General features: G+C 28.9%; 50 protein-coding genes and 1 pseudogene. 26 read left to right on the top strand and 25 right to left on the bottom strand.

Annotated features, from left to right (window positions below):
* The 8 genes from RMN92_RS07675 to RMN92_RS07640 all read left to right on the top strand — a co-directional run.
* On the top strand, positions 1-646 hold a 646-nt coding region (locus RMN92_RS07675), incomplete at its 5' end, for a glycosyltransferase family 1 protein (RefSeq protein ID WP_309608880.1).
* 3 nt (positions 647-649) lie between these two features.
* Positions 650-1,531: a glycosyltransferase family 2 protein gene (locus RMN92_RS07670; protein ID WP_309608879.1), complete on the top strand. Its 882-nt coding sequence runs from the start codon at positions 650-652 to the stop codon at positions 1,529-1,531.
* 6 nt (positions 1,532-1,537) lie between these two features.
* On the top strand, positions 1,538-2,305 hold the full coding sequence (locus RMN92_RS07665; RefSeq protein WP_309608878.1) for a glycosyltransferase family 2 protein: 768 nt from the start codon (positions 1,538-1,540) through the stop codon (positions 2,303-2,305).
* 5 nt (positions 2,306-2,310) lie between these two features.
* Entirely contained in the window at positions 2,311-3,294 is a 984-nt protein-coding gene (locus tag RMN92_RS07660) for a hypothetical protein (protein ID WP_309608877.1), read from the top strand.
* Positions 3,291-4,259 carry a glycosyltransferase family 2 protein gene (locus tag RMN92_RS07655; protein WP_309608876.1) on the top strand — a complete coding sequence of 323 codons (969 nt, stop codon included), beginning with the start codon at positions 3,291-3,293 and terminating at the stop codon, positions 4,257-4,259. The genes RMN92_RS07660 and RMN92_RS07655 overlap by 4 nt, the downstream gene beginning before the upstream one ends.
* A 12-nt stretch (positions 4,260-4,271) precedes the next feature.
* Entirely contained in the window at positions 4,272-5,294 is a 1,023-nt protein-coding gene (locus RMN92_RS07650; RefSeq protein ID WP_309608875.1) for a hypothetical protein, read from the top strand.
* Positions 5,295-5,307: 13 nt separating this feature from the next.
* Positions 5,308-6,303 (top strand): glycosyltransferase, encoded by a 996-nt coding sequence (locus RMN92_RS07645; RefSeq protein WP_309608874.1) that lies wholly within the window; start codon positions 5,308-5,310, stop codon positions 6,301-6,303.
* A gap of 26 nt (positions 6,304-6,329) precedes the next feature.
* Positions 6,330-7,169: a glycosyltransferase gene (locus tag RMN92_RS07640; protein WP_309608873.1), complete on the top strand. Its 840-nt coding sequence runs from the start codon at positions 6,330-6,332 to the stop codon at positions 7,167-7,169.
* Position 7,170: 1 nt separating this feature from the next.
* Here the strand turns inward: RMN92_RS07640 and RMN92_RS07635 are convergent, their stop codons facing one another.
* The 6 genes from RMN92_RS07635 to RMN92_RS07610 all read right to left on the bottom strand — a co-directional run bounded on the left by RMN92_RS07635 (position 7,171) and on the right by RMN92_RS07610 (position 11,846).
* Positions 7,171-8,022, bottom strand: coding sequence for a glycosyltransferase family 2 protein (locus tag RMN92_RS07635; protein ID WP_309608872.1), 852 nt, complete (start codon positions 8,020-8,022; stop codon positions 7,171-7,173).
* 146 nt (positions 8,023-8,168) lie between these two features.
* On the bottom strand, positions 8,169-8,339 hold the full coding sequence (locus tag RMN92_RS07630) for an NAD-dependent epimerase/dehydratase family protein (RefSeq protein ID WP_309608871.1): 171 nt from the start codon (positions 8,337-8,339) through the stop codon (positions 8,169-8,171).
* Between the two features lie 125 nt (positions 8,340-8,464).
* A complete protein-coding gene (locus RMN92_RS07625) occupies positions 8,465-8,650 on the bottom strand; it encodes a hypothetical protein (protein ID WP_309608870.1) in 186 nt (61 codons plus the stop codon).
* Positions 8,651-8,661: 11 nt separating this feature from the next.
* Positions 8,662-9,753, bottom strand: a complete 1,092-nt coding sequence (gene gmd, locus RMN92_RS07620) for a GDP-mannose 4,6-dehydratase (protein WP_309608869.1) — start codon at positions 9,751-9,753, stop codon at positions 8,662-8,664.
* Positions 9,754-9,768: 15 nt separating this feature from the next.
* Positions 9,769-10,734 (bottom strand): GDP-mannose 4,6-dehydratase, encoded by a 966-nt coding sequence (locus RMN92_RS07615; protein WP_309608868.1) that lies wholly within the window; start codon positions 10,732-10,734, stop codon positions 9,769-9,771.
* Positions 10,734-11,846: a glycosyltransferase family 1 protein gene (locus RMN92_RS07610; protein ID WP_309608867.1), complete on the bottom strand. Its 1,113-nt coding sequence runs from the start codon at positions 11,844-11,846 to the stop codon at positions 10,734-10,736. Before RMN92_RS07610 ends, RMN92_RS07615 begins: the two co-directional genes overlap by 1 nt.
* 101 nt (positions 11,847-11,947) lie before the next feature.
* On the opposite strand from RMN92_RS07610, the gene RMN92_RS07605 reads away from it, so the two are divergent.
* The 6 genes from RMN92_RS07605 (at position 11,948) to RMN92_RS07580 (ending at position 16,813) form a co-directional block, all read left to right on the top strand.
* Positions 11,948-12,775, top strand: a complete 828-nt coding sequence (locus RMN92_RS07605; RefSeq protein ID WP_309608866.1) for a class I SAM-dependent methyltransferase — start codon at positions 11,948-11,950, stop codon at positions 12,773-12,775.
* Positions 12,776-12,777: 2 nt separating this feature from the next.
* A complete protein-coding gene (locus RMN92_RS07600; protein ID WP_309608865.1) occupies positions 12,778-13,338 on the top strand; it encodes an L-threonylcarbamoyladenylate synthase in 561 nt (186 codons plus the stop codon).
* Positions 13,339-13,374: 36 nt separating this feature from the next.
* Positions 13,375-13,758: a GxxExxY protein gene (locus RMN92_RS07595; protein ID WP_309608864.1), complete on the top strand. Its 384-nt coding sequence runs from the start codon at positions 13,375-13,377 to the stop codon at positions 13,756-13,758.
* A 21-nt stretch (positions 13,759-13,779) separates the two neighbouring features.
* Positions 13,780-15,201 carry an HD domain-containing protein gene (locus RMN92_RS07590; RefSeq protein WP_309608863.1) on the top strand — a complete coding sequence of 474 codons (1,422 nt, stop codon included), beginning with the start codon at positions 13,780-13,782 and terminating at the stop codon, positions 15,199-15,201.
* A 159-nt stretch (positions 15,202-15,360) separates the two neighbouring features.
* Positions 15,361-15,720 (top strand): four helix bundle protein, encoded by a 360-nt coding sequence (locus tag RMN92_RS07585; RefSeq protein WP_309608862.1) that lies wholly within the window; start codon positions 15,361-15,363, stop codon positions 15,718-15,720.
* A gap of 73 nt (positions 15,721-15,793) precedes the next feature.
* Positions 15,794-16,813, top strand: a complete 1,020-nt coding sequence (locus RMN92_RS07580; protein ID WP_309608861.1) for a COX15/CtaA family protein — start codon at positions 15,794-15,796, stop codon at positions 16,811-16,813.
* On the opposite strand, the gene RMN92_RS07575 is transcribed toward RMN92_RS07580, so the two are convergent.
* Entirely contained in the window at positions 16,805-17,272 is a 468-nt protein-coding gene (locus RMN92_RS07575) for a hypothetical protein (RefSeq protein ID WP_309608860.1), read from the bottom strand. The two genes, RMN92_RS07580 and RMN92_RS07575, sit on opposite strands and share 9 nt — an antisense overlap.
* A gap of 152 nt (positions 17,273-17,424) precedes the next feature.
* On the opposite strand from RMN92_RS07575, the gene RMN92_RS07570 reads away from it, so the two are divergent.
* Positions 17,425-18,198, top strand: a complete 774-nt coding sequence (locus tag RMN92_RS07570; RefSeq protein ID WP_309608859.1) for a CDP-alcohol phosphatidyltransferase family protein — start codon at positions 17,425-17,427, stop codon at positions 18,196-18,198.
* A 95-nt stretch (positions 18,199-18,293) separates the two neighbouring features.
* Here RMN92_RS07570 and RMN92_RS07565 read toward each other — a convergent pair whose 3' ends face one another.
* The 13 genes and pseudogenes from RMN92_RS07565 to tgt form a co-directional block, all read right to left on the bottom strand.
* Entirely contained in the window at positions 18,294-19,052 is a 759-nt protein-coding gene (locus RMN92_RS07565) for a LytTR family DNA-binding domain-containing protein (protein WP_309608858.1), read from the bottom strand.
* 54 nt (positions 19,053-19,106) lie between these two features.
* Positions 19,107-19,421: a 2TM domain-containing protein gene (locus tag RMN92_RS07560; protein ID WP_309608857.1), complete on the bottom strand. Its 315-nt coding sequence runs from the start codon at positions 19,419-19,421 to the stop codon at positions 19,107-19,109.
* Positions 19,422-19,428: 7 nt separating this feature from the next.
* Entirely contained in the window at positions 19,429-19,734 is a 306-nt protein-coding gene (locus tag RMN92_RS07555) for a 2TM domain-containing protein (RefSeq protein ID WP_309608856.1), read from the bottom strand.
* Positions 19,735-19,766: 32 nt separating this feature from the next.
* Positions 19,767-20,102 (bottom strand): 2TM domain-containing protein, encoded by a 336-nt coding sequence (locus RMN92_RS07550; protein WP_309608855.1) that lies wholly within the window; start codon positions 20,100-20,102, stop codon positions 19,767-19,769.
* Positions 20,093-21,424 carry a histidine kinase gene (locus RMN92_RS07545; protein WP_309608854.1) on the bottom strand — a complete coding sequence of 444 codons (1,332 nt, stop codon included), beginning with the start codon at positions 21,422-21,424 and terminating at the stop codon, positions 20,093-20,095. Before RMN92_RS07545 ends, RMN92_RS07550 begins: the two co-directional genes overlap by 10 nt.
* A 103-nt stretch (positions 21,425-21,527) precedes the next feature.
* A complete protein-coding gene (locus RMN92_RS07540) occupies positions 21,528-22,148 on the bottom strand; it encodes a hypothetical protein (protein WP_309608853.1) in 621 nt (206 codons plus the stop codon).
* 37 nt (positions 22,149-22,185) lie between these two features.
* On the bottom strand, positions 22,186-22,596 hold the full coding sequence (locus tag RMN92_RS07535) for a DUF2141 domain-containing protein (RefSeq protein ID WP_309608852.1): 411 nt from the start codon (positions 22,594-22,596) through the stop codon (positions 22,186-22,188).
* A gap of 128 nt (positions 22,597-22,724) precedes the next feature.
* Complete coding sequence (locus RMN92_RS07530) at positions 22,725-24,878, bottom strand: TonB-dependent receptor (RefSeq protein ID WP_309608851.1); 2,154 nt, start codon at positions 24,876-24,878, stop codon at positions 22,725-22,727.
* A gap of 215 nt (positions 24,879-25,093) precedes the next feature.
* Positions 25,094-26,395: a hypothetical protein gene (locus RMN92_RS07525; RefSeq protein ID WP_309608850.1), complete on the bottom strand. Its 1,302-nt coding sequence runs from the start codon at positions 26,393-26,395 to the stop codon at positions 25,094-25,096.
* A 235-nt stretch (positions 26,396-26,630) separates the two neighbouring features.
* On the bottom strand, positions 26,631-27,596 hold the full coding sequence (locus tag RMN92_RS07520) for an SMI1/KNR4 family protein (protein WP_309608849.1): 966 nt from the start codon (positions 27,594-27,596) through the stop codon (positions 26,631-26,633).
* 81 nt (positions 27,597-27,677) lie between these two features.
* Complete coding sequence (locus tag RMN92_RS07515) at positions 27,678-28,556, bottom strand: DMT family transporter (protein WP_309608848.1); 879 nt, start codon at positions 28,554-28,556, stop codon at positions 27,678-27,680.
* Entirely contained in the window at positions 28,543-29,628 is a 1,086-nt protein-coding gene (locus RMN92_RS07510; protein WP_309608847.1) for an LptF/LptG family permease, read from the bottom strand. The genes RMN92_RS07515 and RMN92_RS07510 overlap by 14 nt, the downstream gene beginning before the upstream one ends.
* 72 nt (positions 29,629-29,700) lie before the next feature.
* Positions 29,701-30,832: pseudogene (gene tgt / locus RMN92_RS07505) on the bottom strand (tRNA guanosine(34) transglycosylase Tgt).
* Positions 30,833-30,975: 143 nt separating this feature from the next.
* On the opposite strand from tgt, the gene RMN92_RS07500 reads away from it, so the two are divergent.
* Genes RMN92_RS07500 through RMN92_RS07490 form a run of 3 tightly spaced genes read left to right on the top strand, consistent with a single transcriptional unit; the run spans position 30,976 to position 33,827 of the window.
* The gene (locus RMN92_RS07500; protein ID WP_309608846.1) at positions 30,976-31,533 is read left to right on the top strand and encodes an AraC family transcriptional regulator; all 558 of its coding nucleotides are present in this window, start codon (positions 30,976-30,978) and stop codon (positions 31,531-31,533) included.
* Between the two features lie 45 nt (positions 31,534-31,578).
* A complete protein-coding gene (locus RMN92_RS07495) occupies positions 31,579-32,025 on the top strand; it encodes a response regulator (protein ID WP_309608845.1) in 447 nt (148 codons plus the stop codon).
* A 14-nt stretch (positions 32,026-32,039) separates the two neighbouring features.
* Complete coding sequence (locus tag RMN92_RS07490) at positions 32,040-33,827, top strand: CHASE3 domain-containing protein (RefSeq protein WP_309608844.1); 1,788 nt, start codon at positions 32,040-32,042, stop codon at positions 33,825-33,827.
* Between the two features lie 52 nt (positions 33,828-33,879).
* Here RMN92_RS07490 and RMN92_RS07485 read toward each other — a convergent pair whose 3' ends face one another.
* The gene (locus RMN92_RS07485) at positions 33,880-34,302 is read right to left on the bottom strand and encodes a hypothetical protein (protein ID WP_309608843.1); all 423 of its coding nucleotides are present in this window, start codon (positions 34,300-34,302) and stop codon (positions 33,880-33,882) included.
* A 24-nt stretch (positions 34,303-34,326) separates the two neighbouring features.
* Positions 34,327-34,491: a hypothetical protein gene (locus RMN92_RS07480; protein WP_309608842.1), complete on the bottom strand. Its 165-nt coding sequence runs from the start codon at positions 34,489-34,491 to the stop codon at positions 34,327-34,329.
* 214 nt (positions 34,492-34,705) lie between these two features.
* On the opposite strand from RMN92_RS07480, the gene RMN92_RS07475 reads away from it, so the two are divergent.
* The 5 genes from RMN92_RS07475 (at position 34,706) to RMN92_RS07455 (ending at position 38,203) form a co-directional block, all read left to right on the top strand.
* Positions 34,706-35,275, top strand: a complete 570-nt coding sequence (locus tag RMN92_RS07475) for a ferritin-like domain-containing protein (RefSeq protein WP_309608841.1) — start codon at positions 34,706-34,708, stop codon at positions 35,273-35,275.
* Positions 35,276-35,297: 22 nt separating this feature from the next.
* A complete protein-coding gene (locus RMN92_RS07470; RefSeq protein WP_309608840.1) occupies positions 35,298-35,471 on the top strand; it encodes a hypothetical protein in 174 nt (57 codons plus the stop codon).
* Between the two features lie 171 nt (positions 35,472-35,642).
* On the top strand, positions 35,643-36,491 hold the full coding sequence (locus RMN92_RS07465) for a transketolase (RefSeq protein ID WP_309608839.1): 849 nt from the start codon (positions 35,643-35,645) through the stop codon (positions 36,489-36,491).
* 64 nt (positions 36,492-36,555) lie between these two features.
* Positions 36,556-37,233 (top strand): hypothetical protein, encoded by a 678-nt coding sequence (locus RMN92_RS07460; RefSeq protein ID WP_309608838.1) that lies wholly within the window; start codon positions 36,556-36,558, stop codon positions 37,231-37,233.
* A 16-nt stretch (positions 37,234-37,249) separates the two neighbouring features.
* A complete protein-coding gene (locus tag RMN92_RS07455) occupies positions 37,250-38,203 on the top strand; it encodes a transketolase C-terminal domain-containing protein (RefSeq protein WP_309608837.1) in 954 nt (317 codons plus the stop codon).
* Positions 38,204-38,495: 292 nt separating this feature from the next.
* Here RMN92_RS07455 and RMN92_RS07450 read toward each other — a convergent pair whose 3' ends face one another.
* Positions 38,496-39,419, bottom strand: a complete 924-nt coding sequence (locus tag RMN92_RS07450; protein WP_309608836.1) for a hypothetical protein — start codon at positions 39,417-39,419, stop codon at positions 38,496-38,498.
* A gap of 199 nt (positions 39,420-39,618) precedes the next feature.
* On the opposite strand from RMN92_RS07450, the gene RMN92_RS07445 reads away from it, so the two are divergent.
* Positions 39,619-39,957: a tRNA-binding protein gene (locus RMN92_RS07445; RefSeq protein WP_309608835.1), complete on the top strand. Its 339-nt coding sequence runs from the start codon at positions 39,619-39,621 to the stop codon at positions 39,955-39,957.
* A gap of 59 nt (positions 39,958-40,016) precedes the next feature.
* Here the strand turns inward: RMN92_RS07445 and RMN92_RS07440 are convergent, their stop codons facing one another.
* Both RMN92_RS07440 and RMN92_RS07435 read right to left on the bottom strand, forming a co-directional pair.
* A complete protein-coding gene (locus tag RMN92_RS07440; protein ID WP_309608834.1) occupies positions 40,017-40,400 on the bottom strand; it encodes a PUR family DNA/RNA-binding protein in 384 nt (127 codons plus the stop codon).
* Between the two features lie 62 nt (positions 40,401-40,462).
* Positions 40,463-42,220 carry an ABC transporter ATP-binding protein gene (locus tag RMN92_RS07435; RefSeq protein ID WP_309608833.1) on the bottom strand — a complete coding sequence of 586 codons (1,758 nt, stop codon included), beginning with the start codon at positions 42,218-42,220 and terminating at the stop codon, positions 40,463-40,465.
* Positions 42,221-42,418: 198 nt separating this feature from the next.
* On the opposite strand from RMN92_RS07435, the gene RMN92_RS07430 reads away from it, so the two are divergent.
* Positions 42,419-43,522: a Glu/Leu/Phe/Val dehydrogenase gene (locus RMN92_RS07430; RefSeq protein ID WP_309608832.1), complete on the top strand. Its 1,104-nt coding sequence runs from the start codon at positions 42,419-42,421 to the stop codon at positions 43,520-43,522.
* A gap of 116 nt (positions 43,523-43,638) precedes the next feature.
* On the top strand, positions 43,639-44,550 hold the full coding sequence (gene nusB / locus RMN92_RS07425) for a transcription antitermination factor NusB (protein ID WP_309608831.1): 912 nt from the start codon (positions 43,639-43,641) through the stop codon (positions 44,548-44,550).
* The last annotated feature ends 111 nt before the right edge of the window (positions 44,551-44,661 follow it).

The raw sequence follows: 44,661 nt of genomic DNA, 5'->3' as shown, positions 1-44,661 counted from the left end.
AGATATTATTGAGTTTTTAAGTATTGAACCATCAAAAATAAAAGTAATCTATCAAGGCTGTCAAAATATTTTTAAACAATCATTTTCTGATCCAGATAAGAAAATGGTAGCTGAGAAATTTAAACTTCCTAAAGAGTTTATCTTAAACGTAGGAACTATTGAAGCTAGAAAAAATATTTTTTCGGTTGTAAAAGCTATCAAAAATTTAAATACTCATTTAATTATTATTGGCGGAGAAACAAAATATAGTGCAGAAATTAAAAAATATATTACCGAAAATAAACTAGAAGATAAAATTATATTCTTGAAAGGTTTAAATAGTAAAGAATTGGCAATTTTATATCAATTGGCAACAATTTTTGTTTATCCATCTTTATTTGAAGGATTTGGAATTCCCATTATTGAAGCTTTATATTCAAAAACGCCAGTAATAACCACGAATTCAGGTGTTTTTCCAGAAGCTGGCGGATCAGATTCTGTTTATATAGATCCTAATAATATTGACGAAATTCAGCAAAAAATTCAATTGCTCTTGACAAATGAAAAACTGAGAATGGAAATTGCCGAAAAAGGTTATAATTTTGTTCAAAAATTTAATGATAAAACCATTGCTCATGAAGTAATGGCTTTGTATAAATCTCTTTAAAATATGAAGGTTGCAGGTTTTACATTTATTAGAAACGCAGTTCAAAATGATTATTCGATTGTAGAAGCTATTGAATCTATTTTACCCATTTGCGATGAGTTTATTGTAGCTCATGGCAATTCAAATGATGATACTTTGGCTTTGATTGAAAGTATAAAATCGCCCAAAATAAAAATTATTCAAACCATTTGGGACGATACTGTTCGTGAAGGCGGAAAAACTTTTGCACTAGAAACAGATAAAGCTTTTGCAGCTATAAGCCCAGATATGGATTGGGCATTTTATATTCAAGGTGATGAATGTGTACATGAAAAATATTTGGATACGATAAAAAAAGAAATGGAAATTTGTCTGCCAAACAAAAAAATTGAAGGTTTACTTTTTAAATACAAGCATTTTTATGGATCCTACGATTTTTATGCGCATTCCAGACGTTGGTATCACCGAGAAATTCGAATTATTAGAAATATAAAAGGAATGCAATCTTACCGTGATGCACAAGGTTTTAGATTTAACGGTCATAAATTGAAAGTGAAATTAATTGATGCTTTTATGTATCATTATGGTTGGGTAAAAGCACCAAATGGATTGAAAACTAAAATAAAAAATACAGGGCAGTTTTACAGTAGCGATGATGAATGGATAGAAAATACATACAATGAAGATTTCGTTTTCGATTATGGAAATGCAGAAAGATTAGTCAAATTTGACGATACACACCCGAAGGTTTTTCAAGAAAGAGTGGAAAGAATCAATTGGAAATTTACGTTTGATCCAAGAGATTTGAGTAATCGATTGGATTTTAGAAGAAAATTTTTAGGCATGTTTGAACAATTTACAGGTGTTCGATTATTTGCTTATAAAAATTACAAACGTGTTAAATAAGCTGGAATGCAAGAAAAAAATTTAATAAAAATAACTGGCTTAGTCATTACTTTCAACGAAGAAAAAAATATTCAAGAAGTTATTGAATGTTTAGATTTTGTAGATGAAATTGTTATTGTCGATTCTTTTAGTACGGATAAAACAATCGAATTATTAAAAAATTATCCAAAAGTACGAGTTGTACAAAATAAGTTTTTAGATTTTACCTCACAAAGAAATGTTGCCCTGCAAAATGCAAGCTATAACTGGGTACTTTTTTTGGATGCAGATGAAAGAATTACACCAAAGTTGAAGTCTGAAATTATTCAAGAATTGAATAAACTAGAAACCAAAGATGCTTATTTATTTTTAAGAAAATTTTATTTCAAAAAGAAACCTATTCATTTTTCTGGCACTCAAACCGACAAAAATTTCAGGTTATTTAAAAAAGACAAAGCCCATTATGTTGCTGATAAATTGGTACACGAAACGCTTGAAGTAAACGGAAGTATTGGAATTTTAAAAAACACACTCATTCATTATTCTTATGATGAATATGAATCTTATAGAAAAAAAATGATTAGCTATGGTGTTTTAAAAGGCAAAGAATTATTTTTAAAAGGTAAAAAATATAGCATCCTTACACATTATATCAAAACAATATTCAAATTTTTCAAAACATACATTTTACGACTGGGAATTTTGGATGGTAAAAGTGGCATTATACTTTGCTATTTGCAAACTTTGAGCGTTTACCAAACTTATGTATCTTTGAAAAATAATCATAATCAATAATCAAAATGACTCAAAAAATTTGTTTGATAAGTTTCGATCATTGGAACTACGATAAACATATCGTTGATAAACTTAACGAAAAAGGTGTTGATGCTTTTCACATAAAAATTGGTGGATTCAAACATAAAAACCTTGCAAGTAGAATAAAAAATAGTTTTAGTAAAATATTTTTAGGCAAAAATCCCAAAATCCAAAAGCGCCAAGAACATATTTTAGATATGTTGAAATTAAAAGGATTTCAAGACCAAATTCTGGTTATAAATCCAGAAGTGATTGATTTGGATTGTCATTTGGAAATCAAAAAATTTACAAAAAAATACATCACTTATTTGTATGATAGTGTAGATAGATGCCCAGTTCAACACCTTTTTAATGGTGTTTTTGATGAAATATATTCTTTTGATAAAGATGATGTAAAAAAATATGGTTTCAAAAAAATAAACAATTACAACTATTTAGAAAAACAAACACTAGCAAAAAAAGAAAACATTAAAAATCAAGTTTTGTACATTGCTTCTTTCGATAACCGCCTGGAAACTGTTGTTAAGTTAAAAGACGTTTTTGAAAAAATTGGGGTAAGCTTCAGATTTATCATAGTTGGAAAAAAAACCACCTTGCATAAATTGAAAAATAAATTTTCTCAAGCCATTGATAATATTGAATTACGAAGAAAAAGGATAAATCAAAACGATTCAAAAGAACTTTACAATGAAACTCAAGTAGTTCTAGATTTAGTAAGAGAAAACCAAACTGGACTTAGTTTTAGAGTTTTTGAAGCCATGGCTTTTCAGAAAAAATTAATTACAAATAATAAAACTATTATAGATTATAATTTTTATAATCCAAATAACATTTTGGTTATTGATAATGAAAATTACAACATAGAAAAAACATTTTTTCAAACAGAATACCAAGCAATTCCTGATGATATTTATTATATTTATACTTTAGACAATTGGGTTGATCGTGTTTTTAATTTAAAAAAATGAAAATATCTGTAGCATTATGTACTTACAATGGTGAAAAATTTATTTATGAACAAATAAATTCAATATTAAACCAAACACTAAAAGTTGATGAAATAGTAGTGTGCGACGATGGTTCTAGCGATAAAACTATCGAAATACTAGATCAATATTCTAAAAATAACCCGAATATTTTTAAAATTTATCAAAATCAAGAAAATTTAAGAAGCGTAAAAAACTTTGAAAAAGCAATTCAAATTTGTAAAGGTGATGTTATTTTTTTATCTGATCAAGATGACATTTGGGTCAAAGAAAAAGTAGCAGATTATATTGATTATTTTAATAAAAACCCTAACATTGAAGTTTTAGCTTCCAATGGATATTGTATAAATGAAAAAAGCGAAGTCATTGAAAAATATGCACTTTGGGATGTTCCAGAATTTCTCAGACATGAAAACGTTAATGTAGATTATTTTAAATTAATCACTCATATTGAGAATATTGCGACAGGAGCTTCTATGGCTTTTAGAAAAGAAATAATAGCCGAAGTAATGCCATTTCCTATTATGAAAAATTTTCATCATGATGAATGGATTGCCATTATTGCTGCACAAAAAAACAAATTTGAATTATTAAACCACAAATATTTTTCATATAGAATTCATAATAATCAGCAGGTTGGAGGTGTTTTTTATAAAAAAAACAATAAAACCAAAACACTTTTAAGTGAAATTTTTAACTTCAACAATGGAAATATTTCTTTTGAAAGCTTAAAAAAAAGATTAAAAAAATTAAGTTTTTCATACAAGAGAAATATTCAAATGAGTTATCATATTAAAAATAATCAGCCCTATTTTTTAAAAAATATTGAACAGATTGAAATTTGTTATATAAACACAAAAAATACAATGATGAAAAAATACAAAATTTCATCATTCCTTCTAAATATAACCGATAAAATATTAAAGAAAAGACAACTTAAAAATTAATTAAAAATATAAATGAATTCATCAACAGTTAAAGAAAAAATTATACTCGCAATAACTCAAGATATGAAAATATATGAGTGCTTTGTTGATAACCTAAAATTTTTAAATTTTGAAGTTTTTTTAATTTGTAATATAGATAAAGATTTAAAATATAAAAACTTTTATGACCGTTTACATAATTTATTTAGAAAAACAATTTTGAAAGATAAGAGTTTCAAAAAAAAATTGTTTAAGAAATATGAATTAAAAAATAATTTAAATTACTTAAAGCTTATTCCAAATTGTGACTATAGTTTAACCATTAGAGCTGATTTATTTAATGATAAAGTTTTAAAAGCAATTGTTGAGAAATCTTCAAAAAATTATTCGTATCAATGGGATGGCTTATCACGTTTTCCCGATATATACAAATCACTCAATCTTTTTAACAAATTTTATGTTTTTGATAAGAAAGATTTAAATTATGAAAATAAAACTTATCCAATAAACAATTTTTATTTTGATTGTTATACATTGTTATTTGCAAACAAAAAACCTGAATTTGACGTTTACTATATTGGAAGTTATGATGCACGAATTAATAAGTTAATTCAAATTTGTGAACATCTAAAATCTAAAAATCTAAAACTGAATATTATAATTTGTGGAAAACCAAAAATAGATTTAAGTAGTTACAGCTATATTAAAATTGTTCATGATCCACTAAATTATTATGAAAATTTAAAAATGGTTGCTAATTGCAAAATTTTAATAGATTTGCATCATGAAAATTTGCATAAAGGTTTATCATTCAGAACTTTTGAAGCACTCGGATATGAAAAAAAATTAATAACATCAAATCGCATTGTGAGTGAATATGATTTTTACAATAAAAATAATATTCATATTATAGAAGATGATAAAATGAATCTAGATGATTTTCTAAATACTAACTATCAAGAAGTTAATCAGGAAATTAAAGCTAAATATAGTTTTACAAATTGGATAAAATATGTTTTAGAGAAAGATAATTCAATTCCATTATTTATTCATTAAATAATAAATTATCATGAAAATATCTGTTGCACTTTGTACATATAATGGAGAAAAATATATAAATCAGCAAATTGATTCCATATTAATCCAAACTTTGCCCGTTGATGAGATAATTGTTTGCGATGATTGTTCACATGATAACACTATAAATATTCTAGAAAAATATTCCTCTATAAATCCAGGTTTATTTAAAATTATTAAAAATGATGTGAATTTGAAAACCGTGAAAAATTTTGAAAAAGCAATTTCATTATGCTCAGGAGAAATAATTTTTTTATCGGATCAAGACGATATTTGGGCAGAAAACAAAGTAGCAGTTTTTGCAAACTATTTTAAAAATCATCCGAACATAAATGTACTTGCATCAAACGGATATTGTATTGACGAAAATAGTGTAATTCACGAAAAATATGCAGTTTGGGATGCACCAAAATTTTTAGAAGATAAAAATTATAATGTAGATTACAATCTGATAATCCAAATTTCAAATATAGCCACTGGCGCTTCTATGGCATTTAGAAAAAGTATTGTAAAAGAAATTTTACCAATCCCACAAATTGATGATTTGTATCATGACGAATGGATTGCATTAAATTCAGCTAAAGGAAATAATTTTAAACTCATAAATGAAAAACTTTTTAGTTATCGAATACATAAAAATCAACAATTAGGAGGCACTTTTTTAGATAAAACAGAAGATACAAAAATAAATCTTATAGATTATTTTAATTTAGACGATGAAAACCTAACGTTTGAAAAATTAAAACATAAATTAAATAAGCTTTGTGTTGCCAATGATAAAAACAAATTTAGATTTGAAAATCATAATCTGTCAAATAGTATTTTTAAAAAAAACTTAATAGAAGTACAACAAATTTATAAAAATACTCGCAAAAAAATGAGGAAAATAAATCCATTTTCATCAATAATTTTAGAATTAAAGGATAAATTTAGAAATGAAAGACAATTAAAAAAAAATACATCTAATTTTTCAGGATATTATTGCTAATCAATACTCTAAATAAAATTTATAAAATGATTACATTAAATACAGTTTCAATAATTGTTCCATGTTATAACAACCAAGATACAATAATAGAAACCCTAGAATCGATATTACAACAAACACATCAAAACATTGAACTTATTGTAGTAAATGATGGTTCTAAAGATTATAGTAAAAACGTAATTGAAGATTTTATTTCCAAAAATACTAACGAAAAAATTATTTTTATTGATCAAGAAAATCAAGGACCATCGAAAGCTAGAAATAATGGTGCCAAAATAGCAACTGGAATGTATCTAGTTTTTATTGATGCCGATGATTTGATTAATCCTAACTATATAGCTAAGTGTTTGGTTGTTTATGAAAAAAATAACACATTAAATATCGTTTATAGTGAAGTAGAATTATTTGATGCAGAAAAGGGTAAATGGGAATTAGATGAATTTAAATTACCCCATTTTTTATTTTATAACTGCATTCCTATTTTTGCTATGATAAAAACTAGTGTTTTTAACGAATTAGGCGGCTTTGATGAACATTTAAGTTTTACAGAAGATTGGGAATTGTGGATTCGTATTGTAAAAGATTATGGAGGCGTTTACAAGATTCCTGAAATTTTATTTTATTACAGAAAAAGATTAAATAAAAGTTCTTTAAGTGACAATATGGATATTAATTCAAATGCGGAAAAATCCAGAGCATACATTTATTATAAACATTACGAATTTTATTCAAATTACAAGATGGATTTGATATCTTTATATTATTGTTATGATAATCTTAAACACTTTCAAAAATATAAGGGGAAATATTATTCTATTTGGTACAAAAAATTATTTTATGGTTTAAAAAAATATATAAGGAAATAAATTAATTTATTTTTTGATAATATTCAGAAAACTTCGAAACTTCTTCAGTTTTAAAAATTAATAATAATTTCACGACTCTTTTAAGAACTTTTCTTCTAAATCTAGAATCCATAATACATTTATATTGAGAGAATTTTTTTGATTTAATTTCTTCTATCAATTTTATCTCATCTTGAAATAAAGGAAAGTGTGATTTTAATACTTGATTTCTTTCGTTTATTAACGATTGATTGTTTTCCTTTAAACTAGAAATTCCACCATCATCAAAATCTGCAATTACAATATCTATATGTTTGTAGGGTTCATTCATTTTGCATATAGTATAAATGAAAAATTCCCAATCTGAAATGATTTTTAACGATTCATTATAGGTAAAATACTTAAAAAACAATTCTCTTTTTATAAAACTGGCTGGGTGGGGCAACGAATAATCAAGAAAATAGGAAAATGACAATTCACTTGGTGGAATGTTTAACATTTTTGGAATTCCGTTTGAACTGTATACCAAATTCCCATAATAAATGCTTATTTCATTATTCAATTGAGGTATAATTTTTTCAATTACTTTTTCATCAATGAATTGATCTCCACTATTTAAAAAAAGCAAATAATCTCCCTTTGCAACTTTAATGCCTTTGTTCATTGCATTATAGATTCCAGAATCGGGTTCGCTTATAGAATAGGTAATTTTATTTTTATATTTTTGTATAATCTCCTTGCTTCCATCGGAACTATTTCCATCTATAATAATGTATTCAAAATCCAAATGAGTTTGATTAATGACACTTTCAATTGTTTTGACAAGACCTTTTTGATCATTGTAATTTATAGTAATAATAGAAACTTTTGGCATTAAAATTTATTATTTAAAATAGTTATTGAAATATTTCTTGATGTACTATATCTTCTTTAACTTCATGAAATTTCCTTAGCAGCGCAGAAGAACATTAAAGTTTTGCAAATCATAATCATCACAAAATCCATACAAATTTGTTGGCATTAAAGATATAAAGTTACAACCATATTACTCACGATAGCATCACACATTTTTACACCAGAAATCTTAGGAATTGCATAAGGCTCATTAATTTCTTCTAATAATCCTGTCAAAAGATATTCCTCTTTTAATGGTTGTGGTGCTGGTTTTGGATAAATATATGTAGAACCCATAAAAAGTAATTTTTTACACCAGATTTTTAACTTTGATGAATAACATTACTTTGAATCATAATGTTTATATAAAAAATCGACTCTGTTGGTATTGTTAGCAATAATTCCTCCTAGTTTTACTGCGGCTAGAAAAACATATTCTGGTTTTTCGGACTCAAAAAATCAGACACATCGTTTTGATTAATAAGATTTAATTCGCTTAAGGTTCTTGTTATTATATTATTAAATCCTTTATTGAGCAAATCTTTAACAATGACAATTTCCACCATGCCTCGATGACCTGCAAAATATATTTCTGAATTAAATTGCATATTTTAAATAACTATGATATATAATTTTTTAGGTATTTTTGTTTTTTAAAAATCTCTAAATCGGCTTGCATCATTTCATTAACCAGCATTTCTAAAGTATATTTTGGTTTCCATCCTAATTTTGTTCTCGCCTTTGTATTATCACCTATAAGTAGCTCTACCTCAGTTGGTCTGAAATAAGTTGGATCAATTCGCACAACAACTTGACTAATTTTGAATGCATAATTAGTATTTGAACTAGAAATCACTGTAGCTATCTCATCTACTCCATTTCCTTTAAAGTCTAACTCCACTCCTACCTCTCTAAATGACATTCTGATAAATTCTCGAACAGTAGTTGTAACTCCAGTCGAAATTACAAAATCCTCTGGTTCATCTTGTTGTAAAATTAACCACATGGCTTCTACATAATCTTTTGCATGACCCCAATCTCTTTGCGAATCAATATTTCCCATATACAAAATATCTTCTATTCCCAAAGCCATTTGAGCAACTCCTCTAGTTATTTTTCTAGTTACAAATGTTTCGCCTCTCAAAGGACTTTCATGATTAAATAAAATTCCATTGCAGGCAAACATATTGTATGCTTCTCTATAGTTTACGGTAATCCAGTAAGCGTACATTTTTGCAACAGCATAAGGAGAACGAGGATAAAATGGTGTTGTTTCTTTTTGAGGAACCTCTTGTACTAGTCCATATAGTTCTGAGGTTGAAGCTTGATAAATTCTGGTTTTCTTAGTTAAACCTAATAGTCTAACTGCGTCAAGAATCCTCAAAGTACCTATACCGTCTGCATTTGCAGTATATTCAGGAATATCAAAACTTACTTTCACGTGACTCATAGCACCCAAATTATAAATTTCATCAGGTTGTGTTTCTTGAATAATACGAATTAAATTGGTAGAGTCGCTTAAATCTCCATAATGCAATTTAAAATGTTGGTTTTCGATATGTGGGTCTTCATATATATGATCTATCCTTTGCGTATTAAACAATGAACTTCTTCTTTTTACACCATGAACCATGTATCCTTTTGATAATAATAATTCAGATAAATATGCGCCATCTTGTCCTGTAACTCCTGTTACCAATGCTACTTTCATTGATTATGTATTTTATTATTTGTCATTTCTTAATTCTTCTTCCAGCAATAAATCTAATGTTTCAAAAACAGTTAAATCATATTGCCAATTTAATTCTAATTTGGCTTTTGAGTTATTACCGAACATATCTTCAATTTCTGACGGTCTGTAGAATTCATTACTAACTTTACAGGCAGTTTTAGATATATTTAATTTTTTAAAAATATAATAAATAATTTCTCGTAAAGTTATCGATTTGCCAGAACAAATTAAATAATCTGTTGCTTTTTCTTGTTGCAACATTAAATACATAGCTTCTACATATTTTGGAGCATAACCAAAGTCTCTTTTAATATCAATATTTCCAACATAAAGTAATTTTTGCTGTCCTTTACTAATTTTGATACTTTCTATAATAATTTTTTTTACAAAAAAAGTGTTTTGCCTCAAATAAGATTCATGATTAAACAATATCCCACAACTTACATGCATATTATAACTTTCTCTATAATAAATGCAAGTAAAATGAGCTGAAGCTTTGGATATTGCATAAGGACTTAAGGGATGCAAAATACTATTTTCTGATATAGGCAAATTATTCACACGCCCATACATTTCACTACTACTGGCTTGATAAAATCTGATATCTTTATTTAGTTTTTTTATAACTTCCAATAAGTTAAAAACACTAATTGTATTAAACTGAAAAGTAGCCACGGGATTTACAAAAGATTGATAAACTGAACTCTGAGCTGCTAAATTATAAAACTCAATAGGTTGATGTTCTTCAAATAATTGAATGATCTGTTCAATATTTAGTAAATCACATTGATAAATTAAAATTTTATCTTGAATCCCTAAATAATTGAGTCCAGAAAAATCGGATGTATAATTTAAACGGGTTAAACCAACTACTTTATAACCTTTATTTAACAGTAGTTCAGCCAAATAAGCACCATCTTGCCCTGTAATACCTGAAATAATTGCTGTTTTTTTTATCATTATATTATAGCTTTTCTATATACTTTTAAACACTCTTTGGTAGTTTTTTCCCAGCTGAATTTTTTAACCTGTTCAAAACCTTTGTCAATATATTTACTTCTTAATTCTTCAACTTCTAATAAATTCTCGATTTTACTTCTCAAATCAGCCCCATTATTCAATTCAAAATAAATTCCTGCATTCCCAGCTACTTCTGGAAATGAGCTATGATTTGCTAAAATTACTGGACAACCACAGGCCATTGATTCTAAAACTGGTATTCCAAAACCTTCATATTCTGAAGGAAAAACAAAACATCTTGCATTTGAATAATAAGACGCCAGTTCATAATCTTCAAAATTTTGTTGAATTATTTGACTTATGATATTCAAATCCTCTATCAGCTTAATTTCTTCATCATTAAATTTATCTCCACCAGCACAAACTATGTACAAACTGGAGTCATTAATTAATATTGGGGCAACAGATTTTAAAAAAAAAATAAAGTTTTTATAAATACTTCTATTTCCTACAAAAAGAATGTATTTATCTGGCAAAGAAATATTTACTTTTTCATCTATTTTAATACTATGTGATAAATAGACAATTTCAATTTTTGACCCATTAATATAAGGATATATTTTCAATATATCTCGCTTTGTGCTTTCTGAAATAGCAATAATTATTTTTGCCTTTTCAATAAGTTCTTTTTTAAATTTTACGGTAATTAAATCGTTTGTGAAATATTCTGGAAATATTTCATGAATCATATCATAAATTGTTAATACAAAAGGCTTATCACCAATATATTCAACAAAATAAGGATCATAATAAGATGGAATTAAAAGGTCATAATTCTTATTTAATAATGTCTTTATTACCAATTTTGAATCTCTCCTTTTTAATTTTCTTATTATTTTATTTTTAAAAAAATTAATAGAAATAAGAAAATTATAAAACCAATGGATTCTACAAACAGTTTTTTTTATGTGTAAATTTTCGCTATAACTTAGTGGTAAATTAATTTTTATTCCTTCTGTATTTGATAGATGATTGTAAATTTCAGAATAATATCTAGAAATACCGCCGAACTTTTGAGCGTTAAAAATTTGTGGATCTAGAATAATTTTCATTTAATACTATTTTGATTTTTAAATAAAATAAGTGCAAAGTTAATTTTATTTGTCAAAATAAAGTAATTTCGTGCTGAACAAAATAAAAAAACTCTTTTAAAATGGCTCAATGCAAAATTTGTAATTCAATATCTGAAAAAATTTTTGAAAAGATTGTTCTTCAAAAATACAACTCGTCATATTATAGATGCTCTCAATGTTCATTTGTTCAAACTGACGAACCTATATGGCTAAAAGAAGCGTATAACCAAGCAATTACTTCACTTGATATAGGACTTCCAAAAAGAAATTTTTATTTCAGTAATGAAATAAAAAAAATAATTGATTCTTGTTTTCCTGAATCAAAAAATTTCTTAGATTATGCTGGAGGATATGGGCTATTTGTTAGATTAATGCGTGATTTAGGATTCGATTTCTACAGACAAGATGATTATTGTGAGAATCTTTTTGCGAATCACTTTGATATTAATGATATTAATACAAAAAAGTTTGATGTGGTAACAGCATTTGAAGTTTTTGAACATTTTAATAATCCATTGGAAGAAATTGAAAAAATTTTCAATTATTCTGACAACGTAATTTTTTCAACAGAAATATCTCCTGAAAACAATCAAGAAATTGAAAACTGGTGGTACATTACTCAGGAAACTGGACAACATATTGCCTTTTATAGCAAAAAAGCTATGGAAATAATTGCCGAAAAATTCAATAAAAATTATTATTCAAAAAATGGAAGTCTTCATCTTTTAACTTCAAAAAAATTAAATACAGAGCAAATAGATTTTGCCTTTAATGATATTACAATATATGAAAAAAAATATTTTTGGAGTAAACGTCAACATTTAAATTTTACAGTTTCAAGAGAATCATTATTAGATAAAGATTTTCAATATGTAAAAAATATTCTAAACAATCCAGGAAAATTTTAATAATGAACACCGAAATCATAAACGCATACGAAATCATTAAAAATGGTGGCATTATACTGTATCCAACAGATACCGTTTGGGGAATTGGCTGCGATGCTACAAATCCAGATGCCGTAGCAAAAATTTACAAACTCAAACAACGAGAAGAAAGCAAAAGCATGATTTGCCTTATGAACGGCGAAAAAATGATGTACAATGTCTTCAAAGATATTCCAGAAGTGGCTTGGCAAATTATGGACATATCCGAAAAACCAACCACTTTAATTCTGGACAATCCTAGAAATGTGGCTCCAAATTTGATTGCTTCAGACAAAACATTGGGCATCAGAATTGTAAAGGAACCATTTTGTTTCAAACTTTTGGAACGAATGAAAAAACCTTTGGTTTCGACATCAGCCAATATTTCAGGACAACCTACGCCAATTGCTTTTAAAGATATTAGTCCAGAAATTTTAAAAGGTGTAGACTATATTGTAAATTTGTATCAAGATAAAATTGGCGGAAAACCATCTACAATTATAAAATTAACAAGTGACAATCAGGTAACTATTATTAGAAAATAGTTTTTTCACCGCTAATTCGCAAATTTTATTTTGAATATGGAAGAATTAATTTATAAGGAAGAATGCTATAAAATTGTTGGAATATTATATGAAGTTCATAAAAATTTAGGCAAAGGTTTTTCTGAAATAGTGTACAAAGATGCATTGGAATTTGAGTTCAATGAAAATGACATAATATATGAACGAGAAAAGGAGTACAGTGTAAAATATAAAAACTCAATTCTTAAGCATAAATTTTATGCTGATTTTATAATCGATAATAAAATTATTCTTGAAGTTAAAACTGTGGATTGTTTCAATGCAAGTCATTATAATGAATGTTTGAACTACTTAAAAATTTCTGGTAATAAATTGGCTCTTTTAGTTAATTTCAATTTAGTATCACTAGAATATAAACGCATAGTTGATTCAAAAAAATAATTAGCGAATTCGCGGTAAAAAATGAACTATAACTCTTCCTTAAACAACAAAATTTTCGAAATTATTTCAAAAGCTTCCCAAGAACTTAATGTGGAAAGCTATGTTATTGGCGGTTTCGTGCGTGATTTAATTCTCGAAAGAGACTTTAAAAAAGATATCGATATTGTAGCCGTAGGCTCAGGAATTGAATTGGCTTTGAAAGTTTCATCATTGCTTTCTCAAAAACCAAAAGTGCAAGTTTTTAAAACATACGGTACAGCCATGCTTCATTTTGAAGGTACCGAAATTGAGTTTGTTGGCGCCCGAAAAGAATCTTATCATTTTGAATCTCGAAACCCTGTGGTCGAAAATGGAACACTGGAAGATGATCAGAATCGTCGTGATTTTACCATCAATGCATTGGCTATTTCATTAAATCAATCCAATTATGGAGAATTAATTGATCCTTTTGACGGTTTGATAGATTTGGAGAATAAAATTATAAAAACACCGCTTAATCCGGATATTACTTTTTCTGATGATCCATTGAGAATGCTTCGCGGCATACGATTTGCAACACAATTGGGTTTTATCATTGAAGAGAATTCATTAAACTCGATTACAAAAAATGCCGAGAGAATTAAAATAATTTCTGGTGAAAGAATTGTGGATGAGTTAAACAAAATTTTATCTACAGGAAAACCTTCCATTGGATTTTTATTACTTTTTAAAACTGGACTTCTGGATATTATTTTACCTGAATTGACTGCCTTAAATAATGTAGAAGAAATTGAAGGTTATACCCACAAAAATAACTTTTATCACACGCTGGAAGTAGTCGATAATATTTGTCCAAATACTGATGATGTTTGGCTTCGTTGGTCTGCATTACTGCATGATATTGGAAAAGCACCAACCAAACGATTCAATAAAAAACAAGGTTGGACTTTTCATGGACATGAATTTTTGGGTGGAAAAATGGCAAAAAAAATATTTGAACGTTTGCACATGCCGTTAAATAATAAGCTGAAATTTGTACAGAAAATGGTCATGATGAGTTCGCGTCCCATTGTTTTATCTGAAGATATTGTAACAGATTCTGCAGTTCGTCGTTTAGTTTTTGATGCTGGTGAAGATGTGGAAAATTTAATGACATTGTGCGAAGCCGACATTACAACCAAAAACCCAAATAAATTCAAAAAATACCACAACAATTTCAATATTGTTCGTCAGAAAATAGTTGAAGTGGAACAGCGTGATTCGGTTAGAAATTTTCAACCTCCTATAACTGGTGAACAAATTATGGAAATTTTCAATTTGAAACCAAGTAAGGAAATTGGCATTTTGAAAGAAGCGGTTAAAGAGGCAATATTAGAAGGTGAAATTTTAAATGAATATGATGCTGCGTATGATTTTATTTTGCAAAGAGGGAAAAAGTTGGGATTGAAAAAAGTTGCAAAGTGACAAAGTTGCAAAGTGACAAAGCTTTAAATGTAATAACAAACCACTTTGTAATTGGATAGGTTTCCAATTCTAAAAATATTAAAGCTTTGAAAATCATAAACTTTTAAACTTTTAAACTCAAAAAATTTGAAACTTTGAAACTCAAAAATTATAAAGAATATGAAAACATTTAGAGATTTATTAATTTGGCAAAAATCAATGGTGATCGTTACTAATTGTTACATCATAACTTCAAATTTCCCAAAGGAAGAATTATTTGGCCTAACATCTCAAATTAGACGATGTGCGATTTCAATACCTAGTAATATTTCTGAAGGTTACGGACGTGGAACTAATAAGGATTATCATCGATTTCTAAAAATTTCATTAGGTTCATTATTTGAATTTCAAACTCAAATTGAAATTGCGTTTAATTTAAAATATATTTCGGAAAATGATTTTGACAAAATCTACGAAGAAAGTCGAGAAATTGAAAGAATGTTGTCTTCTTTTATAAAGAAAATTAAAGATTCAATTTAATAAATTTTTTTAACTCCGAAACTTTGAAACTTTGAAACTTTGAAACTTTGAAACTTTGAAACTTAACAATAAAATGAAAAAATATTTCAAAACTGCTGCAAAAACAGCCCTAATTTTAGTTTATTTAGTAATTGTTGCTGGAGCACTGGTGCGCATGACTGGCTCTGGAATGGGTTGTCCAGATTGGCCAAAATGTTTTGGATATTACATTCCACCAACAGAAAAGGCCAAATTGCTTTGGTCACCAAATCGAGATTTTGAAAAAGGACAGGTTATCATCGTAGATGAAAAACTACTGGTTGCCAAAGCAGATTTCACTTCTGGTAGTTCTTTCAATCAAGATCAATTTGAAGCTTTTACGAAACATAACTACGCCGAATTTGATGCTACAAAAACTTGGATCGAATACATTAATCGTCTTGTTGGTGCTTTGGCAGGTTTGGTAGTATTCTTGATGGCAATTTTATCTTTTACCTATTGGAATGAAAATAAAAAAATTACATTATTTTCATGGTTATCTGTAATTCTAATGGGTTTTCAAGGTTGGCTTGGTGCAACTGTGGTATACTCTGTTTTAAATCCAGTAAGAATAACCCTTCACATGATGGTTGCATTATTAATCGTGAGTCTTCTGCTGTACATAATAAGTCAAGTAAATCCAAAAACTTATAATTTCAAAGTAGACAAAATATTCAAAAACGTACTGATTGCCACTTTAATTCTAACATTTATTCAAATTGTTTTAGGCACTCAAGTTAGGCAATATGTTGACGAACAAGTCAAAATCTTAGGCTATCAACAAATGAGTTTGGTTTTAGAAAATCCAAGCATCAATTTCTATATTCACCGTAGTTTTTCGATACTGATACTTGCATTAAACGCTTTTTTGTTTTTAAGAAATAGAAAAATGCAATTGGGTTTTAATAAAATTAACTGGATAATGGCATTAATAATCATTGAAATTGCATCTGGAGTGGCCATGTATTATTTGCATTTTCCTATTGGAACGCAACCCATACATTTGGTTATTGCCACTTTGTTGTTTGGTATTCAATTTTTCTTGATAATTGAAACAAGGAAAATTCTAAACTAATTCCAAAGTATCTTCAGTTTTATAAAAATTCGGCAATTTTATTTGATCTATCAATTCATCTTCAAGTAGATTTGCCCACGATTTCATATATAAAATAGTATCCGATTTTAAATTTCTATTTAAAAAACCTACACCTATTCTATTCAAAATATTTGAATCCGAAAGCCATTCCAAATGATGTAAATCTTGACGAGAAAACCCAAAATCAATCATTTTTTCGATAATCATATCCATTGGATAACCAGATGTCGGACAGTAATCTATAAGTTGCTCAGACCAATCGCCACGCTTTTCTATAGCATATTTTTGAATTTCTGCTCTTGAAAAAGACGTAATTGTTTGTGCTAAATTTCCACAATTGCAACTTCCCATGTGTCCCCATTCGTATCTATTTCCTGATTCAAGTTGGAAAGCAGTTTTGCGTAACGCATCGATAATTTTTAGAGAAGATTTTGCCATAGAATTTAAGTTTTCAAATTTGACTTCGCAATTTGTTTAATCATAATTACAAATATATAAACAAAAAATATAATTTCAATGTAAAATAATTGTAAAATTATATTACTTTTGCACTCCTCGACTATATTGTCATATACTTTGTTTTTGTATCAATGTCAAAACTAAGCGCTCAAGATAAATTTATAGATTTATCAGATTATGGAAGACCCTTTGGAAAGCTAATTGCCAATTCTTTAAAAAGTACTAGCTTCACTCCTATTCATGTTACCTTGGCTTTTGGTATTTCTGGTTTGATTGCAATTGTCTGTCTGTTAAACGGAAACTATTTTTCAGCAAGTTTTTTTATCATTTTAAAATCAATTATTGATGCTGCAGATGGCGAGTTGGCCAGACTTAAAAATAAGCCCTCTTACACTGGAAGATATTTGGATAGTGTGTTTGATATTGTGTTGAATTTTATGTTTTTTATGACCATTTGCTATGTTTCAAAAACTACAATTTGGTTCACTATTTTGGCATTTATTGGTATTCAATTACAAGGTACTTTGTACAATTACTATTATGTGATTTTAAGAAATAAATCTGTTGGTGGCGATTCTACGAGTAAAATTTTTGAATACAAATCGCCCAAAGCATTACCAGGAGAAAGTCAAAAATCTGTCGATATTTTGTTCAAAATTTACACCTTGGTATATGGCGTTTTTGATAAAGCTATACACTTTTTAGATTCAGATGCATACAAAGTAAAAACCTTTCCAAATTGGTTTATGACTTTGCTATCAATTTATGGATTGGGTTTTCAATTGTTGATAATTGCAGTTATGATTCCGCTGAATTTAATTGAATATATTGTACCGTTTTTTATTGTGTATACTTTGCTTATATTTGTTCTCATTGGCATACGAAAAACGTTGTTTAAAGCATAAAAATCAATCATCGATAAAATCTATTGTTAATATTTAATAAACTGTAAATCATCATAATAAATAAATTTAATTGATTTAATAGTTTAGCTATTTTTTTAACCTATCCAATTTTTAAATTCTTGCACTTTTTCACGACTTACTATAACTTCATCTTCTTTGTAAGTAGGCAAAATAACTTTCAATCTTGAGTTAGAATACATTACTATTTCTTTGATTGATTTCAAAGGAATAATGAATTTTCGACTAATTCTAAAGAAGTTTTTGGAATCTAAATCTTGCTCCAAAATTTCCAATGTTGAATCAATGAGGTAATTTCTATTGTCTAAAGTATGAATATATGTTCCTTTATTTTCACTAAAAAAACATTCAATTTCCTCTGTTAAAATCACTTTGAGTTGCTGCCCTATTTTGACAGTGAACCTTGTTTTAAAGTTTTTTTCAAATGGATTTTGAAGCATCATTTTGATTTGTTCAAAATCCAATTGCAAGGCTGTTTCATATTTTGGTAAATTGGTTTTAAATTTGGAAACTGCAATTTCTAAATCATCTTCATCAATGGGTTTTAAAAGATAGTCGATAGAGTTTAATTTGAAAGCTCGAAGCGCATATTCATCGTAGGCGGTAGTGAAAATTATAGCAGATTTTATTGCTACTTTTTCAAAAATTTCAAATGATAATCCATCAGATAATTGTATGTCTAAAAATATTAGATCTGGATGTTTGTTTGTAGAAAACCATGCAATGGATTCTTCGACGGAATGCAACATAATATCGACTTTTACATCTATCTTCTCCAATTTTCTTTGCAATAATCTTGCTGCTGGCTTTTCGTCTTCGATAATAATTGTAGTCATTTTTTAATCTTTAGTCTGTAATAATTAATGAAAATATCTTATAAAATGATATAATTATTCCCATTTATTATTTTCCTCTTTACCCATTAATTCTTGGATTTTCTTTTCTTCCCAATTATTACCCAAAAACCAAGTTGGTAAAAATATGGATAACGCATGAAGAATCAATCCTATTCCCCAGAAAAAAGCGGTGAAAAAATTTTCTAATTTAAAATAACTTTCACCAGATTCAAGGTTTTGAATATTTGAAATTATAATCATAATATTGATGACCAAATATACTATGAAGTGTGTGTAGAATCCTTTAATTTTTTTAACTCGTTTCAAAGCTTCTTGATAACGAATTTCATTTTGCATATTATTTTCCATAATTTTTTTAAAAGTTTTTAGAATTATTTTTTTCTTTTTCCATAAGATCAGCAATCTTTTTTTGCTCCCAATCTTTACCAAAAAATGGCATCACATTAAAAACTCTAATTCCATGAAACACAACTCCTAATCCCCAACCCAACAGTGGCCAATAAAACCACAAATGATCTGGTGAATATTTTAAATTTATAAAAAGTAAAAAAAGATTGACTGCGAAGTACGAAATTAGATTTCCATAAAATCCTCTTATTTCTTCCACTTGCTTTTTCGCTGCAAAGTATTTTTGTGTGTTGTAATATTGATTTGTTTCCATATTTTCTAAAATTATTTAGTTTATAATATTATTTATTCCCAAGTTGTCTTTTCGATTTTTTGAGAATGTATTATTTTTTTAATTTTTTCTTCTTCCCATTTCTTCCCAAGTGATTTTTCTGTCAGTAACATTGAAATCAAATATGCAAATAATATGACGCACCAAACAATCATAAATTCAAGAGTTAAGTATTTAACTGGAAAAAAATTCATTTTTAAGTCAAAATATTTTTTTGCAATAAGTATTGAAATTCCAATACCGAATAAAATCAAATAGATATAAAACTGTCTTCTTTTCTGAATTCTGACCTTGATTATTGATTTCAAAACCTCATCTGACGTTTGATTTATTTCCATAATTATTGCCATTTATTATTTTTTTCTTTGTTCAAAATTTCATTTATTTTTCGATCTTCCCAAGATTTTCCATAGCCAAAAGCATCAAATGCGTGAAATGTAACACCCAAACCCCAACCCAACATTGGGAACCAAAACCATTGAAATTTTGAATTTGTGCTTAAATTGATAATTACCAAAATAGGAATCACACAGCAATAAGAAATTAAATTTCCATAAAATCCTTTTAACTTTTCAACTTTTTCTTTGGCTCTTATGTAAGCCATATTCTCATTTGCTATATTTTGTATTTCCATAACTGCAATTTGTTTTGTTAATATGGGGAGTTTTACTCTAAAAATATTTTCTGTTTGCTCTATTATCATTCTTTTTTTTGAAATAATGGCATATCTATTAACTATATTTTCTAGACCAACCCCTTTTCTATCTTGTAAAACTTCTTTTTTTTGAAAATTATTTTCAATAATTAAATAACCGTTTTCAATATAAATTTTAATATGCAATGGTTTTTGTTCTGAAACCACATTATGTTTGACAGTATTTTCCAATAACAATTGCAATGATAGTGGAACTACTTTTGCCTCAGGATTAATACCTTCTAATGGTAACTCGTAGGTCAAACTATTTTCAAATCGCATTTTTAGCAAATTCATATAGGTTTTTGCAAACGATAATTCTTCTTCCACAGAAACCAATTCTTTGTCTTTTTGTTCCAAAACATAACGATATATTTTTGATAATGAAGTAGTAAATCGTTGTGCATTTTCTGGATTTTCTTCAATAAGCGAACTCAGAACATTTAAACTGTTGAATAAAAAATGAGGATCTATTTGATTTTTCAGGCTTTCAAACTTTGCATTGGCTGTTCCTGCAATAATTTTTTGTTCTTTAACTTTATTTTCTTGATACGCTTTATAAAAATGAAAAGCATACAATGACAAGGTTACAAAAAACGTAATTGTTATTGGAACAATATAATTTGATGCTTTTTCTTGTTCTAAAAAAAACTTAAAACTATTGTCGTTGTATATGACTTCTTCAAAAATATGCATTAAAAAAATGATCACTAATGATACCAAAAATGAGCCTATAAAACCTAGAACCAATCTTTTTTTAGAAAATCTATCTACAAATTTTTTATCTAAAAAATAGAATACAGAGGAATTGGCAATATACAAACTCATAGTATACATAGCAGTAAACATAAAGCCAACTGCCAATTTTTTATCAAAATGGATTGATGAACCCATAATTACATTTAATGCTTGAATCACAATAAATATGACTAATGTTAGTTTAAATGCTTTTGGAAATTCTTTATAAAATATATTCATTTTGATTTTTTTAAAATTTTAGAAGAAAGAATCAAGATGCATGATGTTGAAATTATTTTTAATAAATCTTGGATCTTGATTCTTTCTTCTATATTCTAATTTCTTATTTACAATTTTTCAAAGCTTCATTTGCTCTATCCAATCCCCATTTTGGAGAAAAAGGAGTTTCTGCTTTAAAAGTAGCAAAAAGTCCAATAGAACGCTCCACATCTTTGCACAATTCTTTCACATTGGCACCAGTCCATTTTGCACCACCAATCGCGAATTCTGCTTTGCAAAACACAACCCTAGGATTTTCTGGAGCAATAGCTTCAGCTTTGGCATAAAGTTCTGCTACTTTTCCAGAAAGTGTCATGCCATAAGTCATTGGGTCAAAAGCAATCCAACCAGTATGAATCATGGCTTGCATAACCAAAAGTTCAGGATTATTAGGGTTTTTTGCCATTTCAATATCCAAATTCGATTGGGCTTTGGTCAGTAATGTATTTATTTTTTCTTTGTCTTTGGTTTGAAAAGCCGAAGTAGAATTTATTAATGCAACATAATAATTGGGCAACCAGCTGTTTTTTTCTGCCGAAGCTATACGTTCAAATAAATCTGAAGCTTCTTGATTTTTTCCTTCTTTCCAAAGTCCAAATGCTTTGCCCATTCCTTGTTCAAACTGCCCTTGGGCTGATACTAATGTTGTAATAAATAGTGCGATTGCGATAATTAATTTTGTCATGATTTCTAATTTAAAGTGTTATTTGTTATTTGTTATTTTAATTAATATTGATTACTATTTTTGAATTATTTTCAATTGAAAACTTAGCATTTTTATACTTTGGTGGCCCCATAAATCCTTTAGAATCGTTTGATGCCATATAATCTTCGGTTGGAATTCCCATCATATTTGAATCCATTTTACCATTCAAATTTTCATCTTGATAAATCATCACTGCATATTCTCCTTTTTCTAATTCGGTGAAAGTTACCAATGCTTTTTTGTCTTTTATTGTAGATTTGGATGATTTAAATGATTTTTTCAAAAAAGTGCCTTCAGAATTGTATAGGCCAACCATTACAACCCCATTGTTGTTTTTAAGTCCTACAATATTTACATTGAGATTTGCCTTTTGTGCCGATACAAAGCCAGTTACTAAAATTGCTAATGTTAAGATTGAATTTTTCATTTTTAAGTTTTTAAAAGTTATTAATGTTTTGTTTTGATCTTTATTTCTTGTACAAATTTATGTTGCCTTTTCTTATTTTAAAATTGATTCTGACTGAACTGTCGTTTTTTGATGATGAAATGCGTATTTTACAAATTATTTAATTGATTGTCTTTTTTATTATTGCTAATCGTCCAGAAGAATCCCACAAAGAAAAATCTGTCTGCTGTAGGCGTTATTGTTCTTCTGTTATAAACACCAGTTGCATCTGGATTATTTGCATATTCATATCCAAAAACATTTTGCGTACCTAACATGTTGGAAACCGAGAAATACAATATTTTTTGCGATGTTAATAAATAAGCCCAATTAAAACTTAAATTGTTGTACGATTTCGTTTTTCCATTCATAAATTGGGTTTCATTTGGATTATTGTAAGGTCTTCCGCTGGCGAAACTATGGGTAAAACCAATTTGCGATTTCCAATCGTTGATCCAATATTTTGTAACAAAAGACAAGTTATGGTCAGCTACAAAACTAGGTGTTACCTTATCCGGAAAATTTCTATAATCTCTTTTTGTATCAATATAAGAATAGGAAAGCCAATACTCTAAATTTTTAATATTTTTGCCATCTCTCCAAAACAAGTCCAACCCTTTGGCATATCCAGAACCAGAATTGTCGAAAACCGAATTAAATTGTGCGTTTTGAGTATCAAATCTTACCAAATCATTGTATTGTTTCAAATAAGTTTCAGCTCTAAATGTTTGTTTATCTTTACTAAATTGATAATTTAAAATATAATGAGAGGCTCTTTCACTATCCAAATTGCTGGTATATTTCAGAAAATCTTGTTTTGGAACCTGATTAAAATCGCCGTAAGCCAAAGAAAATTGACTATTTGCAGCCAATTTATAAGCCATGGAAACTCGTGGAGAAAAAGTAGTCTCTTTCAATAAATCGTTATTTGAAGTTCTGAAGCCAGTCTTTAAAGCAAAATCTCTAGAAAAGAAAATATCGGCTTCAGCATAAACAGCAGCAATATTTGTATCGTAGCCACTGGTGAATTTGTTTCCACTGTTTTGAATAAAATCTTCGTCGAATTTTGTGATGAAATAGTCGCCTCCGAAAGACAATTTTACCCTTTCCGAAATTGATTTTTTAAATTTCAATTTCATGTGAGATGCATTTTCAATGTTTTTAATATCATCAACACCAATACCTACTTTATTTTGGCTGTAGCCATAACTCAATCCTGAAAAAATTTCCCAATTGTTACCAAACTTTCCTTTGTAAGAAGCATTGGCATAAAAATTATTGTTATTTAAATTAATTCTAGTTTTTTCGATTTGGTTGATATTTTCTTGATTTAAATCGAATTTCGAAGCATCGAAAGCCGCGTATACCTTTAGCAAACCAGAATTAAATTTGTATCTATACACCGTTTCGCCCGATAGTGATTGAAAAGCCCTATTCCAATCCAAATTTTGAGGCACTGCAAATTGATACGGTGCCAAATCAATATAAGTCGCATTAACACTTAAAGAACTTTTATTCCATTTTTGAGTATTTCCCAAACCCAATCCAACAGTCATCAATGAAATTTCGGTTTTGTTTTGGTCAGGTTCATTTTGAGTATTTAAAAGCAGAACACTTGATAATGCATCGCCATATTCGGCAGAATATCCTCCAGTGGAAAACGATATTCCGCTAAACAAAAATGGAGAAAATCTTCCTCTAGTAGGTAAATTTTGAGTGGTTGAACCATAAGGTTGCGCTACGCGAATCCCGTCCACAAAAGTTTGTGTCTCTTCTGCTTCGCCACCACGTACAAAAAGTCGACCGCTCTCACCCACGGTTTGCGTTCCTGGCAAAGTTTGCAAAGCTGCCACAATATCGCCAGCAGATCCTGCCGTAGTTACTATATCAAGCGGTTTTAAAACCGAGACACGAGCCTTTTCGCCTGCTTCAAAAGTTCCAGCAGTTATAACTACCGCGTCAAGTGTATTGACACTTTCTTTTAATATTATGGTTTGATTTTGATAATTTAAAACAGTAATAGCAATTTTTGAAGTTTCGTATGATAAAAAACTAACCACCAAAACCTGATTTCCAGTTGCAGAAGTAGTGAAATTAAAATCGCCATTTTCGTTAGAAGTTGCACCATCATAAGTACCTTCAATAAAAATATTAGCTCCAGGAATAGGTAACTTTTTTTTATCGACTACTTTTCCAGAAATAGTAGCTTGTGAGAAAACAGAAAAAGTTAAAATTAAAATAGCGAATGTAAAAAGTGATTTCATAATATGTTTTTTTGATGAAGCAAAATTGCAGCATCAACGATTATTATAAAATTTATATTTACTGAAATGTCGAATTTTGGGTATGAATTGTTTTTTTGATTATATATCAAAAAAAATGTGCAACTAAAAAAAGAATACATTCCATTTTTAATTACACATTTTAAATTATGTCAACCACAACACAAAGCATCAATTTTGCAAACGTGGTTTGGCAATTAATTTACTCCTTTAATTTTTTTAGGAGTTAGTATTTGTTTTTCCTCTATTTTAGGTTTAGGTTGATTTTTAATCTTATCCGCTTTGGTATCCTTCTTATCTTTTGGCGGATCGTTGGCTACTTTTTTTGATTTTGTATCCTTACTAGATTTTGAAGATTCTTCTACTTTGTTGGATTTTGAAGACTCTTCCACTTTACTAGATTTCACCTCTTTTTTAGGTTTCACAGATTCATCTGCTGTTTTTTTGGATTTGGTATTGCTTTTAGACTTTGAAGAATCATCTTCATTTTTAGATTTGGCGTCTTGTTTTGTTTTTTCAGATTTTACAGCAACTTTTTCAGGTTTTGTTCCTTTTTTAGCTTTTGAAGATTCATCCTCTTTTTTTGATTTGGCATCTTTTTTAACTTTTTCGGCTTCTTCTGTTTTTTTTGCTTTGGTTTTTTCTGTTGCTTCATCTTTGGCTTTTGCCTCTTTTTTTGCTTTATCAGCTTCCTCAGTTTTTTTGGCTTTGGTTTTTTCATCAGCCAATTCTTTAGCTTTGGCTTCTTTTTTGGATCTATCGACTTCGTCTTCTATTTTTTTATCTTTGGCACTTTTCGCATTGTATTTTGCTTTTTCTACATCGGCCTTAGATTTTTCGGTTTCAGCTTTAACCTTTTCGGTTTCAGCTTTAACCTTTTCTACCTCAGCTTTTGCTTTTTCTGCTTCAGCTTTGGCTTTCTCTGCTTCGGCTTTGACTTTATTATCAGCTCTTTGCGCGTCTTTTTCGGCTTTAGCCATCGCTCTTTCTTCTTTTATCTTGGTTTCTTTTTTAGCTTCCTTTTCCTCTTTTTTAGCCTCGTTTATAACTTTAAGTGCAGCTTTTTGTTCATCTTTCTTTGCTTTTGCTGTACTTTTAATGTCAAATGCTTGCGCTTTCTGTTTGTCTTTTTCCTCTTTTTCTCTAGCTTTGTCTTCTTTTTCTTTTAGTATTTCAGCTTCAGATTTTACTGCTTTTCCAGATTTACTTTTAGGCTTAATCTCTTCTTCTTTCACCACAACTGTTTCTGGAGCTTTTTCAGGAATAACTTCTGGGGTTGCTTCAGCTTTTACCGATACGTTTGGGTCTGAAACTTCTCCGGATTTTACTTCTACTTTTTGTTCAGGATTTGCTTGAAGATTTTCTTGAGGTTTCGCATCAGGAGTTGCCACAACTTTAACCTTTGTTTCTTTTTTTGCTTTTGCTTTTGTTTTTGTTTCTTGAGCAAAATTGCTATTTGAAAAAACAAAAATTAAACATAATAATAGTATTTGTTTCATAGTTTCATAGTTTTAAATATTTAATGGTTAAAAATACTACTTTTTTTTAAATAATGATACTTTTTAAAAAAGACAGATTATTTTGTGATTTCAAAATTCATTTTAATATTGTTTCGATTATTTAGTGGCTAATATTAATACCAATTTTTAGCAATATTATATTTCAAATTCTTAATTTTAACTTTAACAACACTTTAGAAAATCAAAAATGTATCTTTTAGGCTTTTATTGACATCTAATACAAACGGTTTTCAAAAGTTTTTTTTATATTTTCTAGTTCCTCTAAGTTTTCTTTATGGAATGGAATTAACAAAAAATCCCACCCGAAAGAATTCAGAAATGCATTCATTTTTTCATTAATTAATGAAATTATATGATTCGAATTATCTGTAATAGAGTTTGATTGCATTCTCAAATCAATATCAATTATATAATTAAATTGCTTGTGATTTTGTAAAAGATGGTTTTTACTCAAGAATTCATTTGGTGTCAACTTTAAATACAAAGCTAAATTAGAATTTATTTCTAGCTTGCCTGAATACCAATTTTTAAAATTATACCATCCGTAACCATCATCTTTTTTCAGTTCTAATTTTTTGTTATAAATTTTAATAAATTGTTCTGCAATTTCTTCAATATTTTTCTCACTTTTCAAACCAATGTAGAATGAAGTTGATTCGTAACCATAATATACCAAATTATTAATTAACTCTTCATAGGAATTTATTCGAAGTTTTTCTTCAAAACCATTTTCAGCACATTCCAATTCGAAGTAACATATTTGTGGTTCCTGATATTCAAACTCTACATTGTATCCATAATCAAAACACAACATAGTGTGCCCATCCATATGCGATAATATAGGTAATCTTTCTAAATATAGAAATTCAAGCTTCGAAGATTTTTTGAGTTCATCTACATCTGAATATTCAAGCAATACATCTTTTAATGTATTGTATCCTGAATCATTTATTACTGGGTCAAATGTTGAACCGTTATATAAAAGTTCACTCACATTATCGTTGTGATGCAATGCTGTTTTCCAAAGATATCCGCCATTTTGCATTTTTAAATGCTCTCTGTAAAGAGTAGGAAATTTAAATCCAACAGCCAATTCCTTTTCCAGAATTTGCTTTTCAGATCTTCCAATACTTGCATCATTGAATCCTTCTGCCGGTTGTTTCCAAATATCTGTTATCATTTTTTTTTAAATTTCTGATGATAACCAAATATACAGATATATAACAAACAATTATATTTAAAAAATAAATTCAATGCAAAACTACCTATTCCTATTCTTCAAAATACCATTTAAAATAACGGTCGATAAAATAATAAGCGCACCAACATAAAACTGTGGACTCATTTTTTCTTTGTCATTAAATATGAGTAATGCCAATACAATTCCATAAATAGGCTCCAAATTAATGGTTAACATTACAGTGTATGGACTTAAATATTTCATGACACCCACTGAAGCAATAAATGCGTATGCCGTGCAAACCGAACTTAAAACCAACAGCCAAAGCAAATCTGAAGTTGACAAATTAAAAAAACTTGTGGTGAAACTTTGGGTAAACAATAAGTAAATGGACAAAAACAACACACCACCAAATATCTCGTAAAATGAAATAATGGCTGGATTATATTTTTGCGCAAATTTGCCATTAATTACAGAAAATAATGCAGATAAAAATGCAGATGTTAAAGCCAAAACGATTCCATAAACATAGTTTCCTTGTACTTTAAAAATCAAATATAAACCCGCAATGACTATTAATCCGAAAAGTACTTCGTAAAAAATGATTTTTCGTTTGTAAAAAATGGGTTCAAGAATCGAGGTAAAAAAAGCGCCCGTAGCCAAACAAGCCAGTGTGACCGATACGTTGGAAACTTTTATGGCTTTGAAAAAAGTAAACCAATGCAAAGCAATAATTAATCCTGCAAACAAAAACGCAAATATGGTTTTTGTTGGAAGTTTTAAGGAAATGTGTTTTATGAAAATATAACTTAAAATAAAACCGCTCGCAAAAAGCATTCTAAACCAAACCAAAGGCAAAGCTTCTAGCGAAATTAAGGCTCCCAAAATGGCGGTAAATCCCCAAATAAAAACTATTAAATGAAGGCGCAAATAGCTGTTTAAATTTTTACCTTCTTGCATTGCGAAGCAAAATAATGGCAAGAAATCCGTATAATATATTTGGAATCCAAACGGCCAACATGGGTGTTAAATCTGATTTTCTAGCCAGCGTACTAAATATTTTATCTAAAAAAACATAGCTAAATGCCAATGAAATTCCCAAAGCTAAATTAACGCCCATTCCGCCTCGTCTTTTCATGGAGGAAACTGAAACTGCAATTAATGTTAATATAAAAGCCGAAACCGGAACACTGTATTTACGGTATTTGACCACCAAATAAGTATTGATGTTGGCTGAACCACGCTTTTTTTCTTTTTCAATAAACTTATTTAATTCGGTTGGAGTCAAAGTTTCGGCAATATAAACTACGGGAGTCAAATCGTCCAACTCAAATTTTAATTTAATATTTTTTGACGGATTGGTTTCTATTTTATCATCCAACTCGCCTACTATTCTTTTGTTATAATTGAACAAAGTGTATGTGCTGTCTTTTGGATTCCATTGTATGGAAGAAGCGGTTATTTTATGAACCAATTTTTCTTTGTTGAATTTTTCCATCACAAAATTATAGCCTGTTTTTGCTTCTTGGTTAAAATTGCTTACATATATAAATTCTGTATTGCTTATTTGTCGATACACATCGTTGGTTTCTCGCATTTCGTTTCTACCGTTTCCAACCAAATACATATACCTGAAATTATTGAAACCTTCACTGGCTTTTGGCACTAGAAAAAATCCCATCAATAAGGAGCCTAATGAAATAATAATGGCTCCAATAATATATGGTTTTAAAAATCTCTGAAAAGAAATTCCTGAACTTAATATGGCAATAATTTCTGTATTATTTGCCAATTTCGAAGTAAACCAAATTATGGAAAGAAATAAAAAAATCGGAAATAAGAAATCTGCAAAATAAATAACAAAATCCAAATAATACGATAATACTTTACCAATGGGAACTTTGTTCTCCAATATTTTATTAATTTTTTCTGCAACATCGACGGTGATACCAATAGGAATAAACAACAACATCATGACAGAAAATGTGGCTAAATATCTTTTGAGTATGTATTTGTCTATTATTGTTAACATTCGGGTTTTGGGTTTTGGGTTATGGGTTATGGGTTATGACAATGTGATAAAACCCAAAACCCATAACCTAATTTACAATCTCTGGCTCATATTCTTAACCATCATTTCTTTCCATTCTCTAAAATCTCCTGCTAAGATATGTTTTCTTGCTTCACGAACCAACCACATATAAAAACCGAGGTTGTGAATGGTGGCAATTTGTTTTCCCAAATATTCATTGGCCGCAAATAAATGTCGCAAATAGGCTTTGGTATATTCGGTGTCTACATAAGTGTATGCCATTTCATCTACTGGCGAAAAATCGTCTTCCCACTTTTTATTTTTGATATTAATGGTGCCATTGGCTGTAAAAAGCATACCGTTTCTGGCATTTCTAGTTGGCATCACACAATCGAACATATCAATTCCCAAAGCAATATTTTTCTAAAATATTAATTGGCGTGCCCACTCCCATTAAATATCGGGGTTTATTTTCTGGTAAAATAGCAGTGACTATTTCGGTCATGGCATACATTTCTTCGGCTGGTTCTCCTACGGAAAGCCCGCCAATTGCATTTCCCTGTTGGTTTGAATTGGCAATATATTCCGCAGATTGCATTCGCAAATCTTTGTAAGTACTTCCTTGAACTATCGGGAAAAAAGTTTGTTCAAAACCATATTTAAAAGGCAATTTATCCAAATGATTGATGCATCGGTCCAACCAGCGGTGTGTCATGTGCATGCTACGTTGCGCATATTTGTAATCGCAAGGATAAGGTGTACATTCATCGAAAGCCATAATAATATCGGCACCAATGGTACGTTGAATTTCCATGACATTTTCGGGTGTAAAAAAATGCAGCGAACCATCGATATGTGATTTGAACTTCACACCTTCCTCTTTGATTTTTCTATTGGCCGAAAGCGAATATACTTGATAGCCACCAGAATCTGTCAAAATATTTCTATCCCAATTCATAAATTTATGCAAACCACCTGCTTTTTCCAAAATTTGAGTTTGCGGACGCAAATATAAATGGTACGTATTTCCTAAAATAATATCTGGGTTAATTTCTTCTTTTAGTTCGCGTTGGTGCACTCCTTTTACAGAAGCTACAGTTCCCACTGGCATAAATATGGGTGTTTCTATGGTGCCGTGATCTGTGGTTATTGTTCCTGCTCTTGCTTTTGTTTGTGGATCTGTTTTTAGTAAATCAAACTTCATAAATAAATTTTACTTGGTGTATTCGGAGCGCAAATATAGCCTAAATTGCCAGTTTAGGAATTATAAAAGATAGAATTTTAACTATTTAAGGCATTTTTTTATGTAAATAAAATTACTTATTTTTGAGAAATTTAAATTCAAATATGAAACTATTTTTAAAATTTGACATTAACAACCTTTGCAATACAATTCTTCAGGAACAATTGGATAAATTTGAATTAAAATATGACATATTGGGATTTGGGGAAATCAATATAAAAAGTACTATTACTGACCAAAAATTAACTGAATTGAATGAAGCTTTTAGCAACTATGGTATTCAAGTAGTTGAAAATCAAAAAAGCATTATCGTTCAAAAAATAAAGGATACCATTGTAGAAATGGTGCACTCTGAAAGCGGATTGAATAATTTAAAAAGTTCTGTCTATTTATCAGAAAAATTGAACCACAGTTATGGTTATATTTCCAATCTTTTTTCTGATGTAACCTACACATCAGTAGAAAATTACATTATTATTCAAAAAATTGAGCGTGTTAAGCAATTGATACTTATTAATGAACTAACTTTAACCGAAATTGCTTACAAGCTAAACTATTCGAGTGTAGCACATTTAAGTACACAATTCAAAAATATTACGGGGATCACGCCTTCTGCGTTTCAAAGAATTATAACCAAAAGGCGGAATAATAATGTAGATTAAACTATAAAACTATCAGATTAAATAAACACTTAAAACTTTTACTACATGCAAAAAGACACCATACACATTTTACTCGCAGATGACGATGAAGATGACAGAAACTTTTTTAAAGATGCTTTTGAAGAAATAAAAATTAATACCGATGTGAAATTGGTTAAAGATGGTGTTGAACTCATGGATTATCTCAACAAACCAGATATTACCTTGCCACATATATTATTCCTTGATTTGAATATGCCAAGAAAGAATGGCATGGAATGCTTGCGCGAAATAAAAAAAACCGATCATTTAAAAAATATAGCGGTTGCCATATATTCTACCTCGGCATCTGAATCAGATATTGAAGAAACCTTTGTAAAAGGCGCCAATATTTACATTAAAAAACCCAATGATTTTGAGGCTTTGAAAAAAACTTTAAATGTTGTAACTACTTTAAACTGGCAATACCACACCAATAGTTTAAACAAAGAAACATTTCTGTTAAGCATATAATAAACATTGAGATTATGAAATTTAAAGATATTTTGAACTCATCATGGTTGCTGAAAATATTTTTTATAGTCTCAGTGTTTTTTTTAATTTTTATATATTCTATTAATTATAGAAACGAAGCTGAGCTAACCAGCTCTTCAAAGTGGTTGATGCACACTTATAAAGTACAAACCAACTTACAAAATTTACATTTCAATATTAAGGATGCTGAATCCAATGTTCGTGGTTACGTAATCACGAAAGACAGTATGTATTATAAAAATGTAAAGTTTGCTACCCAAAAAATATATTTTGCTTTGTATCATTTAAATTATATTTTAAGTGACAATCCAACACAATTATCAAATCTTACAAAATTGAAAGCAAGTATTGAAAAAAGACTTGTTTTTTACAAAAGTATCATTGAGTTAAATAAAAACAAACCGCCAAACTCCCCGCAACTGATGTCTAGCATGGTTAAAGGCAAAATCTTGATGAATTCGATTGACAGTCAAATTAACAAAATGTTGAAAGTAGAGAGCGACCTTTTAAAAGTAAGAAAAGAAAAATATGAGAGTGAGGTTTCTATAACACCTTTATTTTCTATACTTCTTTTGTTTTTTTCGCTCACAATTTTTACCTTTTCGTTTGTAAAAATAAACGACGATTTAAAATTTTTAAAAGAATCAAATAATAAATTAAAACTTTTCTTCGAATCTACAAAACATGCCGAAGAAATTGGAAAATACTATTCTTGGAATTGGGATCTTGAAAGTAATAAACTGAGCTTTTCAGATAACTTATACAAAATGTTGGGCGTAGATCCACAATCTTTTGAAGCCAATGTAAGTAATTTTATAGATTATGTGCACCCAGAAGATAAAGAAAGGGTAGCTTCTGGCGCGGATTTAATTCTAGTAGAAGGAAAAGCTGTAAGTATATTTTTTAGATTTGTTAGCAAGAATGGAGAAATTCTTTATTTCAATTCAATAGCCCAAAGTTACATTGACTCCAGTAACAAAACAATGATTTTGGGCGTAAGCAGAGACATTACAGAACAGCATTATGCCAATATTGCTATTGAGGAAAGAAATTTTGAGTTGGAACAAATAAATACCGAATTGGAATCTTTCAACCATGTTGCAAGTCACGATTTGCAGGAACCTTTAAGAAAAATACAAATTTTCATTTCTAGAATTTCACCAGCAGATATTGATTCACTTTCAGAAACGGGTAAAGAATATATTTCTAAAATAAAATTGGCTAGCAATAAAATGAGGGTTTTAATAGACGATTTATTACTGTTTTCGAGAGCCAACAAAATTGATAAAGCGTTTGAAAAAACCAACCTCAACGAATTGCTTGAAAACGCAAAGCAAGAACTAGCCATTAATATTCATGAAAAAAATGCTGTTTTTGACGCAAAAAAATTGCCAACAACAAATGTTATTCCGTATCAAATTCAACAATTGTTTATTAACATAATAAATAATTCATTAAAATACAGTAAAGAAGGCGTAAATCCAATCATAACCATAAGATGCGAAAAAGTTTTGGTATCGAGTGTGTCCTTAAACATTAATTCAGACAAGAAATATTATAAACTTTCTTTTAGTGATAATGGCATTGGTTTTGAGCAAGAGTTTTCAGAATCCATTTTTGCTCTTTTTAAACGACTACATTCCAAAGATGATTTACCTGGAACAGGAATTGGACTAGCCATTTGCAAAAAAATTGTAGAAAACCACCAAGGTGCAATTACCGCTGAAGGTAAGTTAAATATTGGTGCTACCTTTAATATTTTTCTTCCAGAAAAAGAATAATAAAAGGGAATTTGCATGACAACAAATTCCCTTTTATTTTAGAATCTAAAACTTAATCAAGGCTTGGAAATGAAGAATTTTCACTTTTAGGAAATTCAGGACTTCTTTTTCTTCTTTCGCTTTCAGAATCATAAGAACGATTTCGTTTATCCTCGTCCATATCATCCTCATCTTCCATTTCATCATCTTCAAAATCGTCATCCTCATCAATTTCATCGTGATCATCATTGCCTTCAGAAGGATAATTTTCTAGATTTTGATTGCCGTTTTTACTATTTGAATCACTATTCATTCCTGAACTTCTATCCTGCTGATTGTCTGAATTTACAGTTTCAGTTTGATGTGGTTTTTGTTCAGAATGAGAGTCATAATTGTTGTAATTCTGAGTATCTTTTTTACTTTCTTCATTACCATTTAAAGATTCTCTGTTATCATGGCTACCTTGACCAGAGTTAACATTGTGCTGATTTTCCATAATTAATAATTTCTAGAATTTAAACTACTTTTTTGAAGCAGAAGATTTTGATTTTGAATCTTTATCAGAAGATTTTGAATCAGATTTTTTGTCATCTTTCTTTTTGTCATCTTTTTTGTCGCTTGCTTTAGATGTTGAAGCTTTTACACTACTTGTTTTAGTGTCTTTAGATTTTGCAGTTGTGCTCATAATTAAATTTTTAATTGTTAGTAATATTGTAAAATTATAGGAATATGCGATGCGCCTTGTTACACTATTTTTGAGCTTAATTATATAATTTCCATGTAGTTATAATTTTTATAAAATGATGAAATCCTGTAAATTTTAATTTAAATTCTATAATTATTTAACATCCATAAATAATGAATTTTACAAAATTAAAAAACAATTAAAATATAATATTATGGAAGTAGTAAGAGACAATTCAAAAAACACAGCATCAAAATCTAAAACTGGCACTATTAAAGCAAAATCTGATGCTGCACAAGGTTTAAGAGATTTATTTATAGATAGTTTAAAGGATATCTATTGGGCAGAAAAAGCATTGACAAAAGCATTGCCGAAAATGACAAAAAATGCCACTTCAAATGCTTTGAAACAGGCATTGACCAGCCATTTGGATGAAACAGTAGAACAAGTTTCAAGATTGGAAAAAGTTTTCGAAATTATTGGAGAAAAAGCAGTAGCTAAAAAATGTGACGCCATGGAAGGTCTCCTAAAAGAAGGAGAAGGAATCATGGAAGAAACGGAACTTGGAGTAGTTCGCGATGCTGGAATTATTGCAGCAGGTCAAAAAGTAGAACATTATGAAATTGCAACTTATGGTACATTGCATGCTTTCGCTACAACTTTAGGAGAAGATAAAGCTGCAAAATTATTGGCTATTTCGCTTGAAGAAGAAAAAAAGGCTGATGTTACACTTACAGAAATTGCTTTAGCAACCATCAATATTGATGCAGCAGAGAATGATTAATTCAAATTATAAATCGAAAATCATGTTAAATAATTTCAAAAAAATACTTTTAGCTTTTTCATTCTCATTAATGCTGACAAGCTGTTCCGCAATTGAAGGAATTTTCAAAGCTGGAATGGGAGTTGGAATCTTTGTTGTTGTAGCAATTGTGTTGGTAGTCATTTTTATAATTACTAGGTTTACCAAAAAAGATTAAATTGCATAAAATCAATGCATTGAATCCCTTTCTTTAATTGGAAGGGATTTTTTTATTGGGTTAATTTCAGCTATTATAATATTCTTGATAACTTTTTAAAAGTCTACTTCGTTTTTCTAAAATTTATTTTCTAAAAAACTATATTTGCAAAGTCAAATTTTAATACTCAAAATGAAACCAAACACACAACAACTACAAGATTTAACAACCCAAGTTCGCAGAGACATTTTGCGAATGGTGCATGCAGTGAACTCAGGACATCCAGGCGGTTCATTGGGCTGTACAGAATTTTTGGTAGCACTTTATCAAAATTTAATGGACAGAAAACCTGGTTTCGATATGAATGGTATTGGCGAAGATTTATTTTTTCTATCAAACGGTCATATTTCTCCAGTATTTTATAGCGTTTTGGCTCGATCTGGCTATTTCCCTGTTTCTGAATTGGCAACTTTTAGAAAATTAAATTCAAGATTGCAAGGTCACCCAACAACGCATGAAGGTTTGCCGGGAATAAGAATTGCATCAGGATCGTTGGGTCAAGGAATGTCAGTAGCCATTGGTGCTGCGCAAGCCAAAAAATTAAATCATTGTAATCATTTGATATATTCACTTCATGGTGATGGTGAGTTGCAAGAAGGACAAAACTGGGAAGCCATTATGTATGCTTCTGCCAAGAAAGTTGACAATTTAATTGCAACTATTGATTTAAATGGAAAACAAATTGATGGTTCCACCGATGAAGTTCTGCCTATGGGAAGCATCAAAGCAAAATTTGAAGCTTTTGACTGGGATGTTTTGGAAATAAAAGAAGGCAACAATTTGGAAGCCATTATTTCAGGAATGAAAGAAGCCAAATCTAGAACTGGAAAAGGAAAACCAGTTTGTGTTTTATTGCACACAGAAATGGGCAATGGTGTCGATTATATGATGTATTCTCATGCTTGGCATGGAAAAGCACCGAATGATGCACAATTAGAAACAGCTTTGAGTCAGAATTTGGTAACTTTAGGAGATTATTAATTTTAGATTGCAAATTTTAGATATGTTTCTAAATCTTTAAATCATTTAATATCTCAATTAAATAATGAAAAAAAAAATTATTGCTCTTTCAATATATTTAATTAGTAATTTAATTAATGCTCAAGAAAATAAGTTAAATTATTATTTTGACAGTTATGATGTGACTTTGATAAAAAATTATAATTATCAAAATGGATATCCGATTAAGAAAATTGTTTTTTCAAACTCAAAAGACTCCACTTATTTACTTCAAATAATAGCTGATAAACATTATCAAGAAGCAAAATTATATGATTCTAAAAAAAAACAAACTATTCAATTTTATATTAAAGATATTTCTTTCAAAATAGATGATTTAGGAAATCTGGAAAAACCTAAATTAACAGATTCTTACTTTCATAATCACAAAAAAAATGTTAGTACTCAAAATTTTGAAAATGTTGAATTTGAAAGGGACACTATTCTAAATAAAACAATAATTCATTTAACCAAGTATAAAAATAAAAAGTTAAATAAGATAATACATGAGGATTATTTTATTTTTCAAAAAAAACAGAAGCCAGAACATCAAATAATAAATATTGATATCCAAAATTTAATAAAAATTCATAATTTAAAACTAAATAAAGATGATATTTTAACAAAAACTCTATGTTTAATTAACGGTAAAATTAGTGTTGATATTCAATATTTGGAGCATAAAGCAATAGACTATAATCTTAGATTCACCATGAATAATTAAGTTTAAAACACACAACATGAAAAAATATACAAATACAGGAAGCAAAGATACTCGCTCGGGTTTTGGGGCTGGAATGACAGAATTGGGTCAGAAAAATGAAAATGTAGTTGCACTTTGTGCCGATTTAATAGGTTCATTAAAATTTGATGATTTTAAGAAAAACCATCCAGAGCGTTTTTTCCAAATAGGTATCGCTGAAGCCAATATGATTGGTATTGCGGCTGGTTTAACCATTGGCGGAAAAATTCCGTTTACCGGTACGTTTGCTAATTTTTCTACTGGAAGAGTTTACGATCAAATACGTCAAAGTGTGGCCTATTCAGATAAGAATGTCAAAATTTGTGCTTCGCATGCAGGTTTGACTTTGGGCGAAGATGGTGCAACGCATCAAATTCTTGAAGATATTGGGCTCATGAAAATGTTGCCAGGAATGACGGTTATTAATACTTGCGATTATAACCAAACCAAAGCGGCAACACTTGCCATTGCAGACCATCATGGGCCAGTTTATTTGCGTTTTGGTAGACCAGTAGTACCCAATTTTATGCCTGCTGATGAAAAATTCATAATTGGAAAAGCCATAGTTTTATCTGAAGGTACAGATGTAACCATAGTTGCCACTGGACATTTGGTTTGGGAAGCTTTGCTTGCTGCTGAAGCTTTGGAAGCCAAAGGTATTTCGGCAGAAGTTATAAATATTCATACCATTAAACCATTGGATGATGAAGCCATTTTAAAATCGGTAGCGAAAACAGGTTGCATTGTGACTGCTGAAGAGCATAATTTTTTGGGCGGTTTGGGAGAAAGCGTGGCTAGAGTTTTGGCTTTGAATAATCCAACACCACAAGAATTTGTAGCTGTTCAGGATAGTTTTGGTGAAAGCGGAACTCCAGAACAATTAATGGAAAAATACAAATTGAACAACCAAGCTATTGTAGCTGCGGTTGAAAAAGTATTGAAGAGAAAATAATTTATCGATTTTAAATATTTAAATAGGATGCTAGAAATGGCATCCTATTTTTTTTGGAGATTAGAATCTTAAAATTATTCATCAATAGGGAAATATTTTGAGTTGATAGTAATGGTTTTAATTAAAAAAAATGAGAAGTATTTATAAAAACTTTAAATGATTTAATAATTCTTGCTTAAATAAGTTTAAAAGACAAATTTTGTACAATTATACTAGCAATTAATTTGTATTAAATTAGTTCACCATTGATTCTTGATTTGATGTTACAAAGTTAAGGTACAATCCAGTCAGGTTATGTTTTTAAAACGCTGGTTATTTTCTCAGCTTCAGCTTGTTCATATTTATTATGAATCCAAAGAATAATTACCCCAAATAATACTGCAAAAACCACTAGTATAGTGCTCAAAATACCTTCAGTTCCAAAGGATAATTTTATCAATATTGTAGATATTATAAATCCTGAATTTCTTATAACTTTACTAAATTTATCTGTCAAGAAAAATGAAAACAACAATAATAGAACTTCAATTAAAATTAAAATTGTAAAAAACTCATCAAAAAATATTTTATTGATATCTTTTAAATTTTCTACAATTTCTTTTATTGAAAATAAATTTTCATAAATCCAATGTCCAAGGCTGTAAATAGATAAAAATAAAAAAATGGGTATCAAAAACATTGCCATCACATTTTTAAGTCGTATGAATTGATTCACTTCAATTGATTGCTGAATTTTAGATTGATTAATTTCATTAATTCTATTGAGTTTATAAAAAATATAGATTAAATAAAACAAAATCATTGTAGACAATAAATCCAAAGTAAAATATAAATTGGTTTTTACTCCAAACCAATTATCGGTAAATTCCAATTTTGTCATGTCTTTAAATATCCTTCTTATAATTATCAATGTAATAATTTCGTATTGTTTTCCAATATAAATTGTCGTCGATTTTGGCAAATAATATACCAAAAGATATACTTCATAAATCAATATAAAAGAAAAAGGAGTGTAAATGGCGGATATTGGATTATTTAATAATTTTGAATAATCATTTAATTTTATAAGTTCCAAATCTACCAGTCCAATAATTAAAAGATGGAGCAAGAAGCTTACAATAGCAATAGAAACAAAAACCTTTTCGCTATTTTTTTTAGTTTTTTCTGATAATAACTTTGAATAAAAAAAGTTGAATATTTTTATATTTTTTTGCATACATAAATCTACAATAAAAAATAAGTTAAAATATTAAGTTATAATCTTTTAACCTTTGTTTAAACGATTTTATTATTTAGAATTAATTTTATAGAAGTTTGATAATAAAATATGGATTGATGTTTTCACTTAAATATGCTTGATTAAATCTATTTTTTTTTACTATATTTAATTTAAAATCTATTCAAATTTAATAAACATGGATGAAATTAATTGGGGCGACTTTGAAAAAGTTGACATGCGAATTGGAACTATTCTAGAAGTAAATGATTTTCCAGAAGCAAAAAAACCAGCCTATAAACTCACTATTGATTTTGGAATTGAAATTGGAATAAAAAAAACTTCAGCACAAATTACCAAAAATTACACTAAACAAGATTTAATAAACAAACAAATAATTGCCGTGGTTAACTTTCCTCCAAAGCAAATTGGCAAATTCATGAGCGAATGTTTGGTTCTTGGATCAGTTGGAGTTGATAATAGTATAGTTTTACTTACCTCAGATTTAAAAGTTGAAAATGGGTTAAGAATTGGATAAAAAAAATACCCAAAATTTTCATTTTAGGCACTTTATAATTTATAAATTTTAAGAATATTTTAAATATCATCAAAATCTACATCAGTAAAACTTTTTTCAGAATTTTGATTAGATTCTGTTGTATCTAAATTATATTCCTTTTTAAAATCTTTCTGATGGCGTTCAGAAATTACTTCTTCTCCTTTATTATTCAAAACATAAGAAGTCATTTCATTTAAAATTTCAGAAAAAGCAGTAAAATCTTCTTTATACAAATAAATTTTATGCTTTTTAAAATGGTATGAACCATCTTCTTCCGTAAATTTCTTACTTTCCGTTATTGTAATATAATAATCATCTGCTTTTGTAGATCTTACATCAAAAAAATAGGTTCTTCTTCCAGCACGAAGCACTTTTGAAAAAATCTCCTCTTTTTCTAGCATATCATTTTCGTTCCTATTCATTCTATCTGATTTAATTTGTTTGTTTCTTCAAAATTGAAAAAAAATAATCTACAAAACAAGAATTATAACATTTCTTTTTCTGCAATTTGCTTTAAATATAATGATCTATAGTAGCCTTCTTGGTTTACCAATTGATTATGAGTGCCTTGTTGAACAATTTTGCCTTGGTCAATTATTATAATTTTATCAGCATTTTTGGCAGAAGAAACCCTATGGCTAACAATTATGGTTGTTTTGCCAATTGTATTTTTTTCTAAATTATTTAAAATATTTTCTTCAGTCTCTGTATCCACTGCCGAAAGGCAATCGTCCAACAATAGTATTTCTGGATTGCCAATAATAGCTCTAGCAATGGAAACACGCTGTTTTTGACCGCCAGAAAGTGTAATGCCACGTTCCCCAAGTATGGTTTCATATTGTTGTGTAAATGCCAAAATATTGTTGTGAATGTCTGCATTTTTTGCAGCCAAAATTACTTCTTCATCTGTGGCATCTTCCAATCCAAATTTAATATTATTTTTTATGCTGTCCGAAAATAAAAACGCATCTTGAGGAACTGCTCCAATACTTTTGCGAAGACTATTTAAGTTGGCATCTTGAATTTTTATACCATCTATAATAACATTTCCAGATGTTGGATCGTACAATCTAGAAATTAAATTTAGAATTGTAGATTTTCCAGAACCAGTTCGACCAATAATGGCTAAAGTTTCACCTTTATTTATTTCAAAACTAATATTGTCCAATGCTTTAATATTTGTATCCTCGTAAACTAAAGAAACATGATCAAATTTAATATTACCTTTAAAAGTCATCGGTGTGAAATTATTATTTTGAATTTCCGGCTCGATTTTCAAAAATTCATTGATTCGTTTTTGTGATGCTTCTGCTTCTTGAATAAGCGATGAAACCCACCCAATGGAAGCAACTGGCCAAACCAACATATTTATGTAAAGTATAAATTTAGCAATAACACCAATATTTTCAATACTTCCGTTAATATACATGGAACCGCCAATAAAAATCACTATCAAATTGCTAGCGCCAATCAGTAGCAACATTAATGGACCAAATAGCGCACTTACTTTTGCTAATTTTAAACTTTTATCTTTGCTTTCTTCCGAGAGTTTTTTAAAAGCATCTTGTTTTTTATTTTCAATGCTATAAGCTTTTATGACGCGAATACCAGAAAATATTTCTTGTGTAAAACTGGACAAAGCAGATAAGTTTTCTTGAAAAATTGTACTTTTTTTATTTATTTGAGAACTTATTTTGAAAATAAAATAAGCCAAAATAGGCAATGGAAGCAGTGTATACAAGGTGAGAATTGGAGAAACTATGTACATATAATATATAACAATTGTAAATCTAATAATTGTATTTATAGTATACATTACCGCTGGACCTACATACATGCGAACGCGGCCAATGTCTTCGCTAATCCGGTTCATTAAATCGCCAGTTCTATTCAATTTATAAAAATTCTGGGTTAAATTTTCATATTGTTTGAAAACTACATTTTTAAGATCAAACTCTACGTGTCGTGACATTACTATTAATGACTGTCTCATTAAAAAAGTCAAAACTCCAGCAATTATTGTGGTAATGGCTATCCATAAAATATTATTGAGTAACAATTTTTTAATTTCTTCAACATTCTCACCATTTTTGGAATATTGTTCAATTGAAGCGATGGATTCACCAATTAATTCTGGCGTGTAAAGCATAAAAATCTGGGCAACTATTGTAATAAATATTCCACCTAAAAAGTGCAACTTATATTTAGCAAAATATGGATTTAAATAACGTAGTTCTTTCATTTAATTTATAATATTATCTAAAATGTAATTTTTTTTAAACTAAAACTGTTAAATTTTATATTTTTTATACGAAATGTTTAATTATCAAATCCTTAAGATTTTATTAATTAATGCAAAAATTATTGTAAACTCTTTAATTAAAACGTAATTTTGTGGCTAATTTTTAGAAAAATATCACAAACTAAATCAACCTATTATATGATTACTGAATCTTTAAAACCGGCAGAATTACATAAAATTGATCCCGTATTCGGACAATTATCTTTTGACAATCACGAACAAATTGTTTTTTGCAATGACAAAGATACTGGTTTGAAAGCAATAATTGGTATTCATAACACAGTTTTGGGACCTGCACTTGGAGGAACCAGAATGTGGAAATATGATAACGAATGGGAAGCTTTAAATGATGTTTTAAGATTGTCACGTGGCATGACATTCAAATCTGCAATTACAGGTTTGAATTTGGGTGGAGGAAAAGCAGTAATTATTGGCGATTCCAAAATTGATAAAACACCTGAAATGATTGCCAAATTTGGACAATACGTCAATTCACTTTCAGGAAAATATATTACTGCAGAAGATGTAGGAACTACTACACAAGACATGGATTTGATTCGTGAAAATACGAAATTTGTAACCGGTGTTTCTATTGAAAAAGGTGGTTCTGGAAATCCTTCCCCAGTAACCGCTTATGGAGTTTATATGGGAATGAAAGCCGCAGCAAAATATAAATTTGGTACAGATGTACTAGAAGGTAAAAAAATATTGGTTCAAGGTATTGGTCATGTTGGTGAAACCTTGGTAGATTATTTAACTGCGGAAGGCGCAAAAGTAATTATTTCCGACATAAATGAAATTCGTTTGCAAGAAATTGGAAATAAATACGGAGCAAAAATTTATCATGGTGATGATTTATATAGCGCAGATGTGGATATTTACGCACCTTGTGCACTTGGAGCCACTATAAATAACGATACAATTCGAAGAATTAAAGCCAAAGTTATTGCTGGAGCAGCAAACAATCAGTTGGCAAACGAAAATATACATGGTGCAATTTTGAAAGAAATGGGTATTGCTTATGCGCCAGATTTTTTAATTAATGCTGGCGGAATTATCAATGTATATTCTGAATTGGTAGGCTACGATAATGCAGAATCTATGCGTAAAACAGAAAATATTTACAATACTACATTGGAAATTTTTGATTATGCAGATGCCAACAATATCACTACGCACCAAGCTGCTTTGAGCATAGCGCAAAATAGAATAGATTTAAGAAAAAAAGAAATGGCAAAATAGTAGTGTTGTAAATATAATTGTATTTTTGCATCACGAAAGTTTACTTTCATTTCAATTTCCCTAATTAAAAACGTTCTTGCAAAGTGTTAAACAGACGACATATTCGAGTTAAAGTGATGCAAACATTGTATTCGATGCATCAAAATCATTCAGATAATTTAGAAAAAGAAGAAAAATTCTTATTTCAAAGTGTCGAAAATGTTCAAGATTTATATTTAATTATGATATCAACTTTGGTAGAAATGCAATCCAAAGAAGAAACCCATATTCAAATTTCTAGCAAAAAACATTTGGCAACCAAAGAAGAGAAAAATCCAAATTTTAAGTTTATCAATAATAAAGTTTTGAAAATTCTTTTAGAAAATAATTCTTTATTAAATGCACTTGAAAATAGGAAAATAAACAACTGGAAGTTGAATGATGATTATATCTTAATTCTTTTGAATGCAGTTAAAGAAAGCGAAGTATATCAGAATTACATGACTTCCAATGAATCTAGTTTTGAAGAAGATAAAAATTTTATTGCAGATGTATTTTGTGAAGTTATTGCTCCAAATGTAAAATTGTACGAATATCTTGAAGATCATAAATTGACTTGGATAGATGATATTCCACTAGTGAATACACTTATTTTAAAGCAACTCAAAGCCATTAAAAATACTGAAAATGGTAATTTTTCTGTACCAAAATTATATAATGATACTGAAGATAAGGAGTTTGTTGCAAATTTATTTCGCAAAACACTATTGAATGATCAACAATTGGCCAAAGAATTTTCAGAAAAAACGCCAAATTGGGAAGCTGACAGAATAGCAGAAATTGATACTATTATTTTAAAAATGGCCATTTGTGAATTTTTAAAATTCCCATCTATTCCTGTAAAAGTCACTATAAATGAGTATTTAGAAATTGCGAAAGAATATTCTACACCAAAAAGTAGTATTTTTATAAACGGTATTTTAGATAATTTGGTGAAAGAATTTGAAACCAATGGAAAGCTTAAAAAAGTAGGTCGCGGATTAATGTAAAAGTATGATGATAAAAAATTCAATTTCAGTTATAGCATTTTTAGTATTATTTCTAACTTTATCCTGTAAAAAACAGGATGAAAGTGCGGAATTTAGATTTGATGCAAAAAA

It is taken from the genome of Flavobacterium sp. (assembly GCF_031363805.1).
GTDB lineage: Bacteria > Bacteroidota > Bacteroidia > Flavobacteriales > Flavobacteriaceae > Flavobacterium.
The sequence above is the reverse complement of the archived record's forward strand: the minus strand, read 5'-3'. Positions and strand labels throughout refer to the sequence as shown.

Coding starts and splice junctions, on each gene's coding strand:
- RMN92_RS07525 (WP_309608850.1), bottom strand. CDS start 26,395: ATGAAACAAATACTATTATTATGTTTAATTTTTGTTTTTTCAAATAGC.
- RMN92_RS07635 (WP_309608872.1), bottom strand. CDS start 8,022: ATGCCAAAAGTTTCTATTATTACTATAAATTACAATGATCAAAAAGGT.
- RMN92_RS07570 (WP_309608859.1), top strand. CDS start 17,425: ATGTCAAAACTAAGCGCTCAAGATAAATTTATAGATTTATCAGATTAT.
- nusB (WP_309608831.1), top strand. CDS start 43,639: ATGCAAACATTGTATTCGATGCATCAAAATCATTCAGATAATTTAGAA.
- RMN92_RS07605 (WP_309608866.1), top strand. CDS start 11,948: ATGGCTCAATGCAAAATTTGTAATTCAATATCTGAAAAAATTTTTGAA.
- RMN92_RS07585 (WP_309608862.1), top strand. CDS start 15,361: ATGAAAACATTTAGAGATTTATTAATTTGGCAAAAATCAATGGTGATC.
- RMN92_RS07530 (WP_309608851.1), bottom strand. CDS start 24,878: ATGAAATCACTTTTTACATTCGCTATTTTAATTTTAACTTTTTCTGTT.
- RMN92_RS07535 (WP_309608852.1), bottom strand. CDS start 22,596: ATGAAAAATTCAATCTTAACATTAGCAATTTTAGTAACTGGCTTTGTA.
- RMN92_RS07580 (WP_309608861.1), top strand. CDS start 15,794: ATGAAAAAATATTTCAAAACTGCTGCAAAAACAGCCCTAATTTTAGTT.
- RMN92_RS07550 (WP_309608855.1), bottom strand. CDS start 20,102: ATGGCAATAATTATGGAAATAAATCAAACGTCAGATGAGGTTTTGAAA.
- RMN92_RS07485 (WP_309608843.1), bottom strand. CDS start 34,302: ATGGAAAATCAGCACAATGTTAACTCTGGTCAAGGTAGCCATGATAAC.
- RMN92_RS07490 (WP_309608844.1), top strand. CDS start 32,040: ATGAAATTTAAAGATATTTTGAACTCATCATGGTTGCTGAAAATATTT.
- RMN92_RS07565 (WP_309608858.1), bottom strand. CDS start 19,052: ATGACTACAATTATTATCGAAGACGAAAAGCCAGCAGCAAGATTATTG.
- RMN92_RS07560 (WP_309608857.1), bottom strand. CDS start 19,421: ATGGAAAATAATATGCAAAATGAAATTCGTTATCAAGAAGCTTTGAAA.
- RMN92_RS07520 (WP_309608849.1), bottom strand. CDS start 27,596: ATGATAACAGATATTTGGAAACAACCGGCAGAAGGATTCAATGATGCA.
- RMN92_RS07610 (WP_309608867.1), bottom strand. CDS start 11,846: ATGAAAATTATTCTAGATCCACAAATTTTTAACGCTCAAAAGTTCGGC.
- RMN92_RS07590 (WP_309608863.1), top strand. CDS start 13,780: ATGAACTATAACTCTTCCTTAAACAACAAAATTTTCGAAATTATTTCA.
- RMN92_RS07665 (WP_309608878.1), top strand. CDS start 1,538: ATGCAAGAAAAAAATTTAATAAAAATAACTGGCTTAGTCATTACTTTC.
- RMN92_RS07510 (WP_309608847.1), bottom strand. CDS start 29,628: ATGTTAACAATAATAGACAAATACATACTCAAAAGATATTTAGCCACA.
- RMN92_RS07625 (WP_309608870.1), bottom strand. CDS start 8,650: ATGCAATTTAATTCAGAAATATATTTTGCAGGTCATCGAGGCATGGTG.
- RMN92_RS07540 (WP_309608853.1), bottom strand. CDS start 22,148: ATGACAAAATTAATTATCGCAATCGCACTATTTATTACAACATTAGTA.
- RMN92_RS07595 (WP_309608864.1), top strand. CDS start 13,375: ATGGAAGAATTAATTTATAAGGAAGAATGCTATAAAATTGTTGGAATA.
- RMN92_RS07670 (WP_309608879.1), top strand. CDS start 650: ATGAAGGTTGCAGGTTTTACATTTATTAGAAACGCAGTTCAAAATGAT.
- gmd (WP_309608869.1), bottom strand. CDS start 9,753: ATGAAAGTAGCATTGGTAACAGGAGTTACAGGACAAGATGGCGCATAT.
- RMN92_RS07615 (WP_309608868.1), bottom strand. CDS start 10,734: ATGATAAAAAAAACAGCAATTATTTCAGGTATTACAGGGCAAGATGGT.
- RMN92_RS07555 (WP_309608856.1), bottom strand. CDS start 19,734: ATGGAAACAAATCAATATTACAACACACAAAAATACTTTGCAGCGAAA.
- RMN92_RS07440 (WP_309608834.1), bottom strand. CDS start 40,400: ATGAATAGGAACGAAAATGATATGCTAGAAAAAGAGGAGATTTTTTCA.
- RMN92_RS07600 (WP_309608865.1), top strand. CDS start 12,778: ATGAACACCGAAATCATAAACGCATACGAAATCATTAAAAATGGTGGC.
- RMN92_RS07465 (WP_309608839.1), top strand. CDS start 35,643: ATGAAACCAAACACACAACAACTACAAGATTTAACAACCCAAGTTCGC.
- RMN92_RS07645 (WP_309608874.1), top strand. CDS start 5,308: ATGAAAATATCTGTTGCACTTTGTACATATAATGGAGAAAAATATATA.
- RMN92_RS07640 (WP_309608873.1), top strand. CDS start 6,330: ATGATTACATTAAATACAGTTTCAATAATTGTTCCATGTTATAACAAC.
- RMN92_RS07655 (WP_309608876.1), top strand. CDS start 3,291: ATGAAAATATCTGTAGCATTATGTACTTACAATGGTGAAAAATTTATT.
- RMN92_RS07575 (WP_309608860.1), bottom strand. CDS start 17,272: ATGGCAAAATCTTCTCTAAAAATTATCGATGCGTTACGCAAAACTGCT.
- RMN92_RS07660 (WP_309608877.1), top strand. CDS start 2,311: ATGACTCAAAAAATTTGTTTGATAAGTTTCGATCATTGGAACTACGAT.
- RMN92_RS07515 (WP_309608848.1), bottom strand. CDS start 28,556: ATGCAAGAAGGTAAAAATTTAAACAGCTATTTGCGCCTTCATTTAATA.
- RMN92_RS07435 (WP_309608833.1), bottom strand. CDS start 42,220: ATGAAAGAACTACGTTATTTAAATCCATATTTTGCTAAATATAAGTTG.
- RMN92_RS07445 (WP_309608835.1), top strand. CDS start 39,619: ATGGATGAAATTAATTGGGGCGACTTTGAAAAAGTTGACATGCGAATT.
- RMN92_RS07430 (WP_309608832.1), top strand. CDS start 42,419: ATGATTACTGAATCTTTAAAACCGGCAGAATTACATAAAATTGATCCC.
- RMN92_RS07460 (WP_309608838.1), top strand. CDS start 36,556: ATGAAAAAAAAAATTATTGCTCTTTCAATATATTTAATTAGTAATTTA.
- RMN92_RS07475 (WP_309608841.1), top strand. CDS start 34,706: ATGGAAGTAGTAAGAGACAATTCAAAAAACACAGCATCAAAATCTAAA.
- RMN92_RS07455 (WP_309608837.1), top strand. CDS start 37,250: ATGAAAAAATATACAAATACAGGAAGCAAAGATACTCGCTCGGGTTTT.
- RMN92_RS07495 (WP_309608845.1), top strand. CDS start 31,579: ATGCAAAAAGACACCATACACATTTTACTCGCAGATGACGATGAAGAT.
- RMN92_RS07650 (WP_309608875.1), top strand. CDS start 4,272: ATGAATTCATCAACAGTTAAAGAAAAAATTATACTCGCAATAACTCAA.
- RMN92_RS07500 (WP_309608846.1), top strand. CDS start 30,976: ATGAAACTATTTTTAAAATTTGACATTAACAACCTTTGCAATACAATT.
- RMN92_RS07470 (WP_309608840.1), top strand. CDS start 35,298: ATGTTAAATAATTTCAAAAAAATACTTTTAGCTTTTTCATTCTCATTA.
- RMN92_RS07630 (WP_309608871.1), bottom strand. CDS start 8,339: ATGGGTTCTACATATATTTATCCAAAACCAGCACCACAACCATTAAAA.
- RMN92_RS07545 (WP_309608854.1), bottom strand. CDS start 21,424: ATGAATATATTTTATAAAGAATTTCCAAAAGCATTTAAACTAACATTA.
- RMN92_RS07450 (WP_309608836.1), bottom strand. CDS start 39,419: ATGCAAAAAAATATAAAAATATTCAACTTTTTTTATTCAAAGTTATTA.
- RMN92_RS07480 (WP_309608842.1), bottom strand. CDS start 34,491: ATGAGCACAACTGCAAAATCTAAAGACACTAAAACAAGTAGTGTAAAA.